At 56.8% G+C, this 57,671-nt stretch carries 50 protein-coding genes, 6 tRNA genes and 1 pseudogene (1 of these 57 running past the window's edge); 30 read left to right on the plus strand and 27 right to left on the minus strand.

Translation table 11 applies throughout. From position 1 onward, the window contains the following. The 3 genes from ABD806_RS00005 to ABD806_RS00015 form a co-directional block, all read left to right on the plus strand. Positions 1-2,450, plus strand: a 2,450-nt coding sequence (locus tag ABD806_RS00005; RefSeq protein ID WP_344953217.1) for a VCBS domain-containing protein, incomplete at its 5' end; no start/stop codon positions are given. Positions 2,451-2,459: 9 nt separating this feature from the next. Further along, a complete protein-coding gene (locus ABD806_RS00010; protein ID WP_344953222.1) occupies positions 2,460-3,803 on the plus strand; it encodes an efflux RND transporter periplasmic adaptor subunit in 1,344 nt (447 codons plus the stop codon). A gap of 31 nt (positions 3,804-3,834) precedes the next feature. Next, positions 3,835-5,922, plus strand: coding sequence for a site-2 protease family protein (locus ABD806_RS00015; RefSeq protein ID WP_344953225.1), 2,088 nt, complete (start codon positions 3,835-3,837; stop codon positions 5,920-5,922). 35 nt (positions 5,923-5,957) lie between these two features. Here ABD806_RS00015 and lnt read toward each other — a convergent pair whose 3' ends face one another. From lnt to miaB, 5 genes are all read right to left on the minus strand, one after another. Further along, positions 5,958-7,454, minus strand: coding sequence for an apolipoprotein N-acyltransferase (gene lnt, locus ABD806_RS00020; RefSeq protein ID WP_425583080.1), 1,497 nt, complete (start codon positions 7,452-7,454; stop codon positions 5,958-5,960). A 21-nt stretch (positions 7,455-7,475) separates the two neighbouring features. Further along, positions 7,476-8,357, minus strand: a complete 882-nt coding sequence (corC, locus tag ABD806_RS00025) for a CNNM family magnesium/cobalt transport protein CorC (protein WP_344953231.1) — start codon at positions 8,355-8,357, stop codon at positions 7,476-7,478. A gap of 8 nt (positions 8,358-8,365) precedes the next feature. Then, positions 8,366-8,836 (minus strand): rRNA maturation RNase YbeY, encoded by a 471-nt coding sequence (gene ybeY, locus ABD806_RS00030; RefSeq protein ID WP_344953234.1) that lies wholly within the window; start codon positions 8,834-8,836, stop codon positions 8,366-8,368. Further along, on the minus strand, positions 8,833-9,867 hold the full coding sequence (locus ABD806_RS00035) for a PhoH family protein (protein WP_344953237.1): 1,035 nt from the start codon (positions 9,865-9,867) through the stop codon (positions 8,833-8,835). Before ABD806_RS00035 ends, ybeY begins: the two co-directional genes overlap by 4 nt. Before the next feature lie 88 nt (positions 9,868-9,955). Then, positions 9,956-11,386, minus strand: coding sequence for a tRNA (N6-isopentenyl adenosine(37)-C2)-methylthiotransferase MiaB (miaB, locus tag ABD806_RS00040; protein WP_344953240.1), 1,431 nt, complete (start codon positions 11,384-11,386; stop codon positions 9,956-9,958). Between the two features lie 165 nt (positions 11,387-11,551). Between miaB and ABD806_RS00045 the strand changes: the two genes are divergently transcribed. Continuing rightward, on the plus strand, positions 11,552-12,721 hold the full coding sequence (locus ABD806_RS00045; protein WP_344953244.1) for an FAD-dependent monooxygenase: 1,170 nt from the start codon (positions 11,552-11,554) through the stop codon (positions 12,719-12,721). A 95-nt stretch (positions 12,722-12,816) separates the two neighbouring features. Here the strand turns inward: ABD806_RS00045 and ABD806_RS00050 are convergent. The 8 genes from ABD806_RS00050 to pth all read right to left on the minus strand — a co-directional run bounded on the left by ABD806_RS00050 (position 12,817) and on the right by pth (position 15,484). Beyond that, positions 12,817-12,891, minus strand: a tRNA-Gln gene (locus tag ABD806_RS00050). An 8-nt stretch (positions 12,892-12,899) separates the two neighbouring features. Continuing rightward, positions 12,900-12,984: transfer RNA gene (locus tag ABD806_RS00055), tRNA-Leu, on the minus strand. A gap of 6 nt (positions 12,985-12,990) precedes the next feature. Next, positions 12,991-13,067, minus strand: a tRNA-Met gene (locus ABD806_RS00060). 139 nt (positions 13,068-13,206) lie between these two features. Further along, positions 13,207-13,281: transfer RNA gene (locus tag ABD806_RS00065), tRNA-Gln, on the minus strand. Between the two features lie 47 nt (positions 13,282-13,328). Further along, a tRNA-Gln gene (locus ABD806_RS00070) sits at positions 13,329-13,403 on the minus strand. A gap of 6 nt (positions 13,404-13,409) precedes the next feature. Beyond that, positions 13,410-13,486: transfer RNA gene (locus tag ABD806_RS00075), tRNA-Met, on the minus strand. 295 nt (positions 13,487-13,781) lie between these two features. Beyond that, the gene (gene ychF / locus ABD806_RS00080) at positions 13,782-14,873 is read right to left on the minus strand and encodes a redox-regulated ATPase YchF (RefSeq protein WP_344953247.1); all 1,092 of its coding nucleotides are present in this window, start codon (positions 14,871-14,873) and stop codon (positions 13,782-13,784) included. A gap of 14 nt (positions 14,874-14,887) precedes the next feature. Continuing rightward, a complete protein-coding gene (gene pth, locus ABD806_RS00085) occupies positions 14,888-15,484 on the minus strand; it encodes an aminoacyl-tRNA hydrolase (RefSeq protein WP_344953250.1) in 597 nt (198 codons plus the stop codon). 236 nt (positions 15,485-15,720) lie between these two features. Here pth and ABD806_RS00090 point away from each other — a divergent pair, with 236 nt between their 5' ends. Beyond that, entirely contained in the window at positions 15,721-16,449 is a 729-nt protein-coding gene (locus tag ABD806_RS00090; RefSeq protein WP_344953253.1) for a TSUP family transporter, read from the plus strand. A gap of 75 nt (positions 16,450-16,524) precedes the next feature. Here ABD806_RS00090 and ABD806_RS00095 read toward each other — a convergent pair whose 3' ends face one another. From ABD806_RS00095 to lolB, 3 genes are all read right to left on the minus strand, one after another. Beyond that, a complete protein-coding gene (locus ABD806_RS00095) occupies positions 16,525-17,472 on the minus strand; it encodes a ribose-phosphate pyrophosphokinase (RefSeq protein WP_157953603.1) in 948 nt (315 codons plus the stop codon). A gap of 293 nt (positions 17,473-17,765) precedes the next feature. Then, on the minus strand, positions 17,766-18,626 hold the full coding sequence (gene ispE / locus ABD806_RS00100) for a 4-(cytidine 5'-diphospho)-2-C-methyl-D-erythritol kinase (protein ID WP_344953261.1): 861 nt from the start codon (positions 18,624-18,626) through the stop codon (positions 17,766-17,768). Then, positions 18,626-19,198, minus strand: coding sequence for a lipoprotein insertase outer membrane protein LolB (gene lolB, locus ABD806_RS00105; protein WP_344953264.1), 573 nt, complete (start codon positions 19,196-19,198; stop codon positions 18,626-18,628). Before lolB ends, ispE begins: the two co-directional genes overlap by 1 nt. A gap of 123 nt (positions 19,199-19,321) precedes the next feature. On the opposite strand from lolB, the gene hemA reads away from it, so the two are divergent. The 5 genes from hemA to kdsA are packed head-to-tail and all read left to right on the plus strand — an operon-like array spanning position 19,322 to position 24,190. Then, positions 19,322-20,578 carry a glutamyl-tRNA reductase gene (gene hemA / locus ABD806_RS00110; protein WP_344953267.1) on the plus strand — a complete coding sequence of 419 codons (1,257 nt, stop codon included), beginning with the start codon at positions 19,322-19,324 and terminating at the stop codon, positions 20,576-20,578. A 27-nt stretch (positions 20,579-20,605) separates the two neighbouring features. After that, on the plus strand, positions 20,606-21,691 hold the full coding sequence (gene prfA / locus ABD806_RS00115; RefSeq protein WP_344953270.1) for a peptide chain release factor 1: 1,086 nt from the start codon (positions 20,606-20,608) through the stop codon (positions 21,689-21,691). Beyond that, positions 21,691-22,533, plus strand: coding sequence for a peptide chain release factor N(5)-glutamine methyltransferase (gene prmC / locus ABD806_RS00120; RefSeq protein WP_344953273.1), 843 nt, complete (start codon positions 21,691-21,693; stop codon positions 22,531-22,533). The genes prfA and prmC overlap by 1 nt, the downstream gene beginning before the upstream one ends. Beyond that, a complete protein-coding gene (locus tag ABD806_RS00125; protein WP_344953276.1) occupies positions 22,527-23,333 on the plus strand; it encodes a SirB1 family protein in 807 nt (268 codons plus the stop codon). Before prmC ends, ABD806_RS00125 begins: the two co-directional genes overlap by 7 nt. An 8-nt stretch (positions 23,334-23,341) precedes the next feature. Continuing rightward, complete coding sequence (gene kdsA, locus ABD806_RS00130; protein ID WP_344953279.1) at positions 23,342-24,190, plus strand: 3-deoxy-8-phosphooctulonate synthase; 849 nt, start codon at positions 23,342-23,344, stop codon at positions 24,188-24,190. Between the two features lie 237 nt (positions 24,191-24,427). Here the strand turns inward: kdsA and ABD806_RS00135 are convergent, their stop codons facing one another. The 3 genes from ABD806_RS00135 to ABD806_RS00145 all read right to left on the minus strand — a co-directional run bounded on the left by ABD806_RS00135 (position 24,428) and on the right by ABD806_RS00145 (position 27,083). Further along, positions 24,428-24,775, minus strand: coding sequence for a group II truncated hemoglobin (locus tag ABD806_RS00135; RefSeq protein ID WP_344953282.1), 348 nt, complete (start codon positions 24,773-24,775; stop codon positions 24,428-24,430). A gap of 155 nt (positions 24,776-24,930) precedes the next feature. Continuing rightward, positions 24,931-25,734: a slipin family protein gene (locus ABD806_RS00140; RefSeq protein WP_344953285.1), complete on the minus strand. Its 804-nt coding sequence runs from the start codon at positions 25,732-25,734 to the stop codon at positions 24,931-24,933. Next, positions 25,731-27,083, minus strand: coding sequence for an NfeD family protein (locus ABD806_RS00145; protein ID WP_344953288.1), 1,353 nt, complete (start codon positions 27,081-27,083; stop codon positions 25,731-25,733). Before ABD806_RS00145 ends, ABD806_RS00140 begins: the two co-directional genes overlap by 4 nt. Before the next feature lie 284 nt (positions 27,084-27,367). Here ABD806_RS00145 and ABD806_RS00150 point away from each other — a divergent pair, with 284 nt between their 5' ends. After that, a complete protein-coding gene (locus ABD806_RS00150; protein ID WP_344953291.1) occupies positions 27,368-27,769 on the plus strand; it encodes a GNAT family N-acetyltransferase in 402 nt (133 codons plus the stop codon). Between the two features lie 5 nt (positions 27,770-27,774). On the opposite strand, the gene ABD806_RS00155 is transcribed toward ABD806_RS00150, so the two are convergent. The 3 genes from ABD806_RS00155 to fadE form a co-directional block, all read right to left on the minus strand. Further along, entirely contained in the window at positions 27,775-29,202 is a 1,428-nt protein-coding gene (locus tag ABD806_RS00155) for a vWA domain-containing protein (RefSeq protein ID WP_344953294.1), read from the minus strand. A 3-nt stretch (positions 29,203-29,205) separates the two neighbouring features. Then, positions 29,206-30,660, minus strand: a complete 1,455-nt coding sequence (locus ABD806_RS00160; protein WP_344953297.1) for an AAA family ATPase — start codon at positions 30,658-30,660, stop codon at positions 29,206-29,208. 166 nt (positions 30,661-30,826) lie between these two features. Beyond that, positions 30,827-33,271 (minus strand): acyl-CoA dehydrogenase FadE, encoded by a 2,445-nt coding sequence (gene fadE / locus ABD806_RS00165; protein ID WP_344953300.1) that lies wholly within the window; start codon positions 33,269-33,271, stop codon positions 30,827-30,829. 284 nt (positions 33,272-33,555) lie between these two features. Between fadE and lpcA the strand changes: the two genes are divergently transcribed. The 15 genes and pseudogenes from lpcA to ABD806_RS00240 all read left to right on the plus strand — a co-directional run bounded on the left by lpcA (position 33,556) and on the right by ABD806_RS00240 (position 50,567). Continuing rightward, the gene (lpcA, locus tag ABD806_RS00170) at positions 33,556-34,137 is read left to right on the plus strand and encodes a D-sedoheptulose 7-phosphate isomerase (protein ID WP_344953303.1); all 582 of its coding nucleotides are present in this window, start codon (positions 33,556-33,558) and stop codon (positions 34,135-34,137) included. A 12-nt stretch (positions 34,138-34,149) separates the two neighbouring features. After that, complete coding sequence (locus ABD806_RS00175; protein WP_344953306.1) at positions 34,150-34,932, plus strand: class II glutamine amidotransferase; 783 nt, start codon at positions 34,150-34,152, stop codon at positions 34,930-34,932. Positions 34,933-35,602: 670 nt separating this feature from the next. After that, on the plus strand, positions 35,603-36,721 hold the full coding sequence (gene rfbB, locus ABD806_RS00180; protein ID WP_344953309.1) for a dTDP-glucose 4,6-dehydratase: 1,119 nt from the start codon (positions 35,603-35,605) through the stop codon (positions 36,719-36,721). Then, positions 36,721-37,617 (plus strand): dTDP-4-dehydrorhamnose reductase, encoded by an 897-nt coding sequence (rfbD, locus tag ABD806_RS00185; protein WP_344953312.1) that lies wholly within the window; start codon positions 36,721-36,723, stop codon positions 37,615-37,617. The genes rfbB and rfbD overlap by 1 nt, the downstream gene beginning before the upstream one ends. Next, positions 37,614-38,501, plus strand: coding sequence for a glucose-1-phosphate thymidylyltransferase RfbA (gene rfbA, locus ABD806_RS00190; protein ID WP_344953315.1), 888 nt, complete (start codon positions 37,614-37,616; stop codon positions 38,499-38,501). Before rfbD ends, rfbA begins: the two co-directional genes overlap by 4 nt. Beyond that, positions 38,498-39,046 carry a dTDP-4-dehydrorhamnose 3,5-epimerase gene (gene rfbC, locus ABD806_RS00195; protein WP_344953318.1) on the plus strand — a complete coding sequence of 183 codons (549 nt, stop codon included), beginning with the start codon at positions 38,498-38,500 and terminating at the stop codon, positions 39,044-39,046. The genes rfbA and rfbC overlap by 4 nt, the downstream gene beginning before the upstream one ends. Beyond that, complete coding sequence (locus tag ABD806_RS00200; protein ID WP_344953321.1) at positions 39,046-39,864, plus strand: ABC transporter permease; 819 nt, start codon at positions 39,046-39,048, stop codon at positions 39,862-39,864. The genes rfbC and ABD806_RS00200 overlap by 1 nt, the downstream gene beginning before the upstream one ends. Then, positions 39,854-41,188 (plus strand): ABC transporter ATP-binding protein, encoded by a 1,335-nt coding sequence (locus ABD806_RS00205; protein WP_344953323.1) that lies wholly within the window; start codon positions 39,854-39,856, stop codon positions 41,186-41,188. The genes ABD806_RS00200 and ABD806_RS00205 overlap by 11 nt, the downstream gene beginning before the upstream one ends. 55 nt (positions 41,189-41,243) lie before the next feature. Further along, on the plus strand, positions 41,244-44,045 hold the full coding sequence (locus ABD806_RS00210; protein ID WP_344953326.1) for a glycosyltransferase: 2,802 nt from the start codon (positions 41,244-41,246) through the stop codon (positions 44,043-44,045). 137 nt (positions 44,046-44,182) lie between these two features. Beyond that, positions 44,183-44,996, plus strand: a pseudogene (locus ABD806_RS00215) (IS5 family transposase); the annotation flags it as partial. Continuing rightward, entirely contained in the window at positions 44,909-45,127 is a 219-nt protein-coding gene (locus tag ABD806_RS00220; RefSeq protein ID WP_344956484.1) for a hypothetical protein, read from the plus strand. The pseudogene ABD806_RS00215 and the gene ABD806_RS00220, both read left to right, overlap by 88 nt. A gap of 256 nt (positions 45,128-45,383) precedes the next feature. After that, positions 45,384-46,643, plus strand: a complete 1,260-nt coding sequence (locus ABD806_RS00225; protein ID WP_344953329.1) for a glycosyltransferase family protein — start codon at positions 45,384-45,386, stop codon at positions 46,641-46,643. Next, positions 46,644-47,762: a DUF1972 domain-containing protein gene (locus ABD806_RS00230; protein WP_344953332.1), complete on the plus strand. Its 1,119-nt coding sequence runs from the start codon at positions 46,644-46,646 to the stop codon at positions 47,760-47,762. Positions 47,763-47,823: 61 nt separating this feature from the next. Continuing rightward, positions 47,824-49,161 (plus strand): undecaprenyl-phosphate glucose phosphotransferase, encoded by a 1,338-nt coding sequence (locus ABD806_RS00235; protein ID WP_344953335.1) that lies wholly within the window; start codon positions 47,824-47,826, stop codon positions 49,159-49,161. A gap of 170 nt (positions 49,162-49,331) precedes the next feature. Further along, positions 49,332-50,567 carry an O-antigen ligase family protein gene (locus ABD806_RS00240; RefSeq protein ID WP_344953338.1) on the plus strand — a complete coding sequence of 412 codons (1,236 nt, stop codon included), beginning with the start codon at positions 49,332-49,334 and terminating at the stop codon, positions 50,565-50,567. A gap of 75 nt (positions 50,568-50,642) precedes the next feature. Here ABD806_RS00240 and purN read toward each other — a convergent pair whose 3' ends face one another. Together purN and purM are read right to left on the minus strand one after the other, a co-directional pair. Beyond that, on the minus strand, positions 50,643-51,287 hold the full coding sequence (gene purN, locus ABD806_RS00245; RefSeq protein ID WP_344953341.1) for a phosphoribosylglycinamide formyltransferase: 645 nt from the start codon (positions 51,285-51,287) through the stop codon (positions 50,643-50,645). Next, a complete protein-coding gene (purM, locus tag ABD806_RS00250; RefSeq protein ID WP_344953344.1) occupies positions 51,284-52,321 on the minus strand; it encodes a phosphoribosylformylglycinamidine cyclo-ligase in 1,038 nt (345 codons plus the stop codon). Before purM ends, purN begins: the two co-directional genes overlap by 4 nt. Before the next feature lie 180 nt (positions 52,322-52,501). Between purM and upp the strand changes: the two genes are divergently transcribed. The 3 genes from upp to hda all read left to right on the plus strand — a co-directional run bounded on the left by upp (position 52,502) and on the right by hda (position 55,328). Beyond that, positions 52,502-53,128 (plus strand): uracil phosphoribosyltransferase, encoded by a 627-nt coding sequence (gene upp / locus ABD806_RS00255; protein ID WP_344953346.1) that lies wholly within the window; start codon positions 52,502-52,504, stop codon positions 53,126-53,128. Positions 53,129-53,179: 51 nt separating this feature from the next. Beyond that, positions 53,180-54,448, plus strand: coding sequence for a uracil-xanthine permease family protein (locus ABD806_RS00260; protein ID WP_344953349.1), 1,269 nt, complete (start codon positions 53,180-53,182; stop codon positions 54,446-54,448). 166 nt (positions 54,449-54,614) lie between these two features. Further along, a complete protein-coding gene (gene hda, locus ABD806_RS00265) occupies positions 54,615-55,328 on the plus strand; it encodes a DnaA inactivator Hda (protein ID WP_344953352.1) in 714 nt (237 codons plus the stop codon). A 225-nt stretch (positions 55,329-55,553) separates the two neighbouring features. On the opposite strand, the gene ABD806_RS00270 is transcribed toward hda, so the two are convergent. Together ABD806_RS00270 and arsC are read right to left on the minus strand one after the other, a co-directional pair. Then, positions 55,554-55,937: a DUF2069 domain-containing protein gene (locus tag ABD806_RS00270; protein ID WP_344953354.1), complete on the minus strand. Its 384-nt coding sequence runs from the start codon at positions 55,935-55,937 to the stop codon at positions 55,554-55,556. Beyond that, positions 55,934-56,287, minus strand: a complete 354-nt coding sequence (arsC, locus tag ABD806_RS00275) for an arsenate reductase (glutaredoxin) (protein ID WP_425583081.1) — start codon at positions 56,285-56,287, stop codon at positions 55,934-55,936. The genes ABD806_RS00270 and arsC overlap by 4 nt, the downstream gene beginning before the upstream one ends. A 60-nt stretch (positions 56,288-56,347) precedes the next feature. Between arsC and ABD806_RS00280 the strand changes: the two genes are divergently transcribed. Then, the gene (locus ABD806_RS00280; protein WP_344953359.1) at positions 56,348-56,794 is read left to right on the plus strand and encodes a TlpA disulfide reductase family protein; all 447 of its coding nucleotides are present in this window, start codon (positions 56,348-56,350) and stop codon (positions 56,792-56,794) included. Between the two features lie 18 nt (positions 56,795-56,812). Here ABD806_RS00280 and bepA read toward each other — a convergent pair whose 3' ends face one another. Beyond that, positions 56,813-57,671, minus strand: the 3' portion of a protein-coding gene (bepA, locus tag ABD806_RS00285) for a beta-barrel assembly-enhancing protease (RefSeq protein ID WP_344953362.1). Its footprint extends 584 nt past the window's final position; the window shows 859 of its 1,443 coding nt (coding positions 585-1,443); its start codon lies off the right edge, out of view; its stop codon occupies positions 56,813-56,815.

The following is a 57,671-nucleotide window of genomic DNA, read 5'->3' on the forward strand; positions in this document are numbered from 1 at the left end:
CCGGCGCCGAGAGTGGCTCGGGCACGGCCGGCAGCGTTGGGACGGCCCTGGCCGGCCAGTATGGCAGCCTGACGATAAACAGCGACGGCAGCTACAGCTATGTGGTGGACGAGTCCAATGCCGCGGTGCAGGCGCTGCGTGTCAGCGGCCAGACCCTGACCGAGAGCTTCACTTACACCCTCACCGATGCGGGAGGGCTCACCGACAGTGCGACCCTGACCATCACCCTCGAAGGCCAGAACGACACCCCGGTGGCCCATGACGACAGCGTCACCGCCGTCGAGGCGGGCGGGGTGGCCAATGGTTCGGTGGGCAGCGCCGGTACCGGCAATGTGCTGAGCAACGATACCGATGTGGACGGTGGTGATACCAAGGCGGTCAGCGCCATCCGCACCGGCGCCGAGAGTGGCTCGGGCACGGCCGGCAGCGTTGGGACGGCCCTGGCCGGCCAGTATGGCAGCCTGACGATAAACAGCGACGGCAGCTACAGCTATGTGGTGGACGAGTCCAATGCCGCGGTGCAGGCGCTGCGTGTCAGCGGCCAGACCCTGACCGAGAGCTTCACTTACACCCTCACCGATGCGGGAGGGCTCACCGACAGTGCGACCCTGACCATCACCCTCGAAGGCCAGAACGACACCCCGGTGGCCCATGACGACAGCGCCACCGCCGTCGAGGCGGGCGGGGTGGCCAATGGTTCGGTGGGCAGTGCCGCCACCGGCAATGTGCTGAGCAATGATACCGATGTGGACGGTGGTGATACCAAGGCGGTCAGCGCTGTGCGCACCGGTGCCGAGGGGAGCTCGGGCACGGCCGGTAGCGTGGGGATGGCCCTGGTCGGCCAGTATGGCAGCCTGACGATAAACAGCGACGGCAGCTACAGCTATGTGGTGGACGAGTCCAATGCCGCGGTGCAGGCGCTGCGTGTCAGCGGCCAGACCCTGTCCGAGAGCTTCACCTATACGATGCGTGACGCAGGCGGTCTGAGCGATCAGGCGACGCTGACCATCACGATTGATGGCCGCAATGATACCCCGCTGGCGAGCGATGACAGCGGCAGTGCCATCGAGGCAGGTGGCCTGGCCAATGCTACGACGGGCAGTGCCGCCACCGGCAATGTGCTGAGCAATGATACCGATGTGGACGGTGGTGATACCAAGACGGTGAGCGCTGTGCGCACCGGTGCCGAGGGGAACTCGGGCACGGCCGGTAGCGTTGGGACGGCCCTGGTCGGCCAGTATGGCAGCCTGACGATAAACAGCGACGGCAGCTACAGCTATGTGGTGGACGAGTCCAATGCCGCGGTGCAGGCGCTGCGTGTCAGCGGCCAGACCCTGTCCGAGAGCTTCACCTATACGATGCGTGACGCAGGCGGTCTGAGCGATCAGGCGACGCTGACCATCACCATCGACGGTCGGAACGACACGCCGGTGGCACTCACCACCAACATCAATGAAAAGTGGAGCTTTGGTAAAGGCTATCACCGCGATATCTCCGTACTCTTTACCGACATCGACAGTGCGTCATATGGTGAAGACCTTGATTTCGTTATCAAGGGATTGCCTGCCGGCCTGAGCTATAACCCGGAAACCGGCGTTATTTCCGGTAAGCCGGCCGAGGTCGGTAAGTTTGTCATCACCTTGACGGCAGTGGACCAAGCAGGAGCCAGCGTATCCCGTGACTACTTGCTGGAGATCTTAGCTCCGCCGAAAGAGATACCCGTTACCCGGCCTGCAGGTAATGCCGACTTGCCGCCTCCCAGGGTGGATAATACTTCGGTTGTTAACGAGTCATCGCCGTTGCCACCAGGCCTGTTCAACCAGGGGGGGAGTCAGGATCCAACCGCCGGAGTTGGCTTTGTTTCCACCACCCCGGACGGGCAAACAGAAACCGTGTTGCTGTCGGAGGCCGCGGCACTGGTAGTGCAGACGACCGGTGCCGGCGGTAACACCACCATCAGGGCCTCGGTCGATGTCAGTGTCAGTGATACCGGTGAGGTGATTTTTACCGATATACAGCAGCAGGCCTTCGATACGATAGCCATGAGTATTTCCGGCATCGTTTCAACGGTCGATAATCAATTAACCATTGGTATCGCCGATGCGAAAGCCGGGCAAGGTCAGGTTTATGCCGGTACACTGCCGGATGGCGGCGCTTTGCCGGATTGGATACGGGTTGACCCGGAGACCGGCAATGTCACCGTCAGTTCGCCTGGGCAGGTAAAAGAGCTGGCTATCAGGATCCAGGCGGTGGGCAGCGATGGTCAGGTGCGTATCCTCGAGATCAAGCTGGACGTTGAAGCGCTGCTGCGCAAACAAGCGGAGCCGGAGCAAGCGTCGTCAGCGCCGCCGGTCACCGGCTTCGTGCCCCTAGCCGAGCAGTTGGCCGCCGAGGTGGATGCGATGGAAGGTTACGGTAACCGGTTGCTGAGCATGCTGACCACAGTGTAAGGAGTTGATGTGAACCAACAGGTTGCAGCTTTACTCGGGCTGGAACAACAATTGCGCAAGGCGGGCAGCCTTGCGCAGCTGTTTTATACCATTGTCAATCAGAGCCATAATTGTGTTCCCTATACCCAGGGTGTCTTGCTCCTGGGCGAGGAACTCCGCCACCTGCAGGTGGTGGCGGCCTCGGATATTCCGGCGGTTGACTATACCTCGCCGTTTGTTGCCTGGGTTGAACGTCTTGGACGACACATAGTATCGACGGAGTCTGCCCATCAGTTGCATGTATTGAATAGGCAGCAGGTACCTGAGGGTTTGCATAGCGAGTGGCAGGAAATGGCGCCAGAGCATCTGCTCTGGGTACCGTTACGGCTTGCCGCTCGGGAAGGGCACAGGCTCGGGGTGCTGTTACTGTTCCGCCCGGAGCCCTGGTCCGAACAGGAGTTGGGGGTGCTGGAGCACCTTTCCGGCACCATGGCCCATGCGCTGTTCGCACTGCAACGTGGCCTGCCGGTAAAACAGGTTCTGCAGCGCCTGCGGCAGCGAAAAGTGGTGCTGTTTGCCCTTTTGGCACTGTTGCTGGCCATGTGGATACCCGTCAGGCTCAGCACCCTGACACCGGTTGAGGTCATCGCCAGGGAGCCTCTGGTGATCAGCGCCCCGCTCAATGGCGCCATTACCCGACTCGAAGTCAATCCTAACCAGAGTGTGCAGGCCGGTGAGCCTTTGGTCCGGTTTGAGGATACCGAGCTGACCAGCGAGTATGAGATAGCCCAGCAGGCACTGCTGGTTGCAGAGGCCGAGCTGAAAACCGTGCAACAAAGCGGTTTTATGGATCCGGCACAAAAAGCGCGCCTGGCCGAGCTTGAGTCCCAGGTCAGGTTACGACAGGCCGAACTGGGTTATGCCCGCTCCCGTCTGGAAAAAGCGACGCTTAACGCACCCGGAGCCGGCGTTGCGGTATTGGGCGATCCCAATGAATGGAAAGGGCGACCGGTTAAGGTAGGCGAGCGCATCATGTTGCTTGCCGACCCCGGGGCCATAGAGCTGGAAATCATGCTGGCGGTGAAAGACTCCATTGCCTTGCAGCAAGGCGCGGAGGTAAAGGTCTTCTTTGATAATGACCCCCTGTCCGCCTGGTCGGCCCATATTCAGCATGCGGGCTATGAGCCCCAGCGCACACCCGATGATCTGATGGCATATCGTCTGGTTGCCCGGCTCGACGACCGGCAGCACACGGCGTCTCTCCCCAGGATTGGGACGCGCGGCACGGCAAAAGTCTACGGCGACCGGGTGAGCCTGTTCTTCTATCTGTTCCGCCGGCCCATTACCAGCGCCCGTCAATGGCTGGGTTGGTAAGACGATGACGGTCGGTGCAGTATTACCGTCATTGCGTCAAAATCTACGCTTGTTACCCGGGGTTCCGGATGAGGATGGCGCCCCGCGCTGGTTGCTGTTTGACCCGGTACGCAACAAGTATTTTGCACTGTCGGCCGAGGCGCTTTACCTCATCCGGCATTGGCGCGCCGGGCTGGCGGTCGGCAGCTTTTTGCTGGAGCTGAAAGAGCTGGGCCCTGACTACAGTGCCGAAGAGCTGGCGGCGTTTGTTGATTTTATCGTGTCGAATAACCTGAACGAGGCCCGCTCGGTCGAGGATTCCGCCCGGATTTATCAGCAGTACAGGGCTCAGGTGCTGGGCTTCTGGCGCTGGCTGATACATCATTATCTGTTTATCCGTATCCCCCTGTTTCGTCCTGACGCTTGGCTGTCACGCTGGGTGCCCCGTCTGAACTGGCTGTTTGCACCGGTGACCCATTACCTGGTGATCTCGCTCGGCCTGCTCGGGCTGGTGTTGGTGGTGCGCCAGTGGGACACCTTCTGGTCAACCTTTTTGCATTTTTTCAGCCTGGAGGGTCTGGCCCTCTATGGGCTTACCCTGGTGGTGGTGAAAAGCGCCCATGAACTGGGGCATGCGTTCGCCGCCAGGCGCCAGGGATGCCGGGTTGCATCCATGGGGGTTGCCTTCCTGGTGATGTTTCCGGTGCTCTACACGGATACTACGGATGCCTGGCGGCTCAGATCCAAATCGGCGCGGCTGCGGATAGTGACGGCCGGGGTACGTACCGAGCTGTATCTCGCCCTGCTGGCCACCTTTCTCTGGAATCTGTTACCCGATGGCCCCTTCAGGAGTGCCGCCTTTTTTATCGCCACCACCAGCTGGGTGACCTCGATACTGGTGAATATCAGTCCTTTCCTGCGCTTCGACGGCTACTATGCCTTTTCGGACTGGTTGGGCATCGAGAACTTGCAACAGCGGGCCTTTGCGTTCGGTCGCTGGCGCTTGCGTCAGCTCCTGCTGGGGCTGAAAGATCCCTTGCCGGAGCCTCAACCCCGGGGCAGGGCAAGGCTGATGGTGTCCTACGCCTGGGCGACCTGGCTGTATCGCTTTTTCCTGTTTCTTGGCATCGCCCTGCTGGTCTATCACCTGTTCTTCAAGGTGCTGGGCATATTGTTGTTTGCGGTGGAGATGCTCTGGTTTATTGTGCTGCCGATCTGGAGGGAAGTCAGTGTGTGGTGGAAACGCCGGCGTGAGTGTTCCATGGGAATGAGTCGTCTGTTGTTCTGGGTATTGGCGACGGGTTTGCTGATTTGGAGCCTATTGCCCCTGCATGTCAGTGTTCCAGTTCCGGCCATATTGAAAGCACAGTCCGAACAGACGCTGTTCGTCTCCGAGCCGGCGGCCATCGCTGAGGTGAGGGTTAAACAGGGGGATCTGGTCGAGGCAGGCCAGCTGCTGTTGCGGCTGGAGTCTGAACAGCTGAATTTTGAGTTGCAGCAGGTAGAGGAGGAAATCCGCCTTGCCAAGCTGCTGCTGGATCGCAGCGGCAGTTCTGCCCGTGAAAAAGCCGGCCGTGCCATTACCGAACAGCAATACCGGCGACTGCTGGAGCGGAGGACGGGATTGCTGGCCCGGCAAGGGAGGCTGCAGGTTCGAGCGCCGTTCGCGGGCCGGGTGACCCGGATTGAGCGGCTGCATCCTGGCGTATGGGTGGGCACCGATATGCCGTTGCTCTCGGTTGTTGACCCCACCCGAGTCCATGTTGAAGGGTATATAGGGGAGCAATATCTCGATTTGGTCGGTGCGGGGAGCAAAGGGGTCTTTATCGCCGACCGGCCGGGTGCGGCCGCCCTGGCGGTTGAGATCCGTGATGTGGATATCGGCGCCGTCTTTGCCCTGCCTTACGGGGAGCTCGGCTCCGAATATGGCGGCAACATTGCCGTGCGGCGTATCGCCGAAGACCGGCTGGTGCCGGAAGAGGGCCGTTACCGGGTCGCCATGGTGCTGGACGCTCCCATCGCGGCAGGCATCGATGCCCGCCTGCCCGGCTTGGTAAAGGTTGAAGGGGAACCGCGCAGTTGGCTGTGGTATCAGCTGCGCAGGATGCTGGCGATCCTTGTCCGGGAAAGCGGCTTCTGATCAAACAGGGCCCGTTATGAGGGCCCTGTATGGTCTTAGCGGATCACCGCCCGAAATTGCAGGCCGCGGCGGCGGGAAAGCCAGGCCGCACAGAGCAGGCTGCCGGCCAGCAGCAGCAGCAGGGGCGCGCTGCCGAAGCGGGCATAGGGCGTCAGCCCCCGGGTGCCCATCACCTCGACGCTCAGCACATTGGCCTCGAACTGGGGCAAGGAAGCCTGGATCCGGCCTTTTTCATCGGTGACCAGGGTCACGCCATTGTTGGTGGCGCGGATCAATGGCCGGCCCAGCTCCAGGGCGCGCATCCGGGCAATCTGCTGATGTTGCCAGGGGCCGATGGATTGACCGAACCAGGTATCGTTGGACACCGTTAGCAGATAGTCGGTGTCGGCCTTCATATTGCCGCGTACCAGGGAGGGAAAGGCCACTTCATAGCAGATAGCCACGCTGAAATGGCGGCCGGCCGCTTCGATGTCCGGCTGATCCTGGCCGCCCCGGGAAAATGACGACATCGGCAGGTTGAAGAAGGGCGCAATCGGCCGCAACAGGTCGCCGAAGGGCACGAACTCGCCAATCGGCACCAGTTGCTGCTTGTAATAGCGGTTGCCATTCTCCGGCTGATAGGGATCCTGGGTCTGCCCCAGGGCAATCACCGCATTGTAGACCGACTCCTGATCGGGACGGGTCACGATACCGCTCAGCAGGGCCTGACCCCGTTCGCGCATAAAGCCGTCGACCTGCTTCAGCCAAGGGGCCAGGTGTTGCTCCGAGGAGGGCAGCGCCGATTCGGGCCAGATCACCACATCCGCTTCGGTTAACGGCTTGGTCAGGGAAAAATGGCGATCCAGGCTCTGTTCCAGTTGGCCGGGCTGCCATTTCAGGGACTGGGCGATATTGCCCTGTACCAGGGCGAAGCGGCTGGCCTGGGTCGGGCTGACCCACTGGAGTTGGCCGGCACCGAAGGCCAATCCCCACAATGCCAGACTCAATATCAGGGGCAGCAGCCGGCGCTGGCGTTGCAGCAATAGCCAGAACGCACCGGCGGAGAACAGCAACAACCAACTGATGCCCTGCACTCCCAGTATGGGCGCCAGACCCGCCAGCGGCCCTTCCAGCTGGCTGTAGCCGAACCAGAGCCAGGGAAAGCCGGTCATCACCCAGCCGCGTAGCCAGTCCGCCAGGATCATCAATACCGGGAATACCAGCAGCGCCCGCAGCGGCTGTTGGCCGGCACAGCGGTTGGTCAACCAGAGGGCGAGGGCGGAATACAGGCTGAGATAGGCGGCGAGCAGGGCGACCAGCAGGAAGGCGCCGGGCAGGGGAATGCCGCCGAACATGGTCATGCTGACATGGATCCACCAGAGCCCGGGCAAGAACAACCCCATGGCCCACACAAAGGCGGTTTTCGCGGCCTGGCCGGGGGGAACATTCAGGCTGGTGAAACACAGTCCCAGCAGGGACACCAGCGCCAGAGGCCAGTAATCGAAGGGACTAAAGGCTAAAACGCCAAGGGCCCCGCTGAGCAGGGCCCCCATATACCGCAGATAGTTAGGCACTTATACAGATTCCGACGAGGAGGCTTCTTGGTTGTCGGGTATCTTAACCTGTAATTGCAGCAAACGTCGACGATCGGCATGGGCGACTTTGAACACAAAGCCGTCTATCTTGACCTGTTCACCCTTGGCGGGCAGGTGGCCGAAGGCATGCATCACCATGCCGCCCACCGTATCCACTTCTTCATCGCTGAAGTTGGTGTGAAAATACTCGTTGAAGTCTTCGATGTCGGTGAGCGCGGCGACGGCATAGACCCGCTTGCTGATCTGGCGAATCTCGTCGTTTTCTTCGGCGTCGTATTCATCTTCTATGTCGCCGACAATCAGCTCGAGGATATCTTCGATAGTGACCAGGCCGGACACGCCGCCGAATTCGTCTACCACTATGGCCATATGGTAGCGCTCTTCGCGGAACTCCTTGAGCAGCTTGTCGAGACGTTTGCTCTCGGGAACCACCACCGCGGGGCGCAGCACCTTGTCGATGGAGAATTCTTCTTCGGTGAGACCAAAACCGTAGGACAGCAGATCCTTGGCCAGCAGTATGCCTTCGATATGGTCCTTGTCTTCATTGACCACGGGGAAGCGGGAGTGGGTTGACTCGATGATCATGGGCAGGAAAGAGGAAACCGGCTGGGACTTTTCCACCGTCACCATCTGGGAGCGGGGGATCATGATATCCCGTACCCTGAGTTCGCTCACCTCCAGCACACCTTCGATCATGTCTTTGGTGTCCTGATCGATAAGCTCACGCTCACCCGCATCCATTATGACTTCTACCAGCTCTTCACGGCTCTTCGGTTCGCCCTGAAAAATCTGGCCCAGCTTTTCAAACCAGTTTTTCTTGACGGACGAACCGTTCTCAGAGTTCGAATTATCGTCGCTCATGGACCTTGTTAACCCTCATGTTCATCATCCTGATAGGGATTGGCGATACTCAGACCGGCCAGTATTCCTATCTCCTTAGATTCCATTATCTCGGCTTCGTCATCCTTAATATGGTCAAAACCGAGTAAATGCAAGCAGCCATGTATCACCATGTGCGCCCAGTGGTCGGTTAACGGCTTGTTTTGCTCCTCCGCTTCCCGTTCCACCACCTGGCGACAGATCACCAGATCGCCCAGCAAGGGCAGTTCAATCCCCGGCGGGGCCTCAAAGGGAAAAGACAGCACATTGGTGGGCTTGTCCTTGCCCCGGTAGTCGCGGTTGAGCGCCTGGCTTTCGGCCTCATCGACCAGGCGGACGGTCACCTCGGCCTCTTCCCGCTCGCCGGCCAGGGTGGCGCTCAGCCAGCCTTCCAGCTGCTGTTCGCTGGGCAGGCCCGGCGCCTCATCACAGGCGATTTGCAGATCCAGCCACAGGGTCATACGGGTTTGTCCTCGGCTGGCTGAACGGCACGTTTCTGCTTATCCTCAAAGGCTTCATAGGCACGTACGATACGGGCCACCACCGGATGGCGTACCACATCCTCGGCACGGAAGAAGTCAAAGGACAGGCCTTCTACCCCGCTCAATACCTCGATGGCGTGACGCAGCCCCGACTTGGCGTTGCGCGGCAGGTCGATCTGGGTGATATCGCCGGTGATCACCGCCTTTGAATTAAAGCCGATACGGGTCAGGAACATCTTCATCTGCTCGACCGTGGTGTTCTGGCTTTCATCCAGGATGATAAAGGCGTCGTTGAGGGTTCGGCCGCGCATATAGGCCAGCGGCGCTACTTCGATGACATTGCGCTCGATCAGCTTTTCGACTCGCTCGAAGCCCAACATTTCGAACAGGGCGTCGTACAGGGGGCGCAGATAGGGATCCACCTTCTGGCTCAGATCACCGGGCAGGAAGCCCAGCTTCTCACCGGCCTCCACCGCCGGGCGGGTCAGCAGGATACGGCGGATCTCCTGGCGTTCCAGGGCATCGACGGCGGCGGCCACCGCCAGGTAGGTCTTGCCGGTACCGGCCGGCCCGACGCCGAAGGTGATATCATGGCTGAGAATATGGGCGACATATTGGGCCTGATTGGGTGTTCTGGGTTTGATCAGGCCACGTTTGGTCTTGATCACCACCTCTTTGCCATATTGATAGCCCTCTTGCGGACTCTCGCCCTGCTCCAGCACATGGGCTTCCTTGATGGCCAGGTGCACCTGCTCCGGGGTCAGGTCGGGCACCGACTGGCCGCGCACCGGTTGGGTCTCGAGATACAGCCGCTGCAGCATCTGGCCGACGGCGCCGGCCACGGCCTTGGGGCCGACTATCTGAAAATGCTGGTTGTGGTAGTTGATTTCCACCCCCAGGCGGCGCTCCAGCTGCTTGAGGTTGTCGTCGAAGGGGCCGCACAGGCTGGCCAGGCGCTGGCTGTCGGCAGGCGCCAGTTCAAGTTCCAGGGTGGTGACGGGTCGTGTCAAAATAACTCCTGAATAGGGAATTAGGGAGTGGTGACTGGGGATTGGCAGAGGCTTTCCAGTCCTGCTCCCCAATCCCAACTCCCGGCAATTAAGGGGTAAAGGTGGCCACACCGGTTTCATCGGCCACGCCATCGGGGCGGCGGGCCAGGATGGTGCTGGGTGAAACCTGCACCCGCAGGCCCATCTCATCTTCACCACGGATAAATGTACCACGCAGGCTGTGAGGCATCACTTCGGTTATTTCCACATCGGCGAAGCCGCCGATCAGGGTGTGGGGACCGGTGAAGTTGACCACCCGGTTGTTTTCGGTGCGGCCACGCAGCTCCATGGGGTCCAGCTTGGAAGGGCCTTCCACCAGGATGCGCTGGGTGCTGCCGAGCATCTGCCGGCTGATCAGCTGGGACTGGTTGTTGATCAGGTTCTGCAAGCGGTAGAGGCGTTCTTTTTTCTCTTCCATCGGCACGTCATCGGGCAGATCGGCTGCTGGGGTACCGGGACGGGGGCTGAAGATAAAGCTGAAGCTCATATCGAAACCCACGTCCTCGATCAGTTTCATGGTCTTCTCGAAGTCATCCGCCTCTTCACCGGGGAAACCGATGATAAAGTCCGAGCTGATGGTAATGTCCGGACGGGCCTGACGCAGCCTGCGGATCTTGGACTTGTATTCCAGTGCCGTATGGGGGCGTTTCATCAGGGTCAGGATACGATCCGAGCCGCTCTGTACCGGCAGATGCAGGAAACTGACCACTTCCGGTGTGTCTTTGTACACTTCGATGATGTCGTCGGTGAACTCGATGGGATGGCTGGTGGTGTAGCGGATGCGATCGATACCGTCGATGGCGGCCACCAGGCGCAGCAGTTCTGCGAAGCTGCAGATCTCGCCGTCATGGGTCTCGCCCCGATAGGCATTGACGTTCTGCCCCAGCAGGTTGACCTCGCGTACGCCCTGCTCGGCGAGCTGGGCTATCTCATAGAGCACATCGTCGAGCGGGCGGCTGACTTCCTCGCCGCGGGTATAGGGCACCACGCAGAAAGAACAGTATTTGGAACAGCCTTCCATGATGGACACAAAGGCGGTGGCGCCGTCGGCGCGGGGCTCGGGCAGGCTGTCGAACTTCTCGATTTCCGGGAAGGCCACGTCTACCTGGGCGCCATGGCCTTCGAGCACGGATTTGATCATTGCCGGCAAGCGGTGCAGGGTCTGCGGGCCGAACACGATATCGACAAAGGGCGCACGGGAGCGAATGGCGTCACCTTCCTGGGAGGCCACGCAACCACCGACCCCGATCACCAGCTTGGGGTTGGCCGCCTTCAGCGGCCGCCAGCGGCCCAGCTGATGGAACACCTTTTCCTGGGCTTTTTCGCGAATGGAGCAGGTATTGAGCAGTAGCACATCGGCCCGCTCGGCGTCGTCGGTCAGCTGGTAGCCGTGGGTGGCGTCAAGCAGATCGGCCATCTTGGATGAATCGTATTCATTCATCTGACAGCCCCAGGTTTTGATATGAAGTTTTTTGCTCATGGCACTCTTTGATTACCGCAAGGGACATGCATTTTGAACCGGGCATTCTACTCTTTTATCGACCCACTGACTAGATAATATCCAGCCGCTCGAGCGGCAGATGCTCCCCGATTTTTCGGCGGATTTAGGGTAGAATGGATGAAAAATCCCGAGGTTATCCTACTTATGGAACGATGTGATCTGGCGATTATCGGCGGTGGCATGGTGGGGGCGCTGGCCGCCGGGCTGCTGGCCGCCACCGGTTTGGATATACGGTTGATTGAGGCGAAGACGCCGGGTCCGTTTGACGACACCCAAGATCATGACCTGCGGGTCTCCGCGATCAGCGCCGCCTCGGTGCGGCTGTTGCAGCAGGCTCATGCCTGGGAGCGGGTGCTGGCGATGCGCGCCTGGCCCTATCAGGGGCTGGAAGCGAGCGAATGGCAGGGCTTTGTTACCCGCTTTAGCGCCGCCGAGCTGGATGCGGAGTATCTCGGCTTCATGGTGGAAAACCGGGTGCTGCAGCTGGCCCTGTGGCAAGCCCTGGCCGACTGGCAGAATGTGACCCTGGAATGTCCCAATGGCCTGGCTGCCCTGCGACAACTGGATGACGGGGCCGAGCTGACCCTCTCCGATGGGCGGCGGTTACATGCCCGTCTGGTGCTGGCTTGTGATGGTGCCGAATCCCGTACCCGGCAGTTTGCCAGGATTGGGATTACCGCCTGGGATTATGCCCAGCACTGCATGTTGATCAATGTGTGCACCATTGATACGGCGCAGGACATCACCTGGCAGCAGTTCCATCCTTCCGGGCCCCGGGCCTTTCTGCCCCTGGGCGGAAATCGGGCGTCGCTGGTCTGGTATGATGCCAAGGATCGCATCGCCCAGTTGGCCGGGATGACCAATGAGCAGCTGGCCGAGCAGATCCATAACGCCTTCCCGGTCCGGTTGGGGCCGGTCAGCGTGCTGGACAAGGGGCACTTTCCGCTGCGGCGGCGTCACGCCAATGATTATGCCAAAGGGGCCGTGGTGCTGCTGGGAGATGCGGCTCATACCATCAATCCACTGGCAGGGCAGGGCGTGAATCTGGGCTTTAAGGATGTAGCAGTGTTAAGCAAATTGATCCATCAGGCGGTGGAAGGCGGCCAGGATTTTGCCGGACCGACGTTGCTGGCCGAGTACAGCCGGCAGCGCCGGCCCGATAACCTGCTGATGCAATCCATGATGGATGTGTTTTATCAGGCGTTCAGCAACGATCTGTTGCCGCTTAAGCTGTTGCGCAACCTGGGGCTGAAGGCGGCCGAGCACAGCGGCCCGCTCAAGACGGCGGTGATGAAATACGCCATGGGGTTGTGAGGGCGGGGATTGGGGATTTTCCAGTCCCGAATCCCTTCTCCCAAGTCCCAGAAAGCAAAAAACCAGCCCGAAGGCTGGTTTTTTGCTTTCTATAATGGCTGGGGTACCAGGATTCGAACCTGGGAATGGCGAGATCAAAACCCGCTGCCTTACCGCTTGGCGATACCCCAATTGTAAATGGTGCGGGAGGCGAGACTTGAACTCGCACACCTTGCGGCGCCAGAACCTAAATCTGGTGCGTCTACCAATTTCGCCACTCCCGCAAAGAGTGGTGGCTATGGCGGGATTCGAACCTGCGACCCCATCATTATGAGTGATGTGCTCTAACCAACTGAGCTACATAGCCACATAAGCATTGAGTCGCCTCAATGTTCAGCATGGGTCGAAGCTATCCGACACTGCTTAAAAATGGCTGTGGTGCAAGTCTTGAAACTGGGCACTGAGACCGATAGCAAAACCCGCTGTTCTCACAGCTTTTAGTAAAATGGCTGGGGTACCAGGATTCGAACCTGGGAATGGCGAGATCAAAACCCGCTGCCTTACCGCTTGGCGATACCCCAACAGTGATGGTCGACAGTTATAACACAAGTGTCAGCCATCTTGAAAATGGCTGGGGTACCAGGATTCGAACCTGGGAATGGCGAGATCAAAACCCGCTGCCTTACCGCTTGGCGATACCCCAACGAAATGGTGGCTATGGCGGGATTCGAACCTGCGACCCCATCATTATGAGTGATGTGCTCTAACCAACTGAGCTACATAGCCACTGCTTGCTTGCCGGTGATGTCGCATCACCGAACGGGGCGCATTATGCGTATCCGGCGTGGGAGCGTCAACCGTTTTTTCCCGAAAAATTGCCCTTCCTCAATCGTTTGGACAGAAAGTAAACGCGTCGTCGAGAGACTATACAAAACCCGGCGAGATTTACAACATCGGCGGGAATACGGCGTGATGGGCAAGGATAAGGTGAATGGTGAATCAGTGGGGAATGGGGAAGGTGGGATTGGTGATCGGGAGCAGGGGAATAGCATTGCCAGTCCCCGATCCCCGATCAGGTGGTTTAGACGTTAAACAGGAAGTTCATCACATCGCCGTCCTTGACGATATACTCCTTGCCTTCGGAACGCATCTTGCCGGCTTCCTTGGCGCCTTGCTCACCCTTGTAGGTGATATAGTCCTCATAGGCGATGGTCTGGGCGCGGATAAAACCCTTCTCGAAGTCGGTGTGGATCTTGCCGGCGGCCTGGGGAGCGGTGGCGCCCACCGGGATGGTCCAGGCGCGGACTTCCTTCACTCCGGCAGTAAAGTAGGTCTGCAGGTTCAGCAGCTGGTAACCGCCGCGGATCACCCGGTTCAGGCCCGGCTCTTCCAGGCCCATGTCGGCCATGAACTCAGCGGCTTCTTCCGCGTCCAGCTCGGCGATTTCCGACTCGATGGCGGCGCACACCGGTACCACTATGGCGTTTTCGGCGGCGGCAATCTCCTCGACCTGGGCCAGGTAGGGATTGTTCTCGAAGCCGTCGTCATTGACGTTGGCGATATACATGGTGGGCTTGATGGTGAGGAAGTTCAGGTAGTCGATGGCGGCCTTTTCTTCCTTGGTGAGCGCGACACTGCGCAATACCTGGGCCTGCTCCAGGGCGGGCAGCAGCTTTTCCAGCACCGACATCTCAAATTTGGCATCTTTGTCACCGCCCTTGGCTTTCTTGGCGTTACGCTGGATGGCCCGCTCGCAGGTGTCCAGATCGGCCAGTGCCAGCTCGGTATTGATGATCTCGATATCGTCCTTGGGCGATACCTGGCCGGCAACATGCACGATATTGTCATTGTCGAAGCAGCGCACCACATGGCCGATGGCATCGGTTTCGCGGATATTGGCGAGGAACTTGTTGCCCAGGCCTTCCCCTTTTGAGGCGCCCGCGACCAGGCCGGCGATGTCCACAAACTCCATGGAGGTGGGCAGGATGCGTTGGGGCTTGACGATCTCGGCCAGGGCGTCCAGGCGCTTGTCGGGCACAGGTACCACGCCGGTGTTCGGCTCTATGGTACAGAAAGGGAAGTTGGCGGCTTCGATGCCGGCTTTGGTCAGTGCGTTGAACAGGGTGGATTTGCCCACATTGGGCAGGCCCACGATACCGCATTTAAAACCCATGATAGTGTCCTGATTTATTTGGTTGAGTCGGCATTGAAGGCATGGAGGCGGTTCATAGCCCTGGTCATGCCGTCTTTAAACAGTATATCGGTGGCGCGCAGCGCCTCATCGACACTGGCCTCGATGAAGCCTTGTTCGGCGGCTGGTGCCTTGGTCAGCACATAACCGGCGACCTGGCTCTTGTGGCCGGGATGACCGATGCCGATGCGCAGCCGGTAGAAGTCCTTGCTGTTGCCCATGCAGGCAATAATATCCTTCAGGCCGTTGTGGCCGCCGTGGCCGCCCCCTTGCTTGAAGCGGGCGGTACCCGGCGCCAGATCCAGTTCGTCGTGGGCCACCAGGATGGATTCGGGCGGGATCTGGTAAAAATTGGCCAGGGCCGCCACCGCCTTGCCCGAACGGTTCATAAATGTGGCGGGGATCAACAGGCGTACATCCTGGCCGGCAATCCGCACCCGGCCGGTCCAGCCAAAGAATTTGCCTTCTTCTTTCAGCTGGCCGCCATGCTGCCTGGCCAGCTCGGTCACATACCAGGCGCCCGCATTATGGCGGGTATGGGCGTATTCGGGGCCCGGGTTAGCAAGCCCGACAATCAGTTCGATAGGGTGCATAGCGTGAGTCGGTCGTGAAAATAACGCCGTATTCTAATTAAGAAGCGGAATAATGACCACCTTGGCTGGCCTAATCCCCCGGAATTGGTATCATACGGCAAGTTGTTCACAATTTAACTTTAGTTTAGTTGTTAATATTGTAAACAAAAATATCCTCTTAACGTTAAATCGAGTTGTCATCAGAGCCCGGACGGTGCCTGCCGTGCCGGCCTTATTCTTTATCGGGACTCTGTACCATGCTGGAATTATTTGCCTGGGCCCTCCTGGCCGGGGTGGTCAATGCTCTGGCCGGTGGCGGCCTGTTTTTTACCCTGCCGGCCCTGCTGGGCCTGGGACTGCCGAGTACGCACGCGGTCGCCACCGCCAGCGTGGCATCCTGGCCCGGCTATATGAGTGCCTTCTGGGGGGTGCGCCGGCAGCTCGGCAATGGCCCCTGGCTGGCCTTGACTCTGTTGGGGCTCGGCGGTGGTGCGGCCGGTGCCTTTGCCTTGGTACAGTTTGACGCCAGCAACTTCAATTACCTGGTGCCTTGGTTGCTGCTGGGGGTCAGTGTGCTGTATGGCCGTCAGCTGCTTAGTCACAAAGGATCAGAAGGACCGCTGGCGATGCGGCCCCTGGCCTTGCCCTTGTTGTTCGGCGGGGCGTGTTACGGCGGCTTTTTCGGTGGCGGCCTGGGCGTGTTGCTGATGGCGATCACCGGCCAGGTGCGTCTGGGCTCAAACCTGCAGCAGCACGCCATCAAGCTGTATATCTCGGTACTGGCCAGCGGGGCAACCATCATAGTCTATAGCCTGTCGGGCCTGGTAGACTGGCATTCCTGTTTTCTTCTGGCCCTGGGCTACCTGGCGGGAGGCCGGTTTGGCGTCAGGTTGCTGGTATGGGTGAAGCCCAGGTTGCTGGCCTGGACCATAGTGCTGTTTGGACTGGGGCTCAGCGGCTACTATTTTATGCGGTTTTACGGCTAACATCCCAAATCCCAAATCCCAAACACAAAAAAGCCCGCGAGTTCGCGGGCTTTTTCAGGCTTCCAGCTTAAGCGCTTAGTGCTCAAACATGGCGGAGATGGACTCTTCATTGCTGATGCGGCGAATGGCTTCGGCCAGCATGCCGGACAGCGAAAGCTGTTTGACTTTGGACAGGGCCGCGAGTTCCGGAGGCAGCGGGATGGAGTCGGTGATGATCACTTCATCGATCACCGAGTCCTTGATGTTCTGGGCGGCAGTGCCGGAGAACACCGCATGGGTGGCATAGGCGAATACGCGCTTGGCGCCACGGTTTTTAAGGGCTTCGGCCGCCTTGCACAGGGTGCCGCCGGTGTCGATCATGTCGTCGACAATCACGCAATCACGGCCTTCAACATCCCCGATCAGGTGCATAACCTGGGAGACGTTGGCACGGGGGCGGCGCTTGTCGATGATGGCGATGTCGGTATCTTCCAGCAGTTTGGCGACGGCGCGGGCACGTACCACACCACCGATATCCGGAGAGACCACCACCGCATCCTGCAGGCCCTTGGCACGCATGTCTTCGAGCAGCACCGGGGTACCGAACACGTTATCGACCGGGACATCGAAGAAGCCCTGGATCTGCTCGGCGTGCAGATCGACGGTCAGCACCCGGTCAACACCTACGCTGGACAGGAAGTCGGCTACTACCTTGGCGGTGATCGGCACCCGGGCAGAACGCACGCGCCTGTCCTGACGGGCATAGCCAAAGTAGGGGATCACTGCGGTAATGCGGCCTGCGGATGCGCGGCGCAAGGCATCTACCATGACGATCAATTCCATTAAATTGTCATTGGTCGGGGCACAGGTAGACTGGATGATGAAGATATCGCCGCCACGTACATTTTCGTTGATCTGTACGCTGATTTCGCCGTCGCTGAAGCGGCCGACATCGGCTGCACTCAGTTTGATAAAAAGACGATCGGCGATACGTTGGGCGAGTTCCGGCGTTGCATTACCAGCAAACAGCTTCATGTCAGGCACGGTGTAAAACCTCGGGGTTGCTTCATGGGTGGCGAGGCTGGACGGGGCCGTGAACCCGTATACAGACGATAATATTGCCTGCTATCCAGCCTGATTTTTTTGAATTCTAGTCTTGTTTGTGAATAACTGCAGGTGGCCGGAACGCAAGAGTATCGGGCGGCCAGTCGGTTTACACCTGCCTGTTCTGCAAACATCACTTATTGGCAACGGACGGCCCTTTTCACCGGGGAGAACGCGGGCCCTTTCCCTCGTTCCGTGATCGCTGCCTTACGCCAGCCTTAGTGGCAAGCTCGTTATTGCGGGCCTCGGTCAGGGGCGTTCAAAGCGTCGAAAAGAGGCGATATATTGCACCCTTTGGCGACAAAACCCGTGACCGAATCAGGTACCTGCGCCAGTACTTTTTCGGCCGCAGGGCGGCTGTCGAAGGTGGCGAAAATACAGGCACCCGTGCCCGTCATTCTTGACGGCGCGTATTCTAGCAACCAGCCAAGGAGCTTGGCAACCTCGGGGTGTCGCTTTTTAACCAGCGCCTCGCAATCGTTTTCCCAGGGCAAGAGCAGGCGTTGCTCCAGCGATAACGAGGGGCTGTTCCTGGGCAGATCCGGATCGGTAAATATGGCCGCCGTCGCCACCGAAACGCCCGGACTCAGCACCAGATACCAGGGCTCGGGCGGGGTGGCGGGAGTCAGGATATCGCCTACGCCTTCGGCAAAGGCGGCCTGGCCCTTGACGAACACAGGCACATCGGCGCCCAGGCTCAGGCCAAGGGTGGCCAGCTGCTCTTGAGCCAACCCCAGCTCCCAGAGCCGATTTAACCCTACCAGGGTGGTGGCGGCATCGCTGGAACCGCCCCCCAGGCCGCCGCCCATCGGCAGGCGTTTATCCAGTTCGATCCGGGCCCCCAGAGGGCAACCCGTGTGTTGCTGCAGCAGGCGGGCGGCCCTGAGTATCAGGTTATCCTCGGTCGCGACTCCGGGCAGGGCGGGGGACAGGGCCAGGCTGCCGTCTGTGGTTGGGATAAAGGTCAGGGTGTCGCCGAAGTCGACAAACTGAAACAGGGTCTGCAAGTTATGATAGCCATCATCCCGACGCCCGGTGATATACAAAAACAAATTCAGCTTGGCCGGTGCCGGCAGGCTCAGGGTCCGGCCCATCACAACAGCTCCCACTGGCTGATGGCCAGCCGCAGCGTGGTGTCGGCATGGGTCAGGGTGAGGCGGCTGGGCAACCAGAGGCCGTCAATCCGGGTATAGCCTAGGTATTCCAGGCGCCAGTCGTTGGACACCAGTATCTTCGGCCGACCGTCGTCGTCATATTCCACCCTATCTGCTTCACCGGGCAACCCCTTGATCCAGTTGGACAACTGCTCGACCGGCAGATCCCAGCCGGTCAGCCGGAACACCAGGTCCCGGGCGCTGTCGGCACTATGACGCCGGCCCTCGCTGTCGGTCAGCACTATCTGCCGCCGCTGGCGGTTTAGATCAAATACCCGTTTGCCGACCACATTGGTCAGGTTGAGCCGGTAGTCATCCTGGTTCTGGCGCCAGAACAGGCTCAGGCTGCCTCGCTCGTCGGGAGTGATAATCCCCAGGCGGGCGGACAGTTCCCACTGTTGCAGCTTGGCCAATGCCGCCTGCTGGGCCTGCCAGGATCCGGCTGGAGCTTCAACTGCCCGATAGGCGCAACCGGAAAGCGCCAGCACCAGGGATAACAACAGAAAACGCACGACAGACTCCAGGCAAGGATTTTGCGCAAGTATAAGGGTAGAGAGGGCGGCTTTTAAAGCCCTACCCTTTCTCGTACAATGGTCGGCTATTCCGAAAGATGTTGTGAGCCATATAAAACCCTCATGAGCCTGCTGGTACTGGGAATCAATCATAAGACAGCTTCCGTCGCCCTGCGTGAGCGGGTGGCCTTCGGCCCGGATGTGGGGCCCAGGGCCCTGGGCGAGCTGATGCTCACCCGGGGGGTGGAGGAGGCGGTGATCGTGTCTACCTGCAATCGCACCGAGTTGTATTGCTCCCTGAACGAGGGGGAGGGTGAGCAGGTGCGCCACTGGCTGCAACAGTTTCACCGGCTGGACGGCGATGAGCTGACCTCCTGCCTGTATCAGCACCATGGCGAAGAGGCCGTGCGTCACCTGATGCGGGTCGCCTGCGGCCTGGATTCCCTGGTGCTGGGTGAACCGCAGATCCTCGGGCAAATCAAGCAGGCCTACAGCCAGTCCCACCAGGTGGGCAGCCTCAGGGGGATACTGGAGCGGTTATTCCAGAAATCCTTTTCGGTGGCCAAGCGGGTACGCACCGAAACCGAGATCGGTGCCAGCGCCGTTTCTGTCGCTTTCGCTGCGGTCAACCTGGCCAAGCGGATCTTTTCCGATTTAAGCAACACCCGGGTGCTGCTGGTCGGCGCCGGCGAGACCGTCGAGCTGGTGGCTCGTCATTTAAAAGAGCAGTCGGTGACCCGTATGATGGTCGCCAACCGCACCCTGGAGCGGGCCCAGGGCCTGGCCCAGGAGTTTGGTGCCCAGGTGATGACCCTGGAGCAGATCCCGGAATATCTGTCCCAGGCCGATATTGTGATCAGCTCCACCGCCAGCCCGCTGCCGATCATCGGTAAGGGCATGGTGGAGCGGGCGCTCAAGGCCCGTCGCCATAACCCCATCCTGCTGGTGGATATCGCGGTGCCCCGGGACATAGAGCCGGAGGTAGACGAGCTGGGTGATGCCTATCTTTATACGGTCGACGATCTGCAGGGCATTATCGAGCAGAACCAGGAAGCCAGAAAACGGGCCGCCGGCCAGGCCGAGCGTATTATCCTGGAAGAGCGGGATGCCTTTATGGGCTGGTTCCGCTCCCTCCAGTCGGTGGATCTTATCCGAGACTACCGGGCCCAGGCCGATGTGGTGCAGCAGCAGGAGCTGGAGCGGGCTTTGCAGTCCCTTGCCCAGGGCGAGGAGGCGGCCAAGGTGGTGCGGCAGCTGGCCCGGCGGCTGACCAACAAGTTGATACATACCCCTACCCAGGCCCTTGGCCAGGCAGGCAAGGACGGCGATCAGGAAATGCTGGCCGTGCTGGCCCAAAGCCTGGGCATTAATCAGCGTTAATACAGCCGACAGCGGCGAGACACCATAATGAACATATCGATACTGAAAAAACTGGAAGGCCTGCTGGAGCGTTATGAAGAGGTGCAGGCCCTGCTGGGTGAGCCTGCGATCATCAATAATCAGGAAAAATATCGGACCTTGACCCGTGAATATGCCCAGCTCGAAGATGTGGTCGGCTGTTTTCGCCGTTATCAACAGGCCCAAGAAGATCTGACCGCGGCCGAAGAGATGTTGGCGGAAGAGGATAGCGAGTTGAGAATGATGGCGGCAGAAGAAATCGATAGTGCCAGGATCACCATAGAGACCCTGAGCCACGAGCTGCAGATCCTGCTGTTGCCCAAGGATCCGAAAGACGACAATAACTGTTTCCTGGAGATCCGCGCCGGTGCTGGCGGTGACGAGGCGGCCATTTTTGCCGGTGACCTGTTCCGGATGTACAGTCGGTATGCCGAACAGCAGCGCTGGCGGCTGGAAGTGGTCAGTGCCAGCGAGGGTGAACACGGCGGTTTCAAGGAAATCATTGCCCGTATCGAGGGCCCGGGTGTCTATGGCAGGCTCAAGTTCGAGTCCGGTGGTCACCGGGTGCAGCGGGTACCTGAAACCGAATCCCAGGGGCGTATCCATACCTCCGCCTGTACCGTCGCCGTGCTGCCGGAGGTGCCGGAGACGGAGGCGCCGGAGATCAACAGCGCCGATCTCAAGGTTGACACCTTTCGCGCCTCCGGTGCCGGTGGTCAGCACGTCAACAAGACCGACTCCGCCATCCGCATCACCCACCTGCCCACCGGCATGGTGGTGGAGTGCCAGGACGAGCGTTCCCAGCATAAGAACCGTGCCAAGGCGATGGCGGTGCTGGCCTCGCGCCTGGCCCAGATGGAGCAGGACAAGCGCCATGCCGAGGAGCAGAGCACCCGCCGCAACCTGCTGGGTTCGGGCGACCGTTCGGATCGGATCCGCACCTATAATTACCCCCAGGGGCGGGTATCGGATCACCGTATCAACCTGACCCTGTACCGGCTGAACGAAGTGCTGGAAGGCCAACTGGATATGCTGACCCAACCGATAGTGCAGGAATACCAAGCCGATATGCTGGCTGCGCTGGCGGAACACTGATGCGCCTGGACGCCCTGAAACAACAGCTCCGCCGACGGCTGCACGAGAGTGAATCGGCCGCGCTGGATACCGAGCTGCTGTTGTGCCGGGTGCTGGGTAAACCGCGCAGCTTTTTGCTGACCTGGCCCGAATTCGAACCGGATGAAGCCCAGCTGGTGGCACTGGAAGCCCTGGTGCAACGCCGGCTTAACGGCGAGCCGATGGCTCATATTCTGGGCGAAAAGGAGTTCTGGTCGCTCAGCCTGGAAGTGTCGGCCGCTACCCTGATCCCCAGGCCGGATACGGAAACCCTGGTGGAAGCCGCCTTGTCCCGCCTGCCGGAAAGGCCGGCCACCCTGGTGGATCTGGGGACCGGCACCGGTGCCATTGCCCTGGCACTGAAGAGCGAACGGCCGCAAGACAAGGTATGGGCGGTGGAGTTTAATTCACAGGCGGCGGCCCTGGCGCGCCGCAACAGTGCCCGCCTGGGTTTGCCTATAGAGGTGAAACAGGGCAGCTGGTTTGCACCCCTGACCGGTTTGCGCTTCGATATGATAGTGTCCAATCCCCCCTATATCGATGTCGCCGATCCTCACCTGCACGCCGGCGATGTGCGTTTCGAGCCGGCCTCTGCCCTGGTGGCCGGACAGCAGGGGATGGCGGATCTGATTACGCTTATTATTCAGGCTCCCGATTTCTTGCAGCAGGGTGGCTGGTTGTTGCTGGAGCATGGTTGGCAGCAGGGGACGGCGGTGCGCCAGAGCTTTGTCGAACGGGGTTATAAACAGGTAGAGAGTCTACGGGATCTGGGGGGACAGGAGCGCGTCACCCTGGGGCGCTGGCCCGGGGAGGAACTATGTTGAAAAGCAAGGTAAGCAGCCACTGGCAGACGTTGAATGAACGCAGCCTGATGACCCTGGCGCTGGACGTGGTGGAAAGTCTCTATGGTTGTAAGGTCAGGGATAAGGCAGAATTCCGGCTGCTGGAGCTGGAATTGACGCTGGTCCAACAGCTGGGCGCCGAACCGGATGCGAATGAACTGCTTGAGGGCTTGTATCGGCAGCAGGGCTTTAGCGGGGACTGGGAACGTTTTTTCTCCATCGATAATGCCTTGTTGGATCGGGTGCTGGAGCGGCGTAAGGGACTGCCGGTGACCCTGGGAATATTGCTGCTGCACCTGTGTGACAGGCACCGGATCCGCGCCGAAGGCATCTGTTTTCCCGGCCATTTCCTGGTGCGCCTGTGGCGGCAGGGAGAAGCGCAGATCATCGATCCCTTCACCGGCCGGAGGCTCGAGCCCGGGGAGATGGAAAAACTGTTGCGCGGCACCTTGGGCAACCTGGCCAAGGTCACTCCCGAGCATCTGCAGGCGGCGGACAAGGCCGATATCCTGGAGAGGCTGATCAACGTCACCAAGGCCGCCTTCCTTTTTGATAAGCAGTTTTCCCAGGCCCTGGCCTGCAGCCAGCTGTTGCTGCTGCTCAAGCCGGAATGCCCCTATGAAATCCGTGACAGGGGGTTTTTGTTCGAGCAGCTCGACTGCGATCAACTTGCCGCCAAGGATTTTGAATTTTTTATCCAGCACTGTCCCGATGATCCGATCGCCGACGTGCTGCAAGCCCAGATAGCGGCCCTCGATCTGGGCCCTCACACCCTCCATTAGGAGCCGAGATGAAAACCGTAACTATCGATCAGATTTCCGTTGCCAACGACAAGCCCTTCGTGCTGTTTGGCGGCATCAATGTACTGGAGTCCCGGGAGCTGGCGTTGAAGGCCTGCGAGCACTATGTGCAGGTGACCGACAAACTGGGTATTCCCTATGTGTTCAAGGCCAGCTGGGACAAGGCCAACCGTTCTTCCATCCATTCCTTCCGTGGTCCGGGCCTGGAAGAGGGCATGAAGCTGTTGGCCGAGATCAAGGATACCTTCAAGGTACCGGTGATCACCGATCTGCACGAGCCCTGGCAGGCGGCAACCGTGGCGGAGGTGGCCGATGTCATCCAGCTTCCGGCCTTCCTGGCCCGCCAGACCGATCTGGTGGAAGCCATGGCCAGGACCGGGCGGGTGATCAACATCAAGAAGCCCCAGTTTTTAAGCCCGGGGCAGATGAAGAACATTGTCGACAAGTTTATCGAGTGTGGCAACGACCAGCTGATCCTGTGCGAACGGGGTGCCAATTTTGGTTACGATAACCTGGTGGTAGACATGCTCGGTTTCGGGGTAATGAAAAAAGCCACCGGCGGCGCGCCTATCATCTTTGACGTGACCCACGCCCTGCAATGCCGGGATCCTCTGGGCGAGGCCTCCGGCGGGCGCCGGGAACAGGTGGTGGATCTGGCCCGTGCCGGTCTGGCCACCGGACTGGCCGGCCTGTTCCTGGAGGCTCACCAGGACCCCGATCGCGCCAAGTGCGATGGTCCCAGCGCCCTGCCGCTGGCCAAGCTCGAACCTTTCCTGGCTCAGCTCAAGGCCCTGGATGAGCTGGTGAAAAGCTTCGCGCCGCTGGATACGACGAGCTAAAAGCCAGCAGCCAAAAGCTGGAAGTGGGAAGCTGACCTCCTTGAGCTTCCTATTGCTGCCGTGGGTCAGGTTTCAACTTGACAGTTTGTTGTCAGAATAAATTGTGACCCACAAAATGCCGCTCCCCATTCCCTGTTCTAACCGTTGTCGGCCCCAGGCACGACCTACGGACTTGCCGCTTCAGTCCTGATTGCGGCAGCGTTCGGCCGGCACGCTTAAGGCGCGCAACAGGTATTCTCAGAACTCCTCGGCAAACGGTTGTTGTTCCAGGGCCTCGGCCATGCAGGCCAGCCAGGTGTCCCGTTCGGCTACGCCGATGGCTAGGTGGCGATGCGCCTGGGGTATGCTGATGGGGCCGTATTTTTCCCGGTACAGCGAGGGGCCGCCCAGCCAGCCGCACAAAAAGCGGGCCAGCTTGTCTTTGCTTGCGGTTAGGTCCTGGGGATGCATGGCGCGGATATGGGCCGCATCCGGGCGCTGGTCCATGGCGCGGTAAAAGTCTTCTACCAGCCGGCGGAGGCCGGGTTCGCCACCGGCGGCCTGGAAAGAGGAATCACCCTGCCCGTAGGCGGAAGTCAATAACATCTATGGCTCCTGAGCCGATATCTCAAATGCCGGTCATTATATAGCAAGAATGCGCGGCCTGTACCCAGCGCATCGTTGTGGGAGTGGCGACCCAGCCGCGATGGTGTTTGATATGGCCTGCGGCCAATCGGCCCGGGGTTGGGCCTCCTACATGCTCAGGTGATTTCACTCGGTGACTGGGGGTCCTCGGTATGCGACGTCGCAGAGGCCATTTCCTGTAGTATCCGGCCCAGCTCCATGGGCAGGGGGAAGACGATCACCTTGCTGTTTTCGCTGCTGATCTCGGTCAGGGTCTGCAGGTAGCGCAGTTGGATGGCCTCGGGCTGTTGCCCCAGCATGCGTGCCGCTTCCAGCAACTGCTTGGAGGCTTCCAGCTCGCCGGTGGCATGGATCACCTTGGCGCGTCGGGCCCGCTCGGCTTCTGCCTGGCGGGCGATGGCCCGGATCATCGACTCATCCAGATCCACGTGCTTGATTTCCACCGTGCTGACCTTGATCCCCCAGGCATCGGTACTCTGATCCAGGATGCGTTGCAAATCCGCATTCAGGGTGTCCCGGGCGGAGAGGATCTCGTCCAGCTCGTGCTGGCCCAGCACCGAGCGCATGGTGGTCTGCGCCAGCTGGCTGGTGGCCTCCAGGAAGTTTTCCACATTGATGATGGCCTTTTGCGGATCCATCACCCTAAAGTAGAGCACCGCATTGACCCGGACAGTGACGTTGTCCTTGGAGATCACATCCTGGGAAGGAATATCCATGGTCACGATGCGTAAGTCGACCCGTACTATTTGTTGTACAAAGGGGATCACCAGTATCAATCCGGGTCCTTTTATCTTGTAGAAACGACCGAGCAGGAAGATTACCCCCCGCTCATATTCGCGCAGGATGCGGAACATGCTGGTAAACAGCATGACCACCAGGATGGCGAGCAACAGCTGCAAATAGATAAAGTCGATGATCATTGGGCTTCCTCCTGAGCGGCTTCGACCTTGAGTTCAAGGTCGTGCACCGACAGCACCACTACGGTTCTGTTTTGAGCTATGGGTAACTGGCTATGGGCCTGCCAGCGCTCACCGGCAACCAGCACGGTGCCGGTGGGATCGATGGCGGTCAGGCTGATGCCTGTCATGCCGATCATGCTGTCGCTGCCGGACACGGGGGCGGCCCTGCGTTGTTTCACGATCAGCCTCACCACCACCACGATCAGGGTCAGGGAAAACAGGGTAAAGGCCGCCACAAAGGGCCAGGCGATGCGAAACGCCTGATCCGGGGTGTCGAACAACAGCACCGAGCCGATGGCGAAGGCGACCAGGCCCCCTCCGCCGAGGATGCCGAAGCTGGGTGCCAGGGCCTCGGCGATCATCAAGGCCAGGCCCAGCAGGATCAGCGCCAGCCCGGCGGTGCTGACCGGCAGCATTTGCAGGGCCAGCAGTGCCAACAACAGGCAGATGGCGCCGATCACGCCGGCTACGCCGAAACCAGGGCTGTAGAATTCCAGCAACAGGCCGTACATGCCCACCAGCATCAGGATATAGGCGATATTGGGGTTGGTGATGATCATGATAAAGCGCTGGCGCCAGTCGGGTTGCCGTGCCTCGGCGATCAGCCCCTGAGTGTTCAGGGTGAGGCTATGTTCATTGACTTTGATTTCCCGGCCATCGAGGGCGGTCAGCAGGGCGGGCACATCGGCCACCAGCAGTTCGATGACGTTTTGCTCCAGGGCCTCGCTGGCGGTCAGGGTGGCGGCGTCGCGTACCGCCAGCTCGGCCCATTCGGCATTGCGGCCGCGTAACTGGGCCAGCGAACGGATATAGGCCACGGCGTCATTCAGGGTCTTGCGCTCCATGGCACCGCCTTCGGGCGATGGCGCTTCTCCCTCTTCTTCCTCTTTTTCTTTTTTATCTTTGTCCTGTTGTGGGGGGGAGGTACCGGGCCCGCCTATCTGCACCGGGGTGGCGGCCCCCAGATGGGTGCCGGGGGCCATGGCGGCCACATGGCTGGCATAGAGAATATAGGTACCGGCCGAGGCGGCCCGGGACCCGCCCGGGGCAACGTAGACTACCACGGGCACACTGGACTCCAGCATGGCCTGGATAATATCCCGGGTCGCGCTGTACAGGCCGCCGGGGGTATCCATAGTGAACAGGATGAAGGCGGGTTGGGCACTCTGTGCTTCCTGGAGTTCGGTGACCAGAAAGTCCGAGGTACCCGGGCCTATGGCACCCTTGATATCCAGTTGCCAATAGCGCTCCTCGGCCATGGCCGTGGTACCCAGCAGCAGCCACAGCAGTAACATAGTGCGCCAATGCATAGATCCAGCTCCAGTACAGTCTCTATTAGAGCTTAGTGCATGAGGCTGTATTGGTGATTATTTAACCGTCACTTGCTGTCTTGCCGCTCCCGTCGGTGATACCGCTTGTGAGTGACCAGCTCGCCGGTGGCTCTGGATTAAGGCGAGTCTGTATTCAGGGTTGATTTCGTTGGAATAATCAGGATTATCCAACATCATACTTAGGGGGCTGATGCAGTACCCGCATCATCCTAAAGGGAGGACAGGTGCAGATAAGAACCGCAGTTCATCGGGATTTGGCAGCCATGTTTAGGCTTGAACAGGCGGCTTTTGGCGAACATGGTTATCCGGATTTCTTTTTTCGTCAGGCGCTGGATCTATGGCCGGAGCTGCTGCTGGTGGCCGAATCGCCCGGCGGTGAACTCGCCGGCTATTGTCTGGGCGGGGTAGGGACTGTCCCTGGGCAAGGCTGGGTGCTGTCGCTGGCGGTGGCCGATGCATATCGGGGGGCGGGCATCGCCGGAGCCCTGTTGCAGCGGCTATTCACCGGCATGGCGCAGGCCGGCTGCCGGCAGTGGCGGTTGACGGTAGCACCGGAGAGCCCTGCGGTAAGACTGTACCAGCGACTCGGTTTTGAACAGGAACAACGGGTGCCGGATTATTTCGGTCCCGGCCAGTCCCGCCTGGTACTAGTACGCCGGGAATAGCCGGCTCAGACCTGGTTGGCAGCTTGCTCCAGGCTGCGCCAGTCGTTGAACAGGTGCACGGGCTCGCACAGCTGGCGTATGGCATGCAGGGCGGTAGCGTAGCCGAGCTGCAAACCGAACAGCCGCACCCCGCGCCGTTCTTTGGCCTTGGCCACCATTTGGTGCAGTTCGGCGGAGACCTGGAACTCGCCGTCGCTGACCAGCAAAATATCGGCCTGCTGCCATTCCTGCCGCCGCAGTCGTTGCAGGGCTGCGGTCAGCGGGGTACTGACATCGGTACCGCCGCTGAAGGAACCGCGCAGCATATCCAGCAGTTCGGGCAGCGTGAGTCTCTGATTGTCCAGGGTAAGCAGTTCACCTTCGCCACCGAACAGATACACCAGGCAGCTTCTGTGCTGTTTCTTGGCCAGACGCAGGGCTTCCAGTACCATGGCTTTGGACACCTGCTCCGCCAGGCCGTGCATGGAGGCCGAGGTGTCAAGGCAAAGAATCAGCGGTCCATGCCGCAGGCCCTGACCCTGACCTGTGCCCTGATCGGTCCTGGGGCTGGGCCAGTCGTTGCCGGCGTTAATGGGCATGACTCCTGCCACTGCGTAACTCAGCAGGCCCTGCTCGGCCCGGCGGGCGTGCCACAGCAGGTTCAGCATACTGTGGCCCATAAAGGCGGCTTCCAGTGGCAGCATCCGCGCCAAGTCGTCGGAACGGGTAATGCCCTGGGTTTCCATCGGGATACCCGGCAGGATACGCTGCAGGGGTCCTTGCTCACGGGGGCTCATCTGTTGCTGAAGCTTGCTCAGGGTGGCGCTTTGTTCAGGATCGGGACGCTGCTGGCCAAGCAGTGCCAGCAATCGTTGTAGTTGCTGGATTTGGGCGACCCACTGCTGCAGGCGCAGCAGATCGAACCAGGCCCGATCCCGGAGCTGTCCGCAGTCCGTTTCAGTACCTATGGCCGGGGCTATACCGAGCTCTTCCGCAACTTTTTGCAGGGTTTGCCACAGCAGAACCCTGTGCTGCCATTGTTCGGCCAGCTTATTAAGCTCGCATCGGGTATGGCGGGCCCGGGCCTGCTGTTCACTACGGATGGCCGGTATCCCGCTGTGGGTCAGCAGGGCGGCGGTGGCTGGCCACGACAGTTCTACCTGCTCCAGCACCAGCAGGATATCCTGCGCCACTGCCTGGGCGACTTCCGGAGTCTGCTTGCAATAGCCGAGTGCACCCGAACGCACCAGCAGCTGGCGGATACGCCGCTCCGTGCTGCTGCCGAGCCAGGTTCCGCTCGGGGGAACCAGCCCCTCATCCACACTGGCCAGCCAGTCTAGTACATAACCGGCCCTGGGCAGCAGGCTGCCCAGGGAATGGGTGACCACCAAGCTGAACAGGTTTTCCGGCAGGGCGGCAAGCGACGCCAGCCCTGGAGGCAGGGGGACGGACATGACTCAGCCCTCGGCCGGCAGGGCGGCGAAGTCTCGGCGTAGTTGCAGCAGCCGTTCCTGCTGCTGACCAAGCAGTTGATGCTGACGGGCCAGTTGCTGGCGGGCCTGCCTACCGAGCTCGTGACTCAACCACAGGTGGCGCTCGAGCCTGTCTGCCAAGCCGTTCAGCTGCTGGACGAGCCAGTCGAGATAGCAGGTCAGTTCGTCGAGCCGTTCATCGAGCTGACGCAGGCGGGCGGCGATATGGGCCGCCGGCCAGGACCTGGTCCGCAAGGCCGTAGGCCGCTGATACGTTTCCATCAGCGGCTGGTATTGCCCCAGGTCGCCGCCCAGATTGCGAATTTCATCGGCGGTAAAACAGGCATCCGGCAGCCGGGGCTGTCGGTAGAGCGCTTGGCCTGCGGCGTTGCGGCGGGGCCGCTGGCCTTCCCGCTCGGTTACCGGCTGGCCCAGTTCGTCCAGATAAAGTTGGTAGCCCTGCTCGTTGAGCGCCGGCAGTACCGGATCCGCGTCCTGCTCCAGCCGTTGTTGCCAGCTGTCCACCATATTCGTGATCAGTTCCGGGCTGAAACCGGGATCGGTGCCGATATGCGTGTGCAGCCATTGCTCCAGACGGACAAATTGTTCCGGTTGCTGCCACAAGCAATGGGGCAACAGCCAAGTATCGAGCAGCCCGGCTTCGGTCTCTCCGTTGCAGAAGGCGGACACCTTGAGCAGCTTGACCACCTTGCGCCAGCGGCGATCCGATACCGGGATTTGCTGCTCGGTCAGAAAATGGCGCAGCTGCAGCAGCAGCCGGATCAGGGCGGGGGACAACGACAGCTGTTCGGCTCGGGTACGGATGGTCGCCAGCGCTTCGCTGGTCAGCTGTTGTTCGGCCGGTGGCGCCTGGTAGTCATGATCGAGGGTCAGCAGGGTGGTAAAGGCAGCGTCGCTGACCGGCGCCACCTGAAAGCGCAGCAGGAAACGGTCATACAGGGCATTGAGTTCGGCGCCTTCCGGTAGCTCATTGCTGGCGGCGATGACTGAGATCAGCGGTACCGGCAGCCGGGTGTTGCCGTTGTCAAAACGACGTTCATTGAGCAGGGTGAGCAGGCTGTTGAGGATGGCGCTGTTGGCTTTGAATATTTCATCGATAAAGGCGATGGCGGCGTCCGGCAGGTAGCCTTTGGTCTGGCGCAGGTAGTTATCCTGCTCCAGGGCCTTGATAGATAGGGGGCCAAACAGCTCTTCCGGTACTGAGAAGCGGGTCAGCAGCCGTTCAAAATAGCCGCCGCTACTCACTAGGGTGTGCAGGCGTCGTGCCAGTTCGCTCTTGGCTGTGCCGGGTGGGCCGAGTAATAGCAGGTGTTCGCCGCCCAGCGCAGCCAGCAATGCCAGCCTGGCAGGGGTATCCCGCTCCAGCAGACCTTGCTGCAGGTGAGAAATCAATGTCGCGATGCGGGGTTTTACGTCCATTGGCCAGACCTGTGAGTTAATTGTATTAAAAATATTTACACATTGTACTCAAAATTAGCGGTATGGCCAGGGCATGGGCTGATTCCCTGGCCGGGCAGGGCGTCAGGCTGATTGTCGGGGGACAGGGAGCAGGTCGCGGCGATGACTCCTGCTTGCTCCCTTAAGGTCAGGCTGCTCTGTTTAGCAGGCTGTCGTCAAACAGCGCCTTGTTGGCCACCAGTTCCAGGGGATCGAAGTCATCCACATTGATGGTGCGCAGCCGGCTGACTTCTGCCTGGGCCAGTTGACGGGCCTCGACCTGGGTCAGAATCCCGGCGGCCAGGCCGTCTTCGGCGACTTTGTCCAGCATGGTAAAGGGACGGCGGCCCAGGGCGTGCACCACTTTGTCGAACAGCGGCTCGGCGTCGATGATATCGCGCAGCGCCTGCTCCAGCATACCCAGAGGGTTGCCTGCTTCCGCGGTCAGGTACAGGTCGGTTGCCAGGCTGTTTCGCGCCGGGTTGGGGCTTTGCAACAGGCGGGCTACCTGATGGTCCAGCCGATCGCCTGGGCGCTTGAGCGGCTTGCCGAAGGGCCGCAGCAGGCGCTTCAGCATCCAGGCCAGGCCGCGGGCGGGGAAATTGTCGAGCAGCTCGTCCAGCGCCGTCTGGGCGCGATAAAGTCCATCCTGACAGGCCCAGTGCACCAGCGGCAACACCTCGGCCGGGCGGCCTTCATCATTGAAGCGCTTGAGCGTCGCCGACACCAAATACAGCTGACTGAGGATGTCCCCCAGGCGGGCGGACAGCCGTTCCTTGCGCTTGAGATCACCGCCCAGGGTGGCCATGGCGATGTCGGACAGCAGCCCCAGGTTGGCGCTGAAGCGGTTCATCTGCCGGTAGTAGCGGGCGGTGCTGTCGTTGACCGGTGCCTGGCTCAGGCGAGCACCGGTCCAGCCGAACCAGACACTGCGTACCAGGTTGGCCAGGGCAAAGCCAAGGTGGCCGAACAGCGCCTGGTCGAACTGGGTCAGCGCCTTCTGGGCATCCGGCTCCCGTACCGACAGCATTTCCGCTAGTACGTAGGGATGGCAGCGAATGGCGCCCTGGCCGTAGATGATCATGCTACGGGTGAGGATATTGGCGCCTTCCACGGTAATGGCGATGGGGGCGCCCTGATAACCCCGGGCCAGGTAGTTGTTCGGCCCCATGCAGATGCCCTTGCCGCCGTGGATATCCATGGCGTCGATGATGCTGCGCTGGCCGCGGTCGGTGAGATGGTATTTGACGATGGCGGAGATCACTGAAGGTTTTTCGCCCAGATCGATGCCGGTGACCGTCAGCATGCTTGCGGCATCCATCAGGTAGGCATTGCCCCCCAGGCGGGCCAGCGGCTCTTCTATGCCTTCCATCCGGCCGATCGGCAGCTTGAACTGGCGGCGGATGCGGCTGTAGGCGCCGGAGGCCAGGGCGACCGCTTTGGCGCCGCCGGTGGCGTTGGAGGGCAGGGTGATGCCCCGGCCCACGGACAGGCATTCCACCAGCATGCGCCAGCCCTGGCCGGCCATCTCCTTGCCGCCGATGATAGTGTCGATGGGCACGAATACTTCATGGCCCCGGGTCGGACCGTTCTGGAACGGCACATTCAGTGGGAAGTGGCGACGACCGATCTCCACCCCCGGGGTGCGGGTGGGGATAAGGGCACAGGTGATGCCGAGCTCCTCCACTCCGCCCAGCAGTCCATCCGGATCCCTGAGTTTAAAGGCCAGCCCCAGCACGGTGGCCACCGGTGCCAGGGTGATGTAGCGTTTGTTCCAGGTCAGGCGCATGCCCAGCACCGGTTCCCCCTGCCACTCGCCCATGCATACCACGCCAAAGTCGGGGATGGCGCCGGCATCTGAGCCCGCTTCAGGGCTGGTCAGGGCGAAGCAGGGGATCTCTTCGCCTCGGGCCAGGCGGGGCAGGTAATGATCTTTCTGCTCTTTGGTGCCGTAGTGCTGTAGCAGCTCGCCCGGGCCCAGCGAGTTGGGCACGCCGACGGTGGAGGCCAGCACGGCGCTGGTGCTGCACAGCTTTTGTAATACTCGGGACTGGGCATAGGCTGAGAAGGCCAGGCCGCCGTATTCTTTTTTAATGATCATGGCGAAGAATTTGTGTTCTTTTAAATAGGCCCATACCTCGGGTGACAGATCGGCCCGCTCGTGGGTCACCTCCCAGTCGCTGGTCATGCGGCACACGGTTTCGACCGGACCATCCATAAAGGCCTGCTCTTCCTCGCTTAAGCAGGGCCGGGGGTAGTTGTGCAGGGTTTGCCAGTCGGGCCTGCCACGAAACAGCTCGGTCTCCCACCAAGTGGTGCCGGCTTCGATGGCTTCTTTCTCGGTATCGGACATCTCCGGCATCAGCCCTTTGTACAGTTTGAGCAGCGGGCGGCTCAGCAGGCTCTGACGCAGGGAAGAAAGGTTGAGTACGACCGCCGGCACGGCAAAAATCAACCAGACAACCGGAGCTACCTGACCCAGGGTCGTGCCCATGGCCAGGATCACGGCGGTGAGCAGGGTGCCGGCCAGGAGGCTGGCTTGACGATGCGCCAGCATTCCCCAGGCAAGCAGCAGTGAAAGGGCGGTAACCATAAACAACTCCTTGTAACGTGTAACCAGTGAGAGGTCTGACCTGTCGTGTTCCTTAGTTGTAATTCATACGGTTGTTTAAATCAAGGATCGTTTGGGTTAAATAACGGTTCCAAATAGTCGATCACTCTCGGCAGCGTGTGGCACCCGCTCGCTGTAGCAGTGTTCGGATCCGTTATTTAAATGCGCGTACCTGTGAGTGGTGGTGGTGCATACCTCTCCCTGTCCTTCCCCATTTTTCCCCCTTATGCCAAAATGCCCCTTTATCGCTAGTGAGAGGCCTTTGCATGTACCAGGATCTGATCCGTAATGAGCTCACCGAAGCGGCCAGCGTGCTGCAACATTTCTTGCAGGATGACGCCAATATCCAGGCCATCGAACAGGCCGCCCGTTTGTTGGCCGACAGCTTCAAGGCGGGTGGCAAGGTGTTGTCTTGCGGTAACGGCGGCTCTCACTGTGATGCCATGCATTTTGCCGAAGAGCTCACCGGCCGTTACCGGGAAAACCGCCCAGGTTATCCGGCCATCGCCATTTCCGATCCCAGCCATATTTCCTGCGTCTCCAACGACTTCGGCTATGAATATGTGTTCTCCCGCTATTTGGAAGCGGTAGGCCGGGAAGGGGACGTGTTGTTCGGCCTGTCCACCAGCGGTAACTCCGGCAACATTCTCAAGGCGATTGAAGCGGCCCGGGCCAAGGGCATCAGGGTGATTGCCCTCACCGGCAAGGATGGCGGCAAGATGGCAGGGCTGAGTGATGTGGAGATCCGGGTGCCCCATTTCGGTTATGCGGATCGCATTCAGGAAGTGCATATCAAGATAATCCACATCCTGATCCAGCTGGTGGAAAAAGAAATGGAACAGGGCTAAGGAAAGCAAACCATGTGTGAACTGCTCGGCATGAGCGCCAATGTGCCCACCGATATCTGCTTCAGCTTTACCGGCCTGATGCAACGGGGCGGCCGCACCGGCCCCCACAAGGACGGCTGGGGCATCGTTTTTTACGAAGGCAAGGGCCTGCGAACCTTCAAGGATCCGGCGCCTTCCAGTCAGTCGCGTATCGCAACCCTGGTGCAGGAATATCCGATCAAGAGCTGCGCCGTGGTAAGCCATATCCGTCAGGCCAACCGGGGTGGCATCGCCCTGGAAAACACCCATCCATTCACCCGGGAGCTGTGGGGGCGTTACTGGACCTTTGCCCATAACGGTCAGCTTACCGGTTATAAAAAGCTCAATACGGGCCGGCATAGGCCGGTGGGCGATACCGACAGCGAGCTGGCCTTCTGCTGGCTGCTGCACGAGCTGGAACAGAAATACCCGCGTAAGCCCGGCAACATGGCGGCTATGTTCCGCTACGTGGCCAGCTTGTGCGATCTCCTGCGCGGCTTGGGGGTGTTCAATATGCTGCTGTCGGATGGTGAGTATGTGATGACCTATTGCAGCAACAACCTGCACTGGATCACCCGCCGCGCGCCCTTCGGTCCGGCTCATCTGATCGACGAGGATGTGGAAATCGATTTCCAGAAAGAGACCACTCCCAACGATGTGGTGACGGTGATAACCACCCAGCCGCTGACCAACAACGAACAGTGGCACAAGATGCAACCCGGCGAGTTCAACCTGTTCCATCTGGGAGAGCGGCTGGCCGGGAATCGGACAGAGTGAGCTACTTATATCGGTCGGCAAATACAGGTACAAGCCTTTGCCGACCGACGGCGTAACAGCCATTTCCGTCTGATATTGTCGCCCTCCATTCTATATATTTATTTTTGTATACACTGTTATTCCCGGACTCATACCGGCGGGATCACGAAAGAAGGGGGCTCATCGCTTTGTATTCTCAGTGTTTTCCTCACGGCGGCAGCCTTCGCTAGGAGACAGATTTTGGCGACAACTGAACGGAATAGTCACATTCAAGCTGAAATGATGTTGTTTCTGCATGAAGCTGTAGCGAGACTGTGCAAGGAAACAATTTCTGTTATTGATATTAATTCTTATTTAATCTGTTTGTGATTGAATTTGAAGCATATTTTTTATGAGAATACGCTTAGGGTTTAATAAATCAGCCTGATTTAGTAAACTGCGCCCGGATATTATTTGCTCATTGGTAATTTCCTTTAATCAAAGTAAGTCAACACCACCTTCAGCTGGTTGACTCCAGAGGATGAAGTGGTGCCTAACAGGTCGGTCTGTTCAGGGAGCATGACAAAAGCATCGGCACCGAACATCAGCTGACGCCTCAACAAGCTGGCACCAGGCCGTGGGGGAATGGCCAATTGAACCCTTTGGGCGGTAGCGTGCCCGAGTACTTAATTCAGTTGAGATACCATACAATATGAAGTTATTAGTTACCGGCGGAGCAGGTTTTATTGGTTCTGCAGTTGTTCGCCATATTATTAAAAACACACAAAATAGCGTAGTTAATGTCGATAAACTGACTTATGCAGGTAATCTGCAGTCTCTTGACGATATTGCCGGCTCATCTCGTTACAGTTTTGTTAAGCTGGATATTTGTGATCGTGCTGGTCTGGAGGCTCTGTTTGCCGAGCATCAGCCCGATGCGGTGATGCACCTGGCGGCAGAAAGCCATGTGGATCGTTCCATTACCGGGCCAGCCGAGTTTATTACCACCAACATAGTAGGCACCTACACCCTACTGGAAGCAGCCCGCCACTACTGGAATGAGCTGGATGACACCCGCAAGTCGGCGTTTCGCTTTCATCATATCTCTACCGACGAAGTCTATGGCGACCTGTACGGCAGCGACGACTTCTTTACCGAAACGACCCCCTACGCCCCCAGCTCTCCCTATTCAGCCAGCAAAGCCAGCTCGGATCACTTGGTGCGCGCCTGGCAGCGTACCTACGGCCTGCCGACCCTGGTAACCAACTGTTCCAACAACTACGGTCCTTATCACTTCCCGGAAAAACTGATCCCGTTGGTGATCCTCAATGCACTGGAGGGCAAACCCTTGCCCATCTACGGCAAAGGTGATCAAATTCGCGATTGGCTGTATGTGGAAGATCATGCCCGTGCCCTGTACAAGGTGGTAACCGAAGGCGAGCCCGGCGAGACCTATAATATAGGCGGCCACAATGAAAAGCAGAACATCGAGGTGGTGCACGCTATTTGCGAACTGCTGGAAGAGTTGGTACCGGAAAACCCCAACTCCATGGCTGCTTACCGTCATTCCCGCGAAGGCGGGAATCTACAAGGCAGTCCGGAAGGTTTCAAAGGCCTGATCACTTTTGTGACCGACCGCCCTGGGCACGATCAGCGCTATGCCATCGATGCCGCCAAAATAGCTCGCGAGCTGGGCTGGCAGCCGCAAGAAACTTTTGAAACTGGCATTCGCAAGACGGTGGAGTGGTACCTGGCAAACCCCGAGTGGGTGAACAACATCAAGAGTGGCGCCTACCAGAGCTGGATTAGTCAGCAATATGGAGTGGCATAATGCATATCCTGTTACTGGGCAAAAACGGCCAAGTAGGTTGGGAGCTACAACGGGCGCTGGCGCCGCTGGGCAAACTGACGGCGCTGGATCGTCATGCCACCGACTATTGCGGTGATCTGGCTAACCCGGAAGGGCTGACGCAAACCATTCGTGCGCTTAAGCCGGATGTGATTGTAAATGCTGCTGCTTATACCGCCGTTGACAAGGCCGAAAGCGAGGCTGAGCAGGCCAGACAAATCAACGCCGATAGCGTGACCATGCTGGCTCGGGAGGCCGAAGCATTGGGCGCCTGGCTGGTGCATTATTCTACCGATTATGTGTTTAACGGTGAGGGTGATATTCCCTGGCAGGAAAACGATGTCACCGCCCCGCTTAATGTTTATGGCGCCACCAAGCTGGCCGGAGAGCTGGCAATACAGCACCATTGCTCTCGTCATCTGATTTTTCGTACCAGCTGGGTGTATGCTGCCCGGGGCAACAACTTTGCCAAGACCATGCTGCGCCTTGCCAGTGAGCGCAGTGAGCTAGGGGTAATAAATGATCAGATAGGTGCCCCCACTGGTGCCGAGCTTATTGCCGATGTAACGGCTCATGCTATTTATCGTGCAATGGCACAACCAAAGTTGACCGGTCTGTATCATCTGGCGGCAGGTGGTGAAACTAGCTGGTACGACTATGCCTGTTTCGTGTTTGAACAAGCCCGCCAGGCGGGGGTTAAACTGGCGCTGACGCAGCTGAATCCCATTCTCACCAGTGCTTATCCTACCCCGGCCAGCCGGCCACTGAATTCTCGCTTGAATACCACCAAACTACAAACAGCATTTGGCCTTGAATTTCCTCACTGGCAGCAAGGTGTTAAGCGCATGCTGACAGAAATCATGGAGCAATATCAATGAGTAAACGTAAAGGTATAATCCTGGCCGGGGGCTCGGGAACCCGGCTTTACCCGGTGACCATGGCGGTAAGCAAGCAATTGCTACCGGTGTACGACAAACCCATGATCTACTACCCGCTCAGCACTCTGATGCTGGCCGGAATCAAAGATATTTTGATCATCAGCACACCTCAGGATACCCCCCGCTTCGAGCAACTGCTGGGCGACGGCAACCAATGGGGCCTTAACCTGCAATATGCGGTACAACCCAGCCCCGATGGCCTGGCTCAGGCCTTTATCATCGGTGCCGATTTTATCGGTGATGATCCCTGTGCTCTGGTGCTGGGCGACAATATCTTCTTTGGTCACAATCTGCAGAAAGAGTTGGAAGAAGCCAGTGCTCAGGAATCCGGCGCGACCGTGTTTGCCTATCATGTTCATGATCCTGAACGCTACGGCGTGGTGGATTTTGATGAACGGGGCCAGGCTTTGAGCCTGGAAGAAAAACCAGCGCAACCCAAAAGCAACTATGCGGTAACCGGCCTGTATTTCTACGATAACCAGGTGATCGACATAGCCCGTAGCCTTAAGCCCTCGCCCCGCGGCGAGCTGGAGATTACCGATGTCAACAAGGTTTATCTGGAGAAAGGAGAATTGGCGGTAACCACCATGGGACGGGGCTACGCCTGGCTGGACACCGGCACGCACGACAGTCTGATGGAAGCCGGTAGTTTTATTCAGACTATAGAACATCGGCAGGGGCTAAAAGTGGCTTGCCCAGAGGAGATTGCCTATCGCAAGGGCTTTATTGATGCCGAGCAGGTACATCAATTGGCTGAGCCGATGACTAAAAATGGTTATGGCCAATATCTTCTGAATATGATTAAAGCAGGATATCGAGTATGAATATAATCAAAACAGCTATCCCGGAAGTTATTATATTTGAGCCCAAGGTTTTTGGTGATGAGCGTGGTTTTTTTTTCGAGAGCTTTAACCAAAAAATATTTGAAGATGCTATAGGCAGAGAAGTCAAGTTTGTTCAGGATAATCATTCCCGTTCAGTAAAAGGGGTATTAAGAGGCCTTCATTATCAATTACCGCCTTTTGCTCAAGGTAAGCTGGTAAGGGTCGTGCAGGGTGAAGTGTTTGATGTGGCGGTAGATATCCGTAAGAGTTCTCCAACTTTCGGGAAATGGGTTGGTGTCTACTTGTCAGCAGAAAACAAGCGCCAACTTTGGATTCCGGAAGGGTTTGCACATGGCTTTTTAACGCTATCAGACACTGCAGAGTTCTTATACAAAACTACAAACTATTATGCACTGGAAAGTGAGGGAGCGATTATCTGGAATGATCCAGATATTAATGTCGAATGGCCCACAGATATAGAGCCTGTTCTTTCAGGAAAGGATAGTGCAGCTGCTTTTTTTGCTAATACTGAGGTTTTTGCCTGATGCAGGATTTTTCTATTTCTCCTAGAGAGATGGCTTCTAGCTTCTGGCGTAATCGTAGTCTTATTAAAGTTCTTACCAAACGAGAGGTAGTTGGACGTTACCGAGGATCATTTCTTGGTATTCTCTGGTCTTTTTTTAATCCCTTGTTAATGCTAACAGTATATACTTTTGTATTTAGTGTTGTATTCCAAGCTCGTTGGACTGGTGGGAGTGAATCTAAAACAGAGTTTGCGCTAGTTTTGTTTGCTGGCATGATGATGTTTAGTTTTTTTTCTGAGTGTATAAACCGTGCGCCAAGCCTGATATTATCTAATGTTAACTATGTCAAGAAAGTCGTATTTCCTATCGATATTCTGCCATGGGTTTCACTGGGTGCTGCGCTATTTCATTTTTTAATTAGTCTTTTTGTGTGGTTAATCGCATACGTAATTTTGTTTGGAGTCCCTCAGCCAACTGTTCTTCTACTACCGTTGTTGCTTATGCCATTAACCCTGCTTGTTATGAGTCTTTCATGGATGTTGGCTGCCCTTGGTGTGTATCTACGAGATATATCGCAATTTATTGGTATTGCTACGACGATGCTAATGTTTCTCTCGCCAATATTTTATCCAGCGGAAGCACTACCAGATACGTATCGTAAATTGATATATTTAAATCCTCTTACAGTGGTGATAGAGCAAGCTAGAGATTTGCTTTTCTGGGGGAAACTTCCCAATTGGTCCATGCTGACAGTATATACATTAGTCGCAACTCTAATTGCCTGGTTGGGATTTGCATGGTTCCAGAAGACAAGAAAGGGGTTTGCTGATGTCCTCTGATATTGCCATAAAAGTCGAAAGTATTGGTAAGTGTTATCATATATATGACCGGCCGCGTGATCGCTTGATGCAAATGATTTTGGGTAGGAAAAGGCAATACTTTCGAGAGTTTTGGGCTTTAAGAAATGTAGATTTTGAAGTTCGTAAAGGTGAAACATTAGCAATAATAGGAAAAAATGGCTCAGGCAAGTCAACATTGCTACAGATGATTTGCTCTATACTTAATCCTACTTGTGGAACCATAAAGGTTAATGGCCGAGTTGCTGCACTGCTTGAATTAGGTGCTGGATTCAATCCCGAATTTACAGGGCGAGAAAATGTATATATGGCTGCCGCCTTATATGGTTTGACAAAGGAAGATGTGGACCAGCGCTTCTCTGCTATTGCCACATTTGCTGATATTGGAGAGCACATTGAGCAGCCAGTAAAAACATATTCAAGCGGAATGTATGTACGTTTGGCATTTGCTGTAATTGCACATGTGGATGCCGATATTCTCGTAGTCGATGAAGCATTAGCCGTAGGTGATGCAGTATTTACGCAAAAATGTATGCGATTTATACGCTCCTTTCAGCAAAAGGGGACCTTGCTATTTGTGAGCCATGATACAGCCGCAGTGCAGAATCTTTGTGAAAAGGCTTTGTGGCTGGCTAATGGTCAAGTTAAAGGGTTTGGATCTTCAAAAGAGGTGTCTGAAGCCTATCTACAAAATAGCTTGCAAGAAGTCTATGGTGAGCAGATAAACCTTTCCTCTGTTACAAAAAAGTCTAGTATTGAGGCGGATGCACAGGTTACTACTAATGGACGTGAAATTTCTCGGGGTTTTGTTGATTACGATGCTAAGCTGAAAATTGTAAATAATCTTAGCGATGCAAATGGCTGGAAATCAGGATCTGCAGAAATCATTGACGTGCGTGTGAGTAATCTTAGTGAAGACGGAAGAGAAGTGTTTGAAGGAGGGGAGTTGATACGATTGAATATTCGTGCACGAGCCTACACAGATCTTGACCGACCTATAATAGGTTTTACTGTAAAAGATCGCCTTGGCCAAGATTTATTTGGCGAAAACACTTTGCCATTTACAGCATATAATAAAAAAAGCGTTAAGTCTGGTGAGGAATTTGAGGGAAGCTTTTGCTTTCAGTTACCTATGCTTCCAAATGGACAGTATGCACTTTTAGCGGCAGTTGCTAATGGTGATCTTCATGAGCATGTGCAACATCATTGGTTGCACGATGCTGCAATTATTTCTGTTTCTTCCAGCAAAGTTCGCTGGGGGCTGGTTGGTATAAAGTTTGAGAGTGTGAAACTTTCTGTAATTTGAAAGATTTCTTGTTGTGGATAAATATAGAACTTTCTCTTTATCTCGGATGATTTAAATGAAGTATTTGGCAAAAATTGACCTCTCAAATAAAAATAACTCCCATACTCTAGCCTATGAATTTGTAGATAAAATATCAGTTGGACGCTCTTTGCAAATCCTGGAGGTTGGATGTTCTTCTGGCTATCTTGGTGTTGCATTACGAGAAGCGGGGCATCGAGTTTTTGGTGTTGAGCCGACCCACGAAGCTGCACAGGTTGCTGCGGGGGTGCTAGATAATGTATTTGAAGGCTTTGTTCAGGATTTCTTTGTAGAATTCCCTGACTTAAAGTTTGACGTGGTGATTTATGGCGATGTTCTTGAGCACATAGCTGATCCAAAAGGTGTATTGGAGCTGACTCGTAATCATTTGGCTCCCTCCGGATTCGTTATTGCATCTGTTCCTAATGTTGCACATATCTGTATACGAGCGATGTTACTTGAAGGGCGTTGGGATTATACAGATCTTGGAATAATGGATCGCACCCATCTTCGTTTCTTTACAAAGAAAACGCTGGTTGAGCTTTTTTCTAAGAGTGCCTATAAGATTACTGATATTAACTCAACCACACTAGCTCCTGCTGGTTTTGAGGCGATGTTTGATGCAGGGGTGGATAAAAATATTTTGCGGCTCCTTCAATCGTTTGTGACGAGTAGAGAGTCACTTGATTTCCAATATATTTGCCTGGCCACTCCAGTAGCAACCTCTGCTGAAGCTAAGGTATTGAATGATAAAGTATTCAGCGAGCAGTCTGAGAAAGAGCAGGTTTACGAAATTAGTGAGACCATGCATTCGTTTGAGCGAAAGGTGATTGAGCAGGAAAAAGAGATAGAAGCCCTGCATGCACTCGATAAGGCTCTTCGTGAGTCAATTAGTTGGCGAATAACAGCACCATTGCGTTTTGCTAAAGCATTGACCAAAGGCCAGCTAGAGAAATGGCGTCACGTGGCTAAGCTGGTATATCACTTCTCACAGTCGGAAGGTGGCATAAATACTATCATGCGAAAGGCGCTAAATTTATATAGGCGTGATGGTGTAAAAGGCCTGTTCCGAAATGGTCGCTTGTTCATGCTTCGTATGCAAGCCGAAACTTTTGAACGTAATGACTATGCAAAGTGGGTGCGTCGCTTCGATACAATAGATGATAATATGCGAGATAGGATCCGTACAGCTGTAAGTCGGATTCAGAATCCACCTGTGATTTCTGTCGTCATGCCGACTTACAACGCCAAGCCACAATGGTTAACAGACGCGATAGAGTCGATACAGAAGCAGCTTTATCCGCACTGGGAACTGTGCATTGCCGATGATGCTTCCACAGATCCGACCATTCGTCCACTGCTCGAGAGTTTTGCTAATGACGATAACCGGATAAAAATTGTATTCCGTGAAAAAAATGGCCATATCTCTGCCGCATCGAACAGTGCACTTGAATTGGCAACTGGTAATTGGGTTGCGTTAATGGATCATGATGATTTATTACCGGAACATGCCCTCTATCATGTGGCAGAAGCCATACTCAGTAATCCTGATGCTGGTGTAATCTACTCGGATGAAGATAAGATTAATGAGGCGGGTAAACGGTTTTCTCCCCATTTTAAGAGCGATTGGAATCCAGAACTATTTTTTTCGCAGAACTATGTGTCACACCTCGGTGTTTACAGACATAGTATCTTAAAAAAGATTGGAGGCTTTCGTATCGGGCTAGAGGGTAGTCAGGATTACGATTTAATATTACGCTGTCTCCCACACCTAAGTGATGAACAGATTATTCATATACCTCGGGTGTTGTATCACTGGCGTGTAGTTGAGGGCTCTACTGCCCTGTGTTCAGAAGAAAAGAGTTATACTACCGAGGCTGGTATTAAAGCGCTACGTGATTACTTTGCGAAGCAGTCAAAATTTGTTACGGTAGATAGTGGTACTGTACCTAATACTTACCGTGTGAGTTACTCTATTCCTTCCCCTGAACCGTTAGTTAGCCTCATTATTCCCACTCGTGACTGCCGTGAAATTACAGAGACTTGTGTGCGCAGCATCCTAACAAAGACTCACTATGCTCACTTCGAGATACTGATTTTAGATAATGGCAGTGTTAATCAAGATACACTTGAATTTTTCGAAAAAATTCAAAGAGAGGATACTCGCGTAAAGGTGATTCGTTACGATCACCCTTTTAACTATTCAGCGATAAATAATTATGGCGTCAGGCATGCTAAAGGTGACATTGTTGGCCTTGTGAATAATGATATTGAAGTTATCAGTTCTGAATGGCTTACCGAGATGGTTAGTCATGCGATGCGTCCTGAAATTGGATGTGTTGGTGCCAAACTGTATTATAGTAATGACACCTTGCAGCATGGTGGCGTGATTCTTGGTATTGGAGGGGTGGCTGGTCACTCGCATAAGTATTATCAAAAGTCTGAAGTAGGGTATTTTAGCAGATTATTGCTTTCGCAAGCTGTTTCTGCAGTGACGGCTGCCTGCTTACTTATTAGACGAGACATTTTTGATAAAGTTGGAGGGTTAGATGAGGTTAACCTTAAAGTTGCATTTAATGATGTCGACTTTTGCCTCAAGGTTCGTGAGGCTGGGTACCGTAATGTTTGGGCTGCATACGCAGAACTATATCACCATGAGTCTGTAAGTCGTGGTGCTGAAGATACTCCTGAAAAAATAAAGCGATTCCAGCAAGAGATGAAATTTATGCAGGATAAGTGGGGCAGCACTTTAATACAAGATCCATATTATAATAGGAACTTGACTCTTGATCATGAAGATTTCAGCTTGGCATGGTCACCAATAGGAGATCTTGTATGATTGAAAGTACTAATAATATTCCATTGTGTGTTGAACTCGATAGTACTTTGTTGCGTTCCGATCGGTGTTGTTTCCTAAATCAGTGAACTATCTGCTGAGCTCGTGATCTTCCAACGAACGGATTCGGGAGCAGAGTGATGGGCAAGCCACGACACAACATCAGCAACTGGCGGCAATACAATCGTGCCCTGTCAATCGTGGCTCGCTCACCTTCTGGATAGACGAGCAGGCCATTACCAACTGGTATTGCCAACAGCACCATGGCGGTCGGGGCCGCGGCTTTCACTGTAGCGATACCGCCATTGAAACCACCCTGATGCTCAAGACCTTCTTTGGCTTGCCGTTACGCACACTGGAAGGGGTTATCAACTCCATTTTCCAGCTGATGGACGTACCGCTGACCTCGCCCGGCTATAGCAGTATCAGCAAGCGGGCAAAGACCGTGGACATCAAGTATCGGTTACCCAGCAAGGGCGCCGTGACCCACCTGGTTATCGATGCCACCGGCCTGAAGGTATTCGGTGAAGGCGAGTGGAAACAGCACAAGCATGGTAAGGATAAACGCCGGGTCTGGCGCAAGTTGCACCTCGCCGTGGATACCCAGACTCACGAAGTGATTGCCGCCGAAGTCAGCCTGGAAACGTGGCCGATAACGAAGTGCTGCCAATTTTACTCAATCCGCTTCGGCGCAGGTTTGTACAAGTTTCCGCTGATGGTGCCTACGACACGAAAGACGGCCACCGGCTACTACTCAAAAAAGGTAGCATCGCCACCATTCCACCAAGAAAGAATGCCGGCTATTGGGAGGATGATCATCCTAGGAGTGAGGCAGTGACAGCGTTAAAATCTGGAAATTTGGCAGAATGGAAAAGCTCATCTGGCTACCATCAGCGGTCGTTGGCGGAAACGGCGATGTCCCGATACAAACAGTTGCTGAGTCCCTGGTTAAATTTTCTGGATGTTCTGATTTCTATTTTTATTGGTTTTTTGCATGGGGATTGACAGCGTTTACTTTTGTTTTTCTGTTGCGGGATGTTGATATTTATATAAACTTTTTTATACGTTGGCTATATACCCTTTAGCTATGCTTGTTGGTGCCACATCTGTGCTGCCGGTGGGGTTGCTACAACTGAAACGGCAATTGTAGTGTTACTTGCTGGCTTTTCTGTGCTTTAGATATTTTAGCTGTTGCTACCGTTGGTATTCTAGTGGTAACAATTTGGTTTTCTTTCTGTTTTTATTTTGGAAAGTCGTTTTTTAATCCTATGTCTGGTGGCTTTGTTAAGTGATTTATTTTGCTGTTGGTTCTTTTTGTGGTGGTGTTAGGGTTTGGCTGAGATGAAATTTCTTCTTTTATATAAAGGGGATTATGCTTCCACACTACGTGGACCAGAAATGCGATATTTCTCCCTTGCCAAAGAGCTGGTTTTAATGGGGCATGAAGTATCTTTATGTGGACGAACTGCACTTCCCAAGTGTTTACCAAAAAATGTCAGTTTTGTATCTGTTAATCGGTTAAAAGAAGTAGTTAAAGCGTTTCTTTATTCAGATGTTATACTGTTGCATGGCGGTGGACCTTTGGTTATTTTTTTAGCAATTGTTGCTGGTTTTTTTCAAAAACGTATTGTGCTCGATAGTTATGTCCCCCACTGGATAGAGCTGGATGAGCTGAGTAAAACAAGTGCTCCACTCCAAAATATCAAGATCTTGGTCAAGTCTTACTTTAATGCATTGCGGGGGCTTTTTGCTGGAGTGGCCTTTGATTGTATAATAGCGGCTAATCGACGACAAGAGGACTTGTATAGGGGCATTGTTGCACCATTTTCACTTACAAAGGATTTTTTTCGCATTTCATTAATTCCATTTGGTTGCTCAGAACCGGGGGAGTATTCACGAGAGCGCGGTAGGCGTTTACTTTCTGAACTTGCTGATGGTGAAATATCAAATAATAACTTTCTTATTGGCTGGCTAGGCGGGACCTATGGTTGGTTTGATCTGGAGGGTGTTCTACAAGAAGTATCCAAGGCGCTAACTATAAATGAATCTATAAGAGTGGTTTTTTTTGGAGTATCGCAGGAGCGAAAAATGCAGTTGTTAGAGCATGTTGCACCTGATGTCAGAAGTCATATTATCTTCTTGCCTTGGATAGATTTTTCAAAGCGATTTGAATATTGGTCCGGTTTTGATATCTCACTGGTTTGGGGTGGTGAGGGATATGAAAATGACTATGCCTCCAGAACACGAAATTTTGATTGTTTAACATTGGGATTGCCAATAGTCCAGAACTGGGATGATGAATGGGGAGCTAGACTTGAAAGCACTGGTGCGGGTAGGGTTGCTGACCGAAGTAACCTTTCAGATGTGCTCTATGAGTTAAGCATATCTCCAGAGAAAGTTTCTGAGATGCGTAAGTCCATGCTTGACATTGCACCTTCATTTTATTGGGTGCGTTTTGCAGAAAAGTTGATAGATGTTGTATCTATACCCCCAATGTCTTTTGTACGGCGCTTTTGTGGGGTGTTAGCGTTTTTTTTTATATTGCCAGCCTCTCTAGTGTTCTTTATTTATAATTTATTGCTCACGCTTAAGAAGTCTTGAATGAATCGTAAATTAAGTATCCTTGGTATACGCGGTGTTCCTGCCGCACATGGCGGCTTTGAATCCTTTGCGGAACGGCTATCTATGTTTCTCGTGAAAAAGGGTTGGAACGTTACTGTTTATTGTCAGGAAACAGGTACAGGCAGTGTTTCAGAGAGTCTTTGGCAAGGTGTACGGCGTGTTCATATTCCAGTTCAGCAAAGTGGTGCCTTGGGAACGATAATCTTTGACTGGCGAGCTACCAGCCATGCCTTGTCACAGGAGGGATTGTTCCTGACCCTAGGCTATAACACCGCCATTTTTAACCTGCTGCAGCGCTTTAAAGGACAAATCAATATCATCAATATGGATGGCATTGAGTGGAAGCGAGATAAATGGGGGATCCTAGCCAAAAGTTGGTTCTGGCTGAATGAGCGGGCAGGGTGCTGGGTTGGTAACCATTTGGTCGCCGATCATCCCAAGATTTTGGAACATCTGACTTCGCGTGTAAGTGCTGAAAAGATTACTATGATCCCTTATGGTGCTGATGAGGTGGCTGATGCTGATGCCAGCTTGCTGTTGCCCTACGGAGTCGAACTTGGTCGCTTTTCTGTTATTATCGCCCGCCCCGAGCCGGAGAATTCCTTTTTGGAAATGGTGGCGGCCTTCAGTCAGGTTCGTCGTGACCACAAGTTGGTGGTGCTTGGCAATTTCCAGCCCGAAAGCAACCCTTATCATCGCCAAGTGTTGGCAGCAGCGAGTGATGAGGTGATCTTTCCCGGGGCTATCTATGATACTCCGGTAGTGCAGGCCCTGCGCTGTTACAGCCGTTTTTATTTGCACGGCCATAGAGTGGGGGGAACCAACCCATCGCTGGTGGAGGCCATGGGTGCAGGCTGTGCCGTTATTGCCCACGACAACCCATTCAATCGCTGGGTAGTAGGTGAAGGTGCGGCCTATTTTAGCGATACCGAAGGTTGTACTCGGCTGTTTGATGATCTGTTAAAAAATGACGCTGCTATTGGTCGAATGCAAAGTGCCAGCCGGCTTCGTTTTCGCAAGTGTTTTACCTGGCCTCGAGTGCTGGCAGAATACGAGGCCTTGCTAAGCCATTGGCTGGCGAAAAATAATCAACAATAATACTGGAGCTGCTATGGCGCGCCATTCATCGGGATTAACAGAGCGTTATCCGGCTCAGATTATGGTGCCATTCCTGGATGCGCTGGCGCTAGTGGCCGGCGCGGTACTGGCTCATGGCTGGCGTTTTGGCCATTTCAATCTGCCGGAGCGTTACTGGCTGGCCACTGTGATCATGGTACTGCTGGTTACCTTTATCAACAGTACCATCGGTGCCTATGAGCGCTGGCGCATTACCCGTATCTCCAGCTTGCTGGCCCGTCAGTTCCTGGTGTGGCTGGGAGTAGCGGCCCTGGTGGCCTCCGTGGTGTACCTTACCCATTCGGCGGATCGGTATTCCCGTCTGTGGGTGGGAGCTGCGTTACTGGTTTCTTTTATGCTGGCTGGTGTGGCTCGGGTTGCCATTCAGTTGCTGTTGCGCCAAGCCCGGCGTATGGGGCGTTCTTCTCGCTCGGTATTTCTGGTTGGGCCAAGGAATAATATCCTGCGGGTAGGGCAGAGCATGCGCTCTACTCCTGAGGAAGGCTATTGCATTGCCGGCGTGCAGCGGCTGGGTGCAATGGCTGCGGACGATGGGGCTTTGATCAGCCTGGCCCGCCGGGTAGCCCGGTCGGGCGCGCAGGAGGTATGGATTTGCGTGCCGCTGGAGATGGGTCCGGCGGTGCGCTCGGTATTCCATGCCCTGCGCCACCACACGGTGGAAGTGCGCTTTATTCCCGAATTCGCTGATATGCAGCTGCTCAACCACAGGGTTAGTGAAGTAGCCGGCCAGTATGCCTTTGATCTGAGTGTTACGCCGATGAATGGTATGGCACAAATGCTCAAGCGGCTGGAAGACCTGGTGATTGGTAGTCTGCTGAGTGTGCTGATTGTGCCGGTATGTCTGGTGATTGCTGTTGTCATCAAGCTGACTTCACCCGGCCCGGTGCTGTTCAAGCAGTACCGTACCGGGGTGAATGGCAAAAGCTTTAAGGTATATAAGTTTCGTACTATGACGGTGCATCAAGAGCAGGGGGGCCAGGTGACCCAGGCAACCCGGCAGGATCCTCGTATTACGCCCATCGGTGCCTTTTTACGCCGTACTTCTCTGGATGAACTGCCTCAGTTTTACAATGTGTTACAGGGGCGTATGTCTATCGTCGGTCCTCGGCCTCATGCCCTGGCGCACAACGAGTATTATATGGATCTGGTGGAATCTTACATGAAGCGTCATAAGGTCAAGCCGGGCATAACCGGCTGGGCCCAGGTGAATGGTCTGCGTGGTGAAACCGATACCCTGGAAAAGATGGAATCCCGGGTCGAGCACGATCTCTGGTACATCAATAACTGGTCGTTATGGCTGGACTTACGCATTATTTTTTGGACTGTGTTCAAGGGATTTGTGAACAAGAATGCCTACTGATAGACTCCCGCTGCGTAGGCGTGAGTGAGCTCGGGTAGGGGGATCACCCTGGTCGCCTCCCATTCCTCGTTTTAAACAAGCAACCATTTCCAGGAATTCGTCAACGCCACGGTCATGAATTTATGAGTCAATCAGCAGCCATAACCTGTCAGCCAGCCGATGACAGCGCCTTGAGCCAAAACTATACCAGCCTGGCGGTGTTCCTGATGGGTGCCATCGCCCTGGTAATACCAAGCGGTTATACATATGGCGCGGCCCTGCTGCTGCTGGGCAGCTTCAGCCTGCTATATTCTCGCCCGGCGCTGCATCTGCAGCAGGAAGACAAGCAGATCATGGCGGTGTTGGCGCTGTATTCTTTGCTGTTCTGTGTCCAGTTGTGGCTGGAAGGCGCCGGAGCCAGTGCCTTTGACCGCCCCAGCCGCTTTATCTTTGCCGTTCCCGTGCTGCTGTTTGTGCTGGCGTATCCCCCCCGCTTGGCGTTTTTGTGGTCTGGGCTGGTGGTGGGTGGTGTGCTCACCGCCGGCTGGGCCATCTGGCAAAAACTGTTTTTGGGTATAGAGCGGGCCACCGGTTACACCTATGTGATCCAGTTCGGCAATATCAGCATGCTAATGGGCATTTTCTGTCTGGCCGGTCTGGGCTGGGCAGCGGTACAGCCCAGAGCGCGGGGCTGGATGGCATTGCTGCTGCTGGGTGCCTTGGCGGGCATGCTGGGTTCGCTGCTTTCCGGTAGCCGGGGGGGCTGGATTGGGTTGCCTGTAGTGTTTTGGATGTTGTATCGGGCCTATGGCCGGGAGATAAAACGCAGCTCCCGGATAATGGTACTCGCATTATTGTTTTCGGGTGCCGGGCTGGTATACAGCGTACCCCAAACCGGGGTGCAGGCTCGTGTACAGCAGGCGTTTACCGATATTCAGCTGTACACCAGTGGTGAAAGCAAGAATACCTCGCTGGGGGCGCGTTTCGATATGTGGCACGGCGCCGTCTTGCTGAGTATGGAAAAGCCGCTTACCGGCTGGGGCTGGTCCGGTTATCAGCAAGGCATGCAGGCATTGGCCGATAAGGGAGTGGTGATCCAGTTTGCGGCAGAGCACCATGCCCATAATGAAATGTTGGATACCCAGGCTCGCCGCGGTATTCTTGGACTGCTTTCATTATTGGCATTATATCTGGTGCCGTTAAGGTTGTTTACTCTCCGTTTGCAGGCAAGGGATCTGGAGTTGCGTGCCTTGGCGCAGGCAGGTGCTCTGCTGCCGGTGGCGTTTATGGATTTTGGTATTTCCCAGGTGTTCTTTGGTCATAATAGCGGCGTCATGGTCTATGCTTTTTGGCTGGCGGTATTGTGGGGTTGCATGAGGACGCGGGAGCGACAGCTGGAAGAAAAAACGGGGATGGGTGATCGGTGATTCGGGAATAGCCGATTCCCTCTAAGTAGAACAAAAAAGGAGCCTTTCGGCTCCTTTTTTGTTCTTACTCAGCACTCAGTCATCCTGGGCGGCGTAGCCTTGCGGCGGCAGCTCATGGCCATCCAGCCAGGCTTTGCCGTCTTGCATGGCCAGACGGCCTTCACAGAACCAGCGGGTGACCAGCGGATAGATGGCATGTTCCTGTACCAGTACCCGGGCGGCGACCTGTGCTTCGTCGTCGCCTTCGAAGATGGGCACCCGGGCCTGCAGGATCACCGGGCCGCCGTCCAGCTCTTCGGTGACGAAGTGCACGCTGGCACCGTGTTCGCCGTCGCCGGCTTCAATCGCCCGCCTGTGGGTATGCAGCCCCTGGTATTTGGGCAGCAAGGACGGATGGATATTGAGCATACGCCCCTGATAGTGGCGTACAAAGCCGGGGGTTAGGATGCGCATAAAGCCAGCCAGGGCCACCAGATCTGGCTGGTAACCATCGATGATGTCCATCAGGGCGGCGTCGAATGCCTCCCTATCGGGGTAATCCCCGTTGGCGACCACGGCGGTAGCGGCGCCCGCCAGGCGGGCCCGCTCCAGGCCATAGGCCTCGGCCTTGTTGCTGATCACGGCAACCACTTCACCGCCGAGTTGGCCGGCGGAGGCACAGTCGAGCAGGGCTTGCAGGTTGCTGCCGCTGCCGGAGATCAGCACGACGATGCGCTTCATTTGATCTCGACCTGAGCCTCGCCTTCGGCGGCGCTATCGACCCGGCCGATCAGCCAGGCGTTTTCACCGGCATCAACCAGTGACTGTACGGCGGCCTCGGCCTGCTCGGCCGGCAGGGCGATGACCATGCCCACACCACAGTTGAAAGTACGGTACATTTCAAAGGTTTCCACCTGACCGGCCTGCTGCAGCCAGCTGAATACCTCGGGCCACTGCCAGCTGCCGCCGTCGATCACCGCCTTGGCACCGGCAGGCAGTACGCGCGGGATGTTTTCCCAGAAACCGCCGCCGGTAATGTGGCTGAGGGCGTGGATATCGAACTGCTTGATCAATTCCAGTGCGGGTTTGACATAGATGCGGGTCGGTGCCATCAGTGCATCGGCCAGGGTGGACTCACCCAGCGGCTGTTGCAGATCGGCCTGGCTCACTTCAAGGATCTTGCGGATCAGGGAATAGCCGTTGGAGTGGGGGCCACTGGAACCCAGGGCGATCAGGGCGTCACCGGCGGCCACTTTAGTGCCGTCGATAATCTCGCTTTTCTCAACTACACCGACACAAAATCCGGCCAAATCATAGTCGCCGGCCTCGTACATGCCGGGCATTTCCGCGGTTTCACCACCGATCAGGGCACAGCCGCTCAGCTCGCAGCCGGCGCCGATACCGGTGACCACATCGGCGGCGGTATCCACGTCCAGCTTGCCGGTGGCGTAGTAATCGAGGAAGAACAAGGGTTCGGCGCCCTGGACTATCAGGTCGTTGACACACATGGCGACCAGGTCGATGCCCACACCCTGATGGCGCTGCAGGTCGATGGCCAGGCGCAGCTTGGTGCCGACACCGTCGGTACCTGCGACCAGCACCGGCTCTTTATAGCCGGTAGGCAGCTGGCACAGGGCGCCGAAACCACCCAGGCCGCCCATGACTTCCGGGCGTTGGGTACGGCGGCTGACGCCTTTGATGCGTTCAACCAGGGCATTACCGGCATCGATGTCGACACCGGCGTCTTTATAGCTCAGGGGTTTGTTCTGCGTCACGAGATCCCTCGTTTATTCGTTGTCTAGAATTAGGTGTACTGAATGGCTGCCTATTCTAGCAGCAGAGGCGGTCGGGAAGAAGAAATCGTTTCTCTAAAAATTAACTCGGCATATCTGCCATCACACACTACTTTATGCTAGTATCCCGCGGTTTTTCGTGGGCTGGTTGAGGAGAATGGAATGAAAATCGTTGAGGTCAAACATCCTCTGGTGAAGCACAAGTTGGGTTTGATGCGTGAGGCCGATATCAGCACCAAGCGTTTTCGTGAACTGACCAGGGAAGTGGGCAGTTTGCTGACCTATGAAGCCACCGCCGACTTCGAAACCGAAAAGACCACCATCAACGGCTGGAACGGTCCGACCGAGGTGGATCAGCTCAAGGGTAAAAAAGTGACGGTAGTCCCCATCTTGCGTGCCGGCCTGGGCATGCTGGACGGCGTGCTCGAGCATATGCCCAGTGCCCGGGTCAGTGTGGTCGGCGTGTATCGGGACGAAGAGACCCTGCAGCCGGTGCACTACTTTAACAAGCTGGTCAGCCATATCGATGAGCGGCTGGCACTGGTGGTGGATCCCATGCTGGCCACCGGCGGCTCCATGGTGGCCACCATCGACTTGCTCAAGGAGCAGGGCTGCAACCAGATCAAGGTGATCGTGCTGGTGGCCGCGCCCGAAGGACTGAAGGTACTGGAGCTGGCCCACCCGGACGTCGAAGTCTACTGCGCCGCCATCGATGAACGACTGAACGACCAGGGTTATATCATCCCAGGCCTGGGCGATGCGGGTGACAAGATCTTTGGTACCAAATAATACAAAGCCGGCAGCAGCCGGTTTTTTTCCGCTTAAATAGGGTTAAATGAAATGAATTCAGCAGAAAAATCTGATGCGCACCTGACGCCACCGGCGTTGGCCGATACCGGCTTCAAACAGGCGCTGGCCGGCACTCAGATGCTGTTCGTGGCCTTCGGCGCGCTGGTGCTGATGCCGCTGATCACCGGCCTGGACCCGAACGTGGCGTTGTTTACCGCCGGGGTCGGCACCTTGATCTTCCAGCTGTGCACCAAGCGTCAGGTGCCGATTTTTCTGGCTTCTTCCTTTGCCTTTATCGCCCCCATCCTTTATGGCGTACAGACCTGGGGCATTCCAGCCACCATGAGCGGCCTGATGACGGCAGGCTTAGTCTATGTGTTGCTTAGTCAGCTGGTGCGCTGGCGCGGTACCGGGCTGCTGACCCGTTTGTTGCCACCGGTGGTGGTGGGCCCGGTGATCATGGTGATCGGCCTGGGCCTGGCACCGATGGCGGTGAACATGGCCATCGGCAAGAGCGGTGACGGGGCCGCCGAGCTGATGCCGCACAACATTGCCCTGTGGCTGTCGCTGTCTGCCTTGCTGACCACCCTGTTGGTCTCGACCATGGCTAAAGGGATTTTCCGGCTGGTGCCGATCACCGCTGGCATCACGGTCGGCTACGGGCTGGCGCTGTATTTCGGGGTGGTGGATTTTACCCCGGTACGAGAGGCGGCCTGGCTGTCGCTGCCTCTCTTTGTTGCGCCCGAATGGCACTGGCAGGCGGTGCTCTTTATGATCCCGGTGGCCATCGCCCCGGCCATCGAGCATATCGGTGACGTGCTGGCCATCGGCTCGGTGACCGGCAAGGACTATATCAAAAAGCCCGGTCTGCACCGTACCCTGCTGGGGGATGGCCTGGCCACCGGCGCCGCCTCGCTGTTCGGCGGCCCGCCCAATACCACCTATTCCGAAGTGACGGGTGCGGTCATGCTGACCAAAAACTTCAACCCGGTGGTCATGACCTGGGCGGCCGGTTTTGCCATTACCCTGGCCTTTGTCGGCAAGTTTGGCGCCCTGATGCTGACCATTCCCACGCCGGTGATGGGCGGCATCATGATACTGCTGTTCGGCTCCATCGCCACCGTTGGGCTGAACAGCCTGATCAAGCACCAGGTGGATCTGTCCCAGGCCCGTAACCTGTGTATAGTGGCCGTTATCCTGGTGTTCGGGATCGGAGGCATGGCCTTTGGCCTCGGCAGTTTCAGTCTGCAGGGCATCAGCCTGTGCGGCATCGTCGGTATTCTTTTGAATGTGCTGCTGCCCAAGGCCCGCAGCCGTTGAGCCTGGCCGTGATTGCCGGTCTCTGGTTAGCATGGGGCCATATGCCCCGCTGATATTGACAAACGGATGCTGAACGCGATTTTTTTATCCCTGATGGCCCGGCCGGACAATCGGCCGAGGTCTCCGGGTAACACCGCTTGGTAACGTAAGGAGGGGGACGAGCAAGATGCAGGAGGAGGGGACACAGCCGGCCCAACTGGCATTGGCGGTGCAACTGCCCGATGATGAAACCTTTGCCAGTTTTTATCCCGGTGACAATGCCCAGCTGATCACCGCCCTGAAAAATGCCGCCATCGGCCAGGGAGATGCCCTGCTGTATTTTTGGGGGCAGGGCGGCAGCGGCCGCTCCCATCTGCTCCACGCCACCTGTGCCGAGATCAATGCCTCGGGCGAGGCGGCGGCCTATATATCCCTCGATCGTTATCGGCAGATGTCGCCCCGTATGCTGGAGGGCATGGAACTGCTGCCCCTGGTGTGCCTGGATAACCTGGATGCTATCGCCGCCGTGCCCGAGTGGGAGCGTGCGGTGTTTGATTTTTTTAACCGACGGCGGGAGTGCCCCACCGGCTCATTGATAGTGAGTGCGATCAGCGCCTCGCGTAAGCTGGGCCTGGGTCTGCCGGATCTGGCGTCCCGCCTGGACTGGGGGGTGTCTTACCAGCTCAAACCCCTGGACGATGAAGGCAAGCTCAGCGCCCTGCAGCTGAGATCCGAACTCAGGGGGTTCAAGCTGCCGATCGACGTGGGCCGTTTCTTGCTCAACCGCCTGTCCCGGAATATGAGCACCCTGCTGGCGGCCCTCGATCTGCTGGATAACGCTTCTTTTCAGGCCAAGCGTAAGCTGACCATTCCGTTTGCCAAGGAAATACTGGGCCTGTGAGCAGGGGATGTGTGATCAGGGTATAGGGATTGGGGCAGGATCCTGGTAACGGGGTCGGTCGGGCCTTGGCCCGACGGGTAGAGCGGGGCTTTCTTCACAGCGGATTTCCGCATCTCTCCATTGTCGGCCCAAGGGCCTGCAGGGTTTATGGGACGCATAATATTTGTGGGAGGCCCGACCTCGGGCCGAACCCCGCTCCCACAGGGGTCAAGTCTCCGCTATTCCCTATTCCCCGCTGTCTTTCTTCTTGCGGATACTCAGGCCCAGTTCTCGGCCCCTGAGTTTGGCATAGTAGGTATTGCCGATAAACATCAGGCTGGCAAAGCTCAGCTCCACCAGTGCCAGCCAGCGCTCCCCTTCATCCACCCACAGCAGGGTGAGGGCATGGACAAAATAGGGCATGATTAAAAACACCGCCCAGGCATGGGTAAAGGGATTGCCGGCCAGCATGCCGCGCATCGGGATAAACAGCCAGGGCAGCCACATTGCCAGCATGAAGCCGGCGCCCAGTTGCGGGTGGGGCGATAGCCAGCCGTGCCAGAGGGCGACCCAGAGGATCAGCCCCCCGTAGCCTAACAGCGCCAGCCTGCGGGCTAGTTGGGTGCTCATCCTATGATATCCAGCACCTGGCTGGGCGGGCGGCCCAGCACCGCCTTGTCACCCTTGACCACGATCGGGCGCTCAATCAGCTTGGGGTTGGCGACCATGGCGGCGAGCAAGGCGTCTTCGTCGGTGACCTCGGCCAATCCCAGGGCCTTGTATTCTTCTTCCTTGGTGCGCATCAGCTCGCGGGCGGAGTGCATGCCCAGCTTGGCCAGCAAGGCCTTCAGTTCGGCGGCACTCGGCGGCGTGTCCAGATATTTGATAATCTCGGGGCTGATCCCCTGTTGTTCCAGTAACGCCAGGGTTTCGCGGCTTTTGGAGCAACGTGGATTGTGGTAAATACGTAGGCTCATGATCAACTCCATAATGGCAATGCAGCCGGCATTGTATAAAAGGTATCGCGGAGGGTACAGCTCATGGGTAGACATAAGGCGGTATTGTTGGCCGTTTTTTTGATCGCTGGATGCCGTGAGGCGGCGACCCTGACCCTGGTGGATGGGCAGCAGCAGGCGTTAACCGACTATCGGGGACGGTGGTTGGTGGTAAATTATTTTGCCGAGTGGTGCGCCCCCTGTCTGCGGGAACTGCCCCTGCTCAATGAGCTGGCCCAGACGGCCGAACCTGCGGTACTGGCGGTCAGCTTCGACAGCATGCCCTCCCAGGCCTTGCAAAAACTGATCGCCCGCTATGACCTGCAGATGCAGGTGGTCGCCGAACTGGCCGGTAACTGGCCCTTCGAGCCCCCCCGGGTGTTGCCAACCACCTTTATCATCAGTCCTCAAGGCGAGCTGGCCAGCCAGCATCAGGGAGAGCTGAAGGCCGAAGATATTGTCTCCCTGGCCAGCCAATACTGGGGCCGATGAACGGGCTCCGGACTTCACTTAGTTGCGCAGCTCTTCCCACTCTTTTTGCTGTTGCCGCAATTGCTCGAGACGGGCCCCGAGCCGGGCCCTCTGCATGCTGTCTTTGGCCAGGTTGGCGGCAATTTCCATCTGGGTGACCGCCACATCATAGCGACCCTGCAGGGCGGCCAGCTCGGCCTGTGCCTGGCGGAAGGCCGACTCATCGCCGAGCGGGCGATAGGCCTGGGTCAGCAGCTCCCAGGCCAGGGCGTTATTGGCATTGCGTCTCAGGTAGTTGTCCAGCAGGGTGGCCGCTTCCTCGTTGCGCCCGGCCTGCAACAGGCTGTCGGCCAGGTTGATCAGCACCATCTGATTGTCCGGCAGCCGCTGCTGGGCTTTCTTCAAGCGGGCGATGGCCGCATCATGGCTACCCTGTTCATTATCCAGATCGGTCAGGGCATCGAGGATAAAGGGGTTTTCACCATGGCGTTTGGCCAACCCGTTGAGCAGGGGCCGGGCTTGTTCATACTCATGTTCCTTAAGCAGACTCAGTGACTGGCCGTAACGGGCCGCATCCGGCAGCCATTCTCCCTGGTCGACGGCCTGCTCAAAATAACTGTGCATATTGCGGGTGCCGGCCTGCTGGAAGCGCACCATGATACGCGCCTTGGCCAACTGGAAATTCAGGCTGGCGGGATAGGCCTGGGTCGGATAGTCGGCGGCCCGGCTGCGGGCTTCGGCGATCCGACTGGCCGGCAGCGGATGGGTCAGCAGCATCTGCGGAGGTGCGCTGGTAAACTGGTATTGCTCCGCCAGCTTCTGGAAGAAGCTGGCCATGGCATTGGGGTCGAAGCCGGCATTATGCAACAGGCGCAGGCCGATGCGGTCTGCCTCGCGT

Origin of the sequence: Zobellella aerophila, assembly GCF_039539325.1 — a bacterium.
GTDB classification, from domain to species: Bacteria; Pseudomonadota; Gammaproteobacteria; order Enterobacterales; family Aeromonadaceae; genus Oceanimonas; species Oceanimonas aerophila.

Excerpts from the sequence above, each read along its gene's own strand:
- lnt (WP_425583080.1), bottom strand. The coding sequence starts at position 7,454 with ATGGGGGCCCTGCTCAGCGGGGCCCTTGGCGTTTTAGCCTTTAGTCCC.
- corC (WP_344953231.1), bottom strand. The coding sequence starts at position 8,357 with ATGAGCGACGATAATTCGAACTCTGAGAACGGTTCGTCCGTCAAGAAA.
- ybeY (WP_344953234.1), bottom strand. The coding sequence starts at position 8,836 with ATGACCCTGTGGCTGGATCTGCAAATCGCCTGTGATGAGGCGCCGGGC.
- miaB (WP_344953240.1), bottom strand. The coding sequence starts at position 11,386 with ATGAGCAAAAAACTTCATATCAAAACCTGGGGCTGTCAGATGAATGAA.
- ABD806_RS00045 (WP_344953244.1), top strand. The coding sequence starts at position 11,552 with ATGGAACGATGTGATCTGGCGATTATCGGCGGTGGCATGGTGGGGGCG.
- ychF (WP_344953247.1), bottom strand. The coding sequence starts at position 14,873 with ATGGGTTTTAAATGCGGTATCGTGGGCCTGCCCAATGTGGGCAAATCC.
- pth (WP_344953250.1), bottom strand. The coding sequence starts at position 15,484 with ATGCACCCTATCGAACTGATTGTCGGGCTTGCTAACCCGGGCCCCGAA.
- ABD806_RS00090 (WP_344953253.1), top strand. The coding sequence starts at position 15,721 with ATGCTGGAATTATTTGCCTGGGCCCTCCTGGCCGGGGTGGTCAATGCT.
- ispE (WP_344953261.1), bottom strand. The coding sequence starts at position 18,626 with ATGGGCCGGACCCTGAGCCTGCCGGCACCGGCCAAGCTGAATTTGTTT.
- hemA (WP_344953267.1), top strand. The coding sequence starts at position 19,322 with ATGAGCCTGCTGGTACTGGGAATCAATCATAAGACAGCTTCCGTCGCC.
- prfA (WP_344953270.1), top strand. The coding sequence starts at position 20,606 with ATGAACATATCGATACTGAAAAAACTGGAAGGCCTGCTGGAGCGTTAT.
- prmC (WP_344953273.1), top strand. The coding sequence starts at position 21,691 with ATGCGCCTGGACGCCCTGAAACAACAGCTCCGCCGACGGCTGCACGAG.
- ABD806_RS00125 (WP_344953276.1), top strand. The coding sequence starts at position 22,527 with ATGTTGAAAAGCAAGGTAAGCAGCCACTGGCAGACGTTGAATGAACGC.
- kdsA (WP_344953279.1), top strand. The coding sequence starts at position 23,342 with ATGAAAACCGTAACTATCGATCAGATTTCCGTTGCCAACGACAAGCCC.
- ABD806_RS00135 (WP_344953282.1), bottom strand. The coding sequence starts at position 24,775 with ATGTTATTGACTTCCGCCTACGGGCAGGGTGATTCCTCTTTCCAGGCC.
- ABD806_RS00140 (WP_344953285.1), bottom strand. The coding sequence starts at position 25,734 with ATGATCATCGACTTTATCTATTTGCAGCTGTTGCTCGCCATCCTGGTG.
- ABD806_RS00145 (WP_344953288.1), bottom strand. The coding sequence starts at position 27,083 with ATGCATTGGCGCACTATGTTACTGCTGTGGCTGCTGCTGGGTACCACG.
- ABD806_RS00150 (WP_344953291.1), top strand. The coding sequence starts at position 27,368 with ATGTTTAGGCTTGAACAGGCGGCTTTTGGCGAACATGGTTATCCGGAT.
- ABD806_RS00155 (WP_344953294.1), bottom strand. The coding sequence starts at position 29,202 with ATGTCCGTCCCCCTGCCTCCAGGGCTGGCGTCGCTTGCCGCCCTGCCG.
- ABD806_RS00160 (WP_344953297.1), bottom strand. The coding sequence starts at position 30,660 with ATGGACGTAAAACCCCGCATCGCGACATTGATTTCTCACCTGCAGCAA.
- fadE (WP_344953300.1), bottom strand. The coding sequence starts at position 33,271 with ATGGTTACCGCCCTTTCACTGCTGCTTGCCTGGGGAATGCTGGCGCAT.
- lpcA (WP_344953303.1), top strand. The coding sequence starts at position 33,556 with ATGTACCAGGATCTGATCCGTAATGAGCTCACCGAAGCGGCCAGCGTG.
- ABD806_RS00175 (WP_344953306.1), top strand. The coding sequence starts at position 34,150 with ATGTGTGAACTGCTCGGCATGAGCGCCAATGTGCCCACCGATATCTGC.
- rfbB (WP_344953309.1), top strand. The coding sequence starts at position 35,603 with ATGAAGTTATTAGTTACCGGCGGAGCAGGTTTTATTGGTTCTGCAGTT.
- rfbD (WP_344953312.1), top strand. The coding sequence starts at position 36,721 with ATGCATATCCTGTTACTGGGCAAAAACGGCCAAGTAGGTTGGGAGCTA.
- rfbA (WP_344953315.1), top strand. The coding sequence starts at position 37,614 with ATGAGTAAACGTAAAGGTATAATCCTGGCCGGGGGCTCGGGAACCCGG.
- rfbC (WP_344953318.1), top strand. The coding sequence starts at position 38,498 with ATGAATATAATCAAAACAGCTATCCCGGAAGTTATTATATTTGAGCCC.
- ABD806_RS00200 (WP_344953321.1), top strand. The coding sequence starts at position 39,046 with ATGCAGGATTTTTCTATTTCTCCTAGAGAGATGGCTTCTAGCTTCTGG.
- ABD806_RS00205 (WP_344953323.1), top strand. The coding sequence starts at position 39,854 with ATGTCCTCTGATATTGCCATAAAAGTCGAAAGTATTGGTAAGTGTTAT.
- ABD806_RS00210 (WP_344953326.1), top strand. The coding sequence starts at position 41,244 with ATGAAGTATTTGGCAAAAATTGACCTCTCAAATAAAAATAACTCCCAT.
- ABD806_RS00220 (WP_344956484.1), top strand. The coding sequence starts at position 44,909 with ATGGAAAAGCTCATCTGGCTACCATCAGCGGTCGTTGGCGGAAACGGC.
- ABD806_RS00225 (WP_344953329.1), top strand. The coding sequence starts at position 45,384 with ATGAAATTTCTTCTTTTATATAAAGGGGATTATGCTTCCACACTACGT.
- ABD806_RS00230 (WP_344953332.1), top strand. The coding sequence starts at position 46,644 with ATGAATCGTAAATTAAGTATCCTTGGTATACGCGGTGTTCCTGCCGCA.
- ABD806_RS00235 (WP_344953335.1), top strand. The coding sequence starts at position 47,824 with ATGGTGCCATTCCTGGATGCGCTGGCGCTAGTGGCCGGCGCGGTACTG.
- purN (WP_344953341.1), bottom strand. The coding sequence starts at position 51,287 with ATGAAGCGCATCGTCGTGCTGATCTCCGGCAGCGGCAGCAACCTGCAA.
- upp (WP_344953346.1), top strand. The coding sequence starts at position 52,502 with ATGAAAATCGTTGAGGTCAAACATCCTCTGGTGAAGCACAAGTTGGGT.
- ABD806_RS00260 (WP_344953349.1), top strand. The coding sequence starts at position 53,180 with ATGAATTCAGCAGAAAAATCTGATGCGCACCTGACGCCACCGGCGTTG.
- hda (WP_344953352.1), top strand. The coding sequence starts at position 54,615 with ATGCAGGAGGAGGGGACACAGCCGGCCCAACTGGCATTGGCGGTGCAA.
- ABD806_RS00270 (WP_344953354.1), bottom strand. The coding sequence starts at position 55,937 with ATGAGCACCCAACTAGCCCGCAGGCTGGCGCTGTTAGGCTACGGGGGG.
- ABD806_RS00280 (WP_344953359.1), top strand. The coding sequence starts at position 56,348 with ATGGGTAGACATAAGGCGGTATTGTTGGCCGTTTTTTTGATCGCTGGA.